At 62.1% G+C, this 53,772-nt stretch carries 62 protein-coding genes and 2 tRNA genes (1 of these 64 running past the window's edge); 44 read left to right on the top strand and 20 right to left on the bottom strand.

The features are described 5' to 3' along the window. Positions 1-73 precede the first annotated feature (73 nt). The 5 genes from hemP to ACLGL5_RS26150 are packed head-to-tail and all read left to right on the top strand — an operon-like array spanning position 74 to position 4,201. A complete protein-coding gene (gene hemP, locus ACLGL5_RS26170; RefSeq protein ID WP_038647321.1) occupies positions 74-280 on the top strand; it encodes a hemin uptake protein HemP in 207 nt (68 codons plus the stop codon). Positions 281-302: 22 nt separating this feature from the next. Then, positions 303-1,364, top strand: a complete 1,062-nt coding sequence (locus ACLGL5_RS26165; RefSeq protein ID WP_069092350.1) for a hemin-degrading factor — start codon at positions 303-305, stop codon at positions 1,362-1,364. 11 nt (positions 1,365-1,375) lie between these two features. Further along, positions 1,376-2,278, top strand: coding sequence for a heme/hemin ABC transporter substrate-binding protein (locus tag ACLGL5_RS26160; protein ID WP_069092349.1), 903 nt, complete (start codon positions 1,376-1,378; stop codon positions 2,276-2,278). 11 nt (positions 2,279-2,289) lie between these two features. Further along, positions 2,290-3,393 carry a FecCD family ABC transporter permease gene (locus ACLGL5_RS26155; RefSeq protein WP_069092348.1) on the top strand — a complete coding sequence of 368 codons (1,104 nt, stop codon included), beginning with the start codon at positions 2,290-2,292 and terminating at the stop codon, positions 3,391-3,393. Positions 3,394-3,409: 16 nt separating this feature from the next. Next, positions 3,410-4,201 (top strand): heme ABC transporter ATP-binding protein, encoded by a 792-nt coding sequence (locus tag ACLGL5_RS26150; protein ID WP_019858623.1) that lies wholly within the window; start codon positions 3,410-3,412, stop codon positions 4,199-4,201. Positions 4,202-4,355: 154 nt separating this feature from the next. Here ACLGL5_RS26150 and rirA read toward each other — a convergent pair whose 3' ends face one another. Then, a complete protein-coding gene (gene rirA / locus ACLGL5_RS26145; RefSeq protein WP_069092347.1) occupies positions 4,356-4,817 on the bottom strand; it encodes an iron-responsive transcriptional regulator RirA in 462 nt (153 codons plus the stop codon). A 310-nt stretch (positions 4,818-5,127) separates the two neighbouring features. On the opposite strand from rirA, the gene ACLGL5_RS26140 reads away from it, so the two are divergent. The 3 genes from ACLGL5_RS26140 (at position 5,128) to ACLGL5_RS26130 (ending at position 7,708) form a co-directional block, all read left to right on the top strand. Beyond that, positions 5,128-6,423, top strand: a complete 1,296-nt coding sequence (locus ACLGL5_RS26140) for a DUF445 domain-containing protein (RefSeq protein WP_019858620.1) — start codon at positions 5,128-5,130, stop codon at positions 6,421-6,423. A 100-nt stretch (positions 6,424-6,523) separates the two neighbouring features. Then, positions 6,524-6,952 carry a phasin family protein gene (locus tag ACLGL5_RS26135; RefSeq protein WP_069092346.1) on the top strand — a complete coding sequence of 143 codons (429 nt, stop codon included), beginning with the start codon at positions 6,524-6,526 and terminating at the stop codon, positions 6,950-6,952. A 258-nt stretch (positions 6,953-7,210) separates the two neighbouring features. Beyond that, the gene (locus ACLGL5_RS26130; RefSeq protein ID WP_019858617.1) at positions 7,211-7,708 is read left to right on the top strand and encodes a MaoC family dehydratase; all 498 of its coding nucleotides are present in this window, start codon (positions 7,211-7,213) and stop codon (positions 7,706-7,708) included. A 26-nt stretch (positions 7,709-7,734) separates the two neighbouring features. On the opposite strand, the gene cml is transcribed toward ACLGL5_RS26130, so the two are convergent. Then, positions 7,735-8,937 carry a CmlA/FloR family chloramphenicol efflux MFS transporter gene (gene cml / locus ACLGL5_RS26125; protein ID WP_069092345.1) on the bottom strand — a complete coding sequence of 401 codons (1,203 nt, stop codon included), beginning with the start codon at positions 8,935-8,937 and terminating at the stop codon, positions 7,735-7,737. A gap of 240 nt (positions 8,938-9,177) precedes the next feature. Continuing rightward, on the bottom strand, positions 9,178-10,623 hold the full coding sequence (locus ACLGL5_RS26120; protein ID WP_069092344.1) for an MFS transporter: 1,446 nt from the start codon (positions 10,621-10,623) through the stop codon (positions 9,178-9,180). Between the two features lie 128 nt (positions 10,624-10,751). Here ACLGL5_RS26120 and ACLGL5_RS26115 point away from each other — a divergent pair, with 128 nt between their 5' ends. Then, positions 10,752-11,642 carry a LysR family transcriptional regulator gene (locus ACLGL5_RS26115; RefSeq protein WP_069092343.1) on the top strand — a complete coding sequence of 297 codons (891 nt, stop codon included), beginning with the start codon at positions 10,752-10,754 and terminating at the stop codon, positions 11,640-11,642. A 2-nt stretch (positions 11,643-11,644) separates the two neighbouring features. Here ACLGL5_RS26115 and ACLGL5_RS26110 read toward each other — a convergent pair whose 3' ends face one another. Further along, positions 11,645-13,063, bottom strand: coding sequence for an aminotransferase-like domain-containing protein (locus tag ACLGL5_RS26110; RefSeq protein ID WP_069092342.1), 1,419 nt, complete (start codon positions 13,061-13,063; stop codon positions 11,645-11,647). A gap of 106 nt (positions 13,064-13,169) precedes the next feature. On the opposite strand from ACLGL5_RS26110, the gene ACLGL5_RS26105 reads away from it, so the two are divergent. Next, complete coding sequence (locus ACLGL5_RS26105; protein WP_027046929.1) at positions 13,170-14,033, top strand: DMT family transporter; 864 nt, start codon at positions 13,170-13,172, stop codon at positions 14,031-14,033. A gap of 21 nt (positions 14,034-14,054) precedes the next feature. On the opposite strand, the gene ACLGL5_RS26100 is transcribed toward ACLGL5_RS26105, so the two are convergent. Next, positions 14,055-15,095: a zinc-dependent alcohol dehydrogenase family protein gene (locus ACLGL5_RS26100; RefSeq protein ID WP_069092341.1), complete on the bottom strand. Its 1,041-nt coding sequence runs from the start codon at positions 15,093-15,095 to the stop codon at positions 14,055-14,057. 110 nt (positions 15,096-15,205) lie between these two features. After that, positions 15,206-15,667, bottom strand: coding sequence for a winged helix-turn-helix transcriptional regulator (locus ACLGL5_RS26095; protein ID WP_019858610.1), 462 nt, complete (start codon positions 15,665-15,667; stop codon positions 15,206-15,208). 99 nt (positions 15,668-15,766) lie between these two features. On the opposite strand from ACLGL5_RS26095, the gene ACLGL5_RS26090 reads away from it, so the two are divergent. Beyond that, positions 15,767-17,011 carry an MFS transporter gene (locus ACLGL5_RS26090; protein ID WP_019858609.1) on the top strand — a complete coding sequence of 415 codons (1,245 nt, stop codon included), beginning with the start codon at positions 15,767-15,769 and terminating at the stop codon, positions 17,009-17,011. Between the two features lie 3 nt (positions 17,012-17,014). On the opposite strand, the gene maiA is transcribed toward ACLGL5_RS26090, so the two are convergent. Together maiA and ACLGL5_RS26080 are read right to left on the bottom strand one after the other, a co-directional pair. After that, positions 17,015-17,665 carry a maleylacetoacetate isomerase gene (gene maiA, locus ACLGL5_RS26085; RefSeq protein ID WP_038652864.1) on the bottom strand — a complete coding sequence of 217 codons (651 nt, stop codon included), beginning with the start codon at positions 17,663-17,665 and terminating at the stop codon, positions 17,015-17,017. Between the two features lie 11 nt (positions 17,666-17,676). After that, entirely contained in the window at positions 17,677-18,375 is a 699-nt protein-coding gene (locus ACLGL5_RS26080) for a fumarylacetoacetate hydrolase family protein (protein ID WP_027046926.1), read from the bottom strand. Positions 18,376-18,601: 226 nt separating this feature from the next. Here ACLGL5_RS26080 and ACLGL5_RS26075 point away from each other — a divergent pair, with 226 nt between their 5' ends. Further along, positions 18,602-19,285 carry a response regulator gene (locus ACLGL5_RS26075; RefSeq protein WP_032930577.1) on the top strand — a complete coding sequence of 228 codons (684 nt, stop codon included), beginning with the start codon at positions 18,602-18,604 and terminating at the stop codon, positions 19,283-19,285. 35 nt (positions 19,286-19,320) lie between these two features. Here ACLGL5_RS26075 and ACLGL5_RS26070 read toward each other — a convergent pair whose 3' ends face one another. Both ACLGL5_RS26070 and ACLGL5_RS26065 read right to left on the bottom strand, forming a co-directional pair. Beyond that, positions 19,321-20,661: a hybrid sensor histidine kinase/response regulator gene (locus tag ACLGL5_RS26070; protein ID WP_069092340.1), complete on the bottom strand. Its 1,341-nt coding sequence runs from the start codon at positions 20,659-20,661 to the stop codon at positions 19,321-19,323. Positions 20,662-20,679: 18 nt separating this feature from the next. Next, positions 20,680-21,816 carry an FIST signal transduction protein gene (locus ACLGL5_RS26065; protein WP_069092339.1) on the bottom strand — a complete coding sequence of 379 codons (1,137 nt, stop codon included), beginning with the start codon at positions 21,814-21,816 and terminating at the stop codon, positions 20,680-20,682. A gap of 314 nt (positions 21,817-22,130) precedes the next feature. Here ACLGL5_RS26065 and ACLGL5_RS26060 point away from each other — a divergent pair, with 314 nt between their 5' ends. From ACLGL5_RS26060 to ACLGL5_RS26045, 4 genes are all read left to right on the top strand, one after another. Next, entirely contained in the window at positions 22,131-22,631 is a 501-nt protein-coding gene (locus ACLGL5_RS26060; RefSeq protein ID WP_064984114.1) for a (2Fe-2S)-binding protein, read from the top strand. A gap of 110 nt (positions 22,632-22,741) precedes the next feature. Beyond that, positions 22,742-25,090 carry a xanthine dehydrogenase family protein molybdopterin-binding subunit gene (locus tag ACLGL5_RS26055; protein WP_069092338.1) on the top strand — a complete coding sequence of 783 codons (2,349 nt, stop codon included), beginning with the start codon at positions 22,742-22,744 and terminating at the stop codon, positions 25,088-25,090. Positions 25,091-25,102: 12 nt separating this feature from the next. Next, positions 25,103-25,900, top strand: a complete 798-nt coding sequence (locus ACLGL5_RS26050) for an FAD binding domain-containing protein (protein WP_019858600.1) — start codon at positions 25,103-25,105, stop codon at positions 25,898-25,900. A 271-nt stretch (positions 25,901-26,171) separates the two neighbouring features. Then, on the top strand, positions 26,172-27,194 hold the full coding sequence (locus tag ACLGL5_RS26045; RefSeq protein WP_069092337.1) for an acyltransferase family protein: 1,023 nt from the start codon (positions 26,172-26,174) through the stop codon (positions 27,192-27,194). 1 nt (position 27,195) lies between these two features. On the opposite strand, the gene ACLGL5_RS26040 is transcribed toward ACLGL5_RS26045, so the two are convergent. From ACLGL5_RS26040 to ACLGL5_RS26030, 3 genes are all read right to left on the bottom strand, one after another. Next, positions 27,196-27,693 carry an SRPBCC family protein gene (locus ACLGL5_RS26040; protein WP_069092336.1) on the bottom strand — a complete coding sequence of 166 codons (498 nt, stop codon included), beginning with the start codon at positions 27,691-27,693 and terminating at the stop codon, positions 27,196-27,198. A 62-nt stretch (positions 27,694-27,755) separates the two neighbouring features. Beyond that, a complete protein-coding gene (locus tag ACLGL5_RS26035) occupies positions 27,756-28,244 on the bottom strand; it encodes a GNAT family N-acetyltransferase (RefSeq protein WP_038647297.1) in 489 nt (162 codons plus the stop codon). Continuing rightward, complete coding sequence (locus ACLGL5_RS26030) at positions 28,241-28,999, bottom strand: copper homeostasis protein CutC (RefSeq protein WP_494372796.1); 759 nt, start codon at positions 28,997-28,999, stop codon at positions 28,241-28,243. The genes ACLGL5_RS26035 and ACLGL5_RS26030 overlap by 4 nt, the downstream gene beginning before the upstream one ends. Positions 29,000-29,272: 273 nt before the next feature. Here ACLGL5_RS26030 and ACLGL5_RS26025 point away from each other — a divergent pair, with 273 nt between their 5' ends. Beyond that, on the top strand, positions 29,273-29,728 hold the full coding sequence (locus tag ACLGL5_RS26025) for a carboxymuconolactone decarboxylase family protein (protein ID WP_019858596.1): 456 nt from the start codon (positions 29,273-29,275) through the stop codon (positions 29,726-29,728). 99 nt (positions 29,729-29,827) lie between these two features. On the opposite strand, the gene ACLGL5_RS26020 is transcribed toward ACLGL5_RS26025, so the two are convergent. Continuing rightward, positions 29,828-30,259, bottom strand: a complete 432-nt coding sequence (locus ACLGL5_RS26020; RefSeq protein ID WP_069092335.1) for a cupin domain-containing protein — start codon at positions 30,257-30,259, stop codon at positions 29,828-29,830. A gap of 227 nt (positions 30,260-30,486) precedes the next feature. Here ACLGL5_RS26020 and ACLGL5_RS26015 point away from each other — a divergent pair, with 227 nt between their 5' ends. The 3 genes from ACLGL5_RS26015 to ACLGL5_RS26005 all read left to right on the top strand — a co-directional run bounded on the left by ACLGL5_RS26015 (position 30,487) and on the right by ACLGL5_RS26005 (position 32,433). Further along, entirely contained in the window at positions 30,487-30,846 is a 360-nt protein-coding gene (locus tag ACLGL5_RS26015; RefSeq protein ID WP_141700951.1) for a hypothetical protein, read from the top strand. Between the two features lie 295 nt (positions 30,847-31,141). Next, positions 31,142-31,342: a hypothetical protein gene (locus ACLGL5_RS26010; RefSeq protein WP_069092333.1), complete on the top strand. Its 201-nt coding sequence runs from the start codon at positions 31,142-31,144 to the stop codon at positions 31,340-31,342. A gap of 767 nt (positions 31,343-32,109) precedes the next feature. Continuing rightward, positions 32,110-32,433 (top strand): hypothetical protein, encoded by a 324-nt coding sequence (locus ACLGL5_RS26005; RefSeq protein ID WP_141700950.1) that lies wholly within the window; start codon positions 32,110-32,112, stop codon positions 32,431-32,433. A gap of 254 nt (positions 32,434-32,687) precedes the next feature. Here ACLGL5_RS26005 and ACLGL5_RS26000 read toward each other — a convergent pair whose 3' ends face one another. Beyond that, complete coding sequence (locus ACLGL5_RS26000) at positions 32,688-32,912, bottom strand: hypothetical protein (protein ID WP_069092331.1); 225 nt, start codon at positions 32,910-32,912, stop codon at positions 32,688-32,690. An 859-nt stretch (positions 32,913-33,771) separates the two neighbouring features. On the opposite strand from ACLGL5_RS26000, the gene ACLGL5_RS25995 reads away from it, so the two are divergent. From ACLGL5_RS25995 to ACLGL5_RS25920, 16 genes are all read left to right on the top strand, one after another. Further along, the gene (locus ACLGL5_RS25995; protein WP_069092330.1) at positions 33,772-35,103 is read left to right on the top strand and encodes a tyrosine-type recombinase/integrase; all 1,332 of its coding nucleotides are present in this window, start codon (positions 33,772-33,774) and stop codon (positions 35,101-35,103) included. A 1-nt stretch (position 35,104) separates the two neighbouring features. Then, the gene (locus tag ACLGL5_RS25990) at positions 35,105-35,866 is read left to right on the top strand and encodes a hypothetical protein (RefSeq protein ID WP_069092329.1); all 762 of its coding nucleotides are present in this window, start codon (positions 35,105-35,107) and stop codon (positions 35,864-35,866) included. Positions 35,867-35,945: 79 nt separating this feature from the next. Further along, the gene (locus tag ACLGL5_RS25985; protein ID WP_069092328.1) at positions 35,946-36,140 is read left to right on the top strand and encodes a helix-turn-helix transcriptional regulator; all 195 of its coding nucleotides are present in this window, start codon (positions 35,946-35,948) and stop codon (positions 36,138-36,140) included. Further along, entirely contained in the window at positions 36,137-36,328 is a 192-nt protein-coding gene (locus ACLGL5_RS25980) for a hypothetical protein (RefSeq protein WP_069092327.1), read from the top strand. Before ACLGL5_RS25985 ends, ACLGL5_RS25980 begins: the two co-directional genes overlap by 4 nt. 1 nt (position 36,329) lies before the next feature. Further along, positions 36,330-36,659, top strand: coding sequence for a hypothetical protein (locus tag ACLGL5_RS25975; RefSeq protein ID WP_083246771.1), 330 nt, complete (start codon positions 36,330-36,332; stop codon positions 36,657-36,659). Next, entirely contained in the window at positions 36,656-37,180 is a 525-nt protein-coding gene (locus tag ACLGL5_RS25970) for a hypothetical protein (protein WP_069092326.1), read from the top strand. Before ACLGL5_RS25975 ends, ACLGL5_RS25970 begins: the two co-directional genes overlap by 4 nt. 441 nt (positions 37,181-37,621) lie before the next feature. After that, positions 37,622-37,999 (top strand): hypothetical protein, encoded by a 378-nt coding sequence (locus tag ACLGL5_RS25965; RefSeq protein WP_069092325.1) that lies wholly within the window; start codon positions 37,622-37,624, stop codon positions 37,997-37,999. Further along, positions 37,996-39,453 (top strand): terminase large subunit domain-containing protein, encoded by a 1,458-nt coding sequence (locus ACLGL5_RS25960; protein WP_069092324.1) that lies wholly within the window; start codon positions 37,996-37,998, stop codon positions 39,451-39,453. Before ACLGL5_RS25965 ends, ACLGL5_RS25960 begins: the two co-directional genes overlap by 4 nt. 192 nt (positions 39,454-39,645) lie before the next feature. Next, positions 39,646-40,059 (top strand): hypothetical protein, encoded by a 414-nt coding sequence (locus tag ACLGL5_RS25955; RefSeq protein ID WP_494372795.1) that lies wholly within the window; start codon positions 39,646-39,648, stop codon positions 40,057-40,059. A 15-nt stretch (positions 40,060-40,074) separates the two neighbouring features. Next, complete coding sequence (locus ACLGL5_RS25950; protein WP_069092322.1) at positions 40,075-41,148, top strand: hypothetical protein; 1,074 nt, start codon at positions 40,075-40,077, stop codon at positions 41,146-41,148. A 3-nt stretch (positions 41,149-41,151) separates the two neighbouring features. Continuing rightward, positions 41,152-41,571, top strand: a complete 420-nt coding sequence (locus ACLGL5_RS25945) for a hypothetical protein (protein ID WP_069092321.1) — start codon at positions 41,152-41,154, stop codon at positions 41,569-41,571. Continuing rightward, positions 41,561-41,887, top strand: a complete 327-nt coding sequence (locus tag ACLGL5_RS25940) for a hypothetical protein (RefSeq protein ID WP_069092320.1) — start codon at positions 41,561-41,563, stop codon at positions 41,885-41,887. Before ACLGL5_RS25945 ends, ACLGL5_RS25940 begins: the two co-directional genes overlap by 11 nt. 41 nt (positions 41,888-41,928) lie before the next feature. After that, positions 41,929-42,174, top strand: a complete 246-nt coding sequence (locus tag ACLGL5_RS25935; protein WP_494372794.1) for a hypothetical protein — start codon at positions 41,929-41,931, stop codon at positions 42,172-42,174. 116 nt (positions 42,175-42,290) lie between these two features. After that, positions 42,291-42,443, top strand: a complete 153-nt coding sequence (locus tag ACLGL5_RS25930; protein ID WP_171903297.1) for a plasmid mobilization protein — start codon at positions 42,291-42,293, stop codon at positions 42,441-42,443. After that, positions 42,440-43,699 carry a hypothetical protein gene (locus ACLGL5_RS25925; protein WP_069092318.1) on the top strand — a complete coding sequence of 420 codons (1,260 nt, stop codon included), beginning with the start codon at positions 42,440-42,442 and terminating at the stop codon, positions 43,697-43,699. Before ACLGL5_RS25930 ends, ACLGL5_RS25925 begins: the two co-directional genes overlap by 4 nt. Continuing rightward, the gene (locus ACLGL5_RS25920; protein ID WP_245307163.1) at positions 43,700-45,949 is read left to right on the top strand and encodes a hypothetical protein; all 2,250 of its coding nucleotides are present in this window, start codon (positions 43,700-43,702) and stop codon (positions 45,947-45,949) included. Here ACLGL5_RS25920 and ACLGL5_RS25915 read toward each other — a convergent pair. Then, positions 45,946-46,170 (bottom strand): hypothetical protein, encoded by a 225-nt coding sequence (locus tag ACLGL5_RS25915; protein ID WP_069092317.1) that lies wholly within the window; start codon positions 46,168-46,170, stop codon positions 45,946-45,948. The two genes, ACLGL5_RS25920 and ACLGL5_RS25915, sit on opposite strands and share 4 nt — an antisense overlap. A 112-nt stretch (positions 46,171-46,282) precedes the next feature. Beyond that, a complete protein-coding gene (locus ACLGL5_RS25910) occupies positions 46,283-46,576 on the bottom strand; it encodes a hypothetical protein (RefSeq protein ID WP_141700949.1) in 294 nt (97 codons plus the stop codon). Between the two features lie 172 nt (positions 46,577-46,748). Between ACLGL5_RS25910 and ACLGL5_RS25905 the strand changes: the two genes are divergently transcribed. Beyond that, positions 46,749-46,889 (top strand): hypothetical protein, encoded by a 141-nt coding sequence (locus tag ACLGL5_RS25905; protein WP_171903296.1) that lies wholly within the window; start codon positions 46,749-46,751, stop codon positions 46,887-46,889. Here the strand turns inward: ACLGL5_RS25905 and ACLGL5_RS25900 are convergent. Then, complete coding sequence (locus ACLGL5_RS25900) at positions 46,886-47,479, bottom strand: hypothetical protein (protein ID WP_069092315.1); 594 nt, start codon at positions 47,477-47,479, stop codon at positions 46,886-46,888. The genes ACLGL5_RS25905 and ACLGL5_RS25900 overlap by 4 nt on opposite strands. A gap of 548 nt (positions 47,480-48,027) precedes the next feature. On the opposite strand from ACLGL5_RS25900, the gene ACLGL5_RS25895 reads away from it, so the two are divergent. Continuing rightward, positions 48,028-48,603, top strand: a complete 576-nt coding sequence (locus ACLGL5_RS25895; RefSeq protein ID WP_069092314.1) for a hypothetical protein — start codon at positions 48,028-48,030, stop codon at positions 48,601-48,603. 187 nt (positions 48,604-48,790) lie between these two features. Here ACLGL5_RS25895 and ACLGL5_RS25890 read toward each other — a convergent pair. Continuing rightward, positions 48,791-48,865, bottom strand: a tRNA-Asn gene (locus ACLGL5_RS25890). Positions 48,866-49,087: 222 nt separating this feature from the next. On the opposite strand from ACLGL5_RS25890, the gene ACLGL5_RS25885 reads away from it, so the two are divergent. The 6 genes from ACLGL5_RS25885 to ACLGL5_RS25860 all read left to right on the top strand — a co-directional run bounded on the left by ACLGL5_RS25885 (position 49,088) and on the right by ACLGL5_RS25860 (position 53,403). Then, positions 49,088-49,375, top strand: a complete 288-nt coding sequence (locus tag ACLGL5_RS25885) for a hypothetical protein (protein WP_019858587.1) — start codon at positions 49,088-49,090, stop codon at positions 49,373-49,375. Then, a complete protein-coding gene (locus tag ACLGL5_RS25880) occupies positions 49,344-49,712 on the top strand; it encodes a hypothetical protein (protein WP_141700948.1) in 369 nt (122 codons plus the stop codon). Before ACLGL5_RS25885 ends, ACLGL5_RS25880 begins: the two co-directional genes overlap by 32 nt. Positions 49,713-49,867: 155 nt before the next feature. Further along, positions 49,868-49,941, top strand: a tRNA-Cys gene (locus ACLGL5_RS25875). 91 nt (positions 49,942-50,032) lie between these two features. Beyond that, positions 50,033-50,701: a protein-L-isoaspartate O-methyltransferase family protein gene (locus tag ACLGL5_RS25870; RefSeq protein ID WP_038647265.1), complete on the top strand. Its 669-nt coding sequence runs from the start codon at positions 50,033-50,035 to the stop codon at positions 50,699-50,701. Positions 50,702-50,880: 179 nt separating this feature from the next. Beyond that, positions 50,881-52,266 carry a TolC family outer membrane protein gene (locus ACLGL5_RS25865; protein ID WP_494372793.1) on the top strand — a complete coding sequence of 462 codons (1,386 nt, stop codon included), beginning with the start codon at positions 50,881-50,883 and terminating at the stop codon, positions 52,264-52,266. Between the two features lie 303 nt (positions 52,267-52,569). Further along, a complete protein-coding gene (locus ACLGL5_RS25860; protein WP_064984130.1) occupies positions 52,570-53,403 on the top strand; it encodes a PopZ family protein in 834 nt (277 codons plus the stop codon). A gap of 59 nt (positions 53,404-53,462) precedes the next feature. Here the strand turns inward: ACLGL5_RS25860 and ACLGL5_RS25855 are convergent, their stop codons facing one another. Beyond that, positions 53,463-53,772, bottom strand: the final stretch of a protein-coding gene (locus ACLGL5_RS25855) for a bleomycin resistance protein (protein WP_069092312.1). The gene runs 323 nt beyond the window's last position; the window shows 310 of its 633 coding nt (coding positions 324-633); its start codon lies beyond the right edge, outside the window; its stop codon occupies positions 53,463-53,465.

Here is a 53,772-nt window from a genome sequence, read left to right as displayed (position 1 = left end):
TCAAGTCAAGAAATGAATCGGCAATTTCGCAACGCCTAGCCAGGTGCCCGGCACAGGAAAGGGATCGACCCAGATGAACACGCACAATCCCAACGATTTTCGCTATCGCGTCCGCCGTTCCGATGATGCCTCCAGCCGCTTCGATCGGATCCCGCTGGCGGTGCGAACGCTCTCCAGCAACACGCTGTTCCAGGGCGAGCACGAGATCGGCATCGAGCATCATGGCGCACTCTACCGGCTGAAGATCACCCGGCAGGGCAAGCTCATTCTCAACAAGTAAGGCAAGGCAGTAGGGGTAAGACATGGACCAGCGCGTAAAACCCGCCCCGCATGAAATCCGGCGGGCACGGACAGAAGATCCGAAATCGCGGGAGCGTGACCTGGCCGCCCAACTCGGCATTTCGGAAGCCGAGTTGGTCGCCGCGCATTGCGGCGACGGCGTCGTTCGCATCGAACCGCGCGTCAACGACCTCTTGACCGGGCTCGAGGCGGTCGGCGAGGTGATGGCGCTGACCCGCAACGAAAGCGCCGTTCACGAAAAGATTGGCGTCTACGACAAGGTCGTTGCTGGCAACCACAATGCCATGGTGCTTGGCGAGAATATCGACCTGCGCATCTTCCCGAAGGTCTGGGCGCATGGCTTTGCCGTGGAGAAGCGCGACGGCGACGAGATCCGCCGCAGCCTGCAGTTCTTCGACGGGGCGGGCGAGGCGGTGCACAAGGTGCATCTGCGGCCGGCCTCCAGCCTCTATGCCTACCAGAAGCTGGTCGCTTCGCTGGAATCGTCCAACCAGGAACCGACGATCGCCATCTCCGGGCATGCCTCCGATAATGAGGGCGAGGCCACGGCGACGACCGCCAACCTTGACGATCTGCGCGACCGCTGGAGCCGGCTGACCGACGTGCACCAGTTCTTCGGCATGCTGAAAACGCTCAAGCTCAGCCGCCGTCAGGCGGTGCGCATGATCGGAACGGACTATGCCTGGCTGCTCGACAATGACGCGGTCCGCGCCATGTTTCATCACGCCGCCGAAGGCGAGCTGCCGATCATGTGCTTCGTCGGCAACCGCGGCTGCATCCAGATCCATTCCGGACCGGTCAAGTCGATCAAGCCGATGGGGCCGTGGATCAATGTGCTGGATGAAACCTTCCACCTGCATTTGCGCACCGACCACATCCATGAAGTCTGGGCGGTGCGCAAGCCGACCAAGGATGGCCATGTCACATCGCTCGAGGTCTTTGGCGCCGAAGGCGAGATGATTATCCAGTTCTTCGGCAAGCGCCATGAAGGCGAAAGCGAGCGCGACGATTGGCGGTTCCTGGCCGAGAACCTGCCGCGTATTCCGAGCCCGACGGCAGCGTGAGGAACAGGGTGATGCGGTTTTTCCCGACCCTGCCGGCGATGCGCCGATCGATGCTTGCGCCGATCGTCGGCCTTTCCGTTGCCGCGCTGCAGCCGGCCGGCGCCGCCGAGGGCGTCTCGGTCTTCTCCGATCCGTCGAAGATCGCCGCCATAGGCGGTTCGATCACCGAAATCGTCTATGCGCTTGGCGAGGAGAAACATCTGGTGGCGCGCGATTCCACCAGCAATTATCCGAAAGCGGCGCTCGCCTTGCCCGATGTCGGCTATATGCGCGCGCTGTCGCCGGAAGGCGTGCTGTCGGTCAATCCGACCGGCATCCTGGCGCTGCACGGCAGTGGCCCCAAGGAAGCCGTCGACGTGCTGAAGAAGGCCAGCATCCCCTTCATCGAGGTGCCTGAACATTATAGCCACGACGGCATCCTCGAGAAGGTCCGCATCGTCGGCAAGGCGCTTGGCGTCGATGCCAAGGCCGAGGTGCTGGCCAAGGAACTCGATGCCAAGCTGATATCAGCCGAAAAGCAGACGGCGTCGATCAAGGAGCGCAAGCGCATTCTGTTCGTGCTGTCGGTACAGGGCGGCAAGATCCTGGCGGCCGGCAGCGAAACCGCGGCCGACGGCATGGTCAAGCTGGCGGGCGGAGTCAACGCCGTCGACGGTTTCTCCGGCTACAAGCAGATGTCCGACGAGGCAATCATCACCGCCAGGCCCGACGTGATCCTGATGATGAGCAATGCCGGGCCGCCGGTGTCGGACGACGAATTGTTCGGCAACCCGTCGATCGCCTCGACGCCGGCCGGAACCGCGCGCAAGCTGATCCGCATCGATGGCGGCTATCTGCTCGGCTTCGGGCCACGCACGGCCGACGCCATTCACGACCTCGCCGTCTCGCTCTATGGCGCTGAAGTCACGGACTGAGCGGGCAGATCATGGTCGATCAATCGATCGCCGGCCCGGTGAAGGTCATGGCGAATGCATCCGAAGGTGACCGCTCCGGCCGCGCCCGCATCGTCATCCTGTTGCTGTGCCTCGGGCTCGCGGCCGCCATGCTTTTGTCGCTCACGTCAGGGGCATCGGATGCTTCGGCCGTCAGCGTCCTCAGGGGCTGGCTTCTTGGGGGCATCCCGAGCGATGCGGCGCTGAGTGCGCGCGACAGTCTGATCATTTACGACATCCGTTTGCCGCGCATCATTCTCGGCATGCTGGTCGGCGCGGCGCTCGCGGTCTCGGGCGCCGTCATGCAGGGGCTGTTCCGCAATCCGCTGGCCGATCCCGGCCTGATCGGCGTTTCCGCCGGCTCCAGCCTCGGCGCGGTGGCCATCATCGTGCTCGGCACCACGGTGCTGGCGCCGGTGATGGCCTTGCTCGGCACGCTTGCGCTGCCGTTGGCGGCCTTCTTCGGGGGCCTTGCCTCGACACTGGTGCTTTATCAGGTCGCGACGCGACGTGGCCAAACCTCGGTCGCCACCATGCTGCTTGCCGGCATCGCGCTGGCAGCCTTTGCCATGGCGTTGACCGGCATCCTCATCTTCATGGCGGACGATCGCCAGCTGCGCGACCTGACGTTCTGGTCACTCGGATCGCTCGGTGGCGCGACATGGGCGAAGATCGGTTCCGTCGGGCCGGTTATCATACTGGCGCTGGCGGCGATGCCTTTCCTGGCGGGCGGCCTCAACGCGCTGGCGTTGGGCGAGGCGACCGCCGGCCATCTCGGCATACCGGTACAGCGGCTGAAATACACGGCGATCATCGGTGTCTCGGCGGCGGTCGGCGCCTCCGTCGCCGTCAGCGGCGGCATCGGCTTCGTCGGCATCGTCGTGCCGCATCTGCTGCGCCTGCTGATCGGTCCGGACAATCGCTATATCTTGCCGGCTTCGGCGCTGCTTGGCGCCTCGCTGCTGCTGTTGGCCGATGCCGTCGCGCGCACCGTCGTGTCGCCGGCCGAATTGCCGATCGGCATCGTCACCGCGATCGCGGGCGCGCCGTTCTTCCTGTGGATCCTGCTGCGCAAGCGCGGCGTGGTCGATCTCTGAGACCTATGAGGCGTTGATGATCGAGGCAAGGGATGTTTCCGTCGATATCGCCGGCAAGCGCATCGTCGGCGGTGTCGATTTCGACGCACGGCCCGGCGAAGTCGCGGCCATCGTCGGTCCTAACGGTTCGGGCAAGACGACCTTCCTGAAGGCTTTGTCGGGCGAGTTCGCCTACACCGGGCGCATCGCGCTCGACGGCCATAACCTTTCGTCGATGAGGCCGGCCGAGATGGCGGTGCATCGCGCGGTGCTGCCGCAGGCGACGACGCTGTCTTTCCCGTTCACCGTGCGCGAGGTGGTCAAGCTTGGCCTTGTCGGCGGGCGCTCCGGCGCCTTGCCGGGCGAGGATGCGCGGCTGCCGGAGCGGGCGCTGGCGCGTGTCGACCTCGACGGTTTTGCAGGACGTTTCTATCAGGAGCTTTCGGGCGGCGAGCAGCAGCGCGTCCAGCTTGCGCGCGTGCTGTGCCAGGTCTGGGCGCCGGTGCTCGACGGCAAGCCGCGCTACCTGTTCCTCGACGAGCCGGTTTCCAGCCTCGACATCAAGCACCAGCTGGTCATCATGAATATTGCCCGTGATTTCGCCAAAAGGGGCGGCGGCGTGGTCGCCATTCTGCACGACCTCAATCTGACTTCCATGTATGCCGACCGGATCTTCGTCATGCATCGCGGCCGGCTCGCGGCCGCCGGTTCGCCACAGGACGTGTTGAGTGATGATCTGATCGAAAAAGTGTTCGATTGCCGGCTCAGGGTCGGCGTGCTGCCGGCCGGCAACATGCCGTTCGTGTTGCCGCAATCGTCGGTCTATTGATATTCAGGTGAGGCCGGCCTGCGAATGGCGGTTTCCTGCGCTTCCGGTACTCACGTACCCGAAAGTACGCTCCGTTCCGGTTCTCGGAACTCGCCATTCTCGACTCGGCCTGACCTGAATCTCAACAGACCTACCCAGACGCGGGGAGACTTGCTCACGCGGCCGGGGCGCGGCGCTCCAGCATGTCGATGCCGAGCAGGTTGCGCACGTTCGGCCTTGCCGCCACCATGTCGGCGATCGTGTAGCGGGCGAGCACGGCGAAGAAGGCGTTGAGGGCCTCGCGCAGCGCCGAATTCAGCGCGCAGCTGTCGACCAGCGGGCATTCGGCGGCATCGTTCTCGAAGCATTCGGCCATGGCGAAGCTTTCCTCGGTAACGCGCACGACGTCGAAGAGGCTGATCGCCTCAGCCGCGCGGCCAAGCCTGACGCCGCCATTCCGGCCGCGCACCGTCTCGACCAGTCCGTTCTCGACCAGCGGCTGCAGGATCTTGAACAGGAACAGTTCCGACACCGAATAGGCCGTCGCGATTTCGGGAATGCGGCTCAACTGGTCATTGTTGGCGGCACAGTACATCAGGATGCGCATGGCATAATTGGTCTGGCGTGTAAGCCGCATTTCGTCCTCACTACGCGCCGGCGCGGTGCAACCACGCCGGATTCCTGAACTTCGCCGCCGCGGCTTTGATTCCGGAGTTTCGGATTCGCCGCGCTGGCCTCGATCCGAATATGGCCTATACCTTGGAACAATTCCAGACTAGCCGGGCATCATAGATGAATATTCTCGTCAACTTTATGTGCGCAGCCCGGCAAAACGCTGGGAAAACCGGCCACAACGGGCATTCCGGCTGATGAAACCCTAGATAGGCCCGAGATCGACCAGAGGTCGACCTGAGGTCGACCTGAGATCGACGAGGAGCAGTTCATCCATGTCACAATCGGCTCCGTCCCTGGCGCCTGTCCGTTTCGATGCTGACGCGGCCGTCAAGCTCTCGGCGTTGCGCCGCACCAAATTCATCGCCACGGCGGCGCTGGGGCTTTGCGTGCTGGTGTTCGCCTTGGCCAAGTCGTTCCAAAGCACCTATCCGTGGCTGGGGTTCGTCGCCGCCTTCGCCGAGGCGGCGACCATTGGCGGTCTTGCCGACTGGTATGCGGTGGTGGCGTTGTTCAGGCGCCCGCTCGGGCTGCCGATCCCGCATACCGCCATCATCCCGGAAAACCAGAATCGCATCGCCGACAATCTCGGCCGCTTCATCGAGGCCAATTTCCTGGCGCCTGAGCCGGTGCGGGAAAAGCTTGCCGAGGTCGATTTTGCGGCACTCGTCGCCGATTGGCTGACCGATGCCGAACGCGCCGCCGGCCTGTCGCGCTTCGTCGTTCGGCTGGTGCCGCAGACACTTGCCGCGGTCGAGCAGTCCGGCCTGCGCGGCTTCGTCACCAGCCGCATGCTCGAGCAGATCGAAAAGGTGCCGCTGGCGCCGCTGGCGGCGGAACTGCTGTCGGCGCTTACCGATGACCGCCGTCATCAAAAACTGTTCGACGAGTTCATCAAGGTGGTCGGCCGCTTCCTCAACGACGAACAGGCGCTGGCGACGATGCGCGAGAAGATCCGCGAGGAGCTGCCGTCGCTGTTCAACCTGTTCAGGGCCGATGCCTATCTCCTGAAGAAGATCGTCGCCTCGGCGGGTTCCTTGCTCGACGAGGTGCGCGCCGATCCCGACCACCCGATGCGCGCCGAGTTCGATCGTTTTGCGCAAGGCTTCGTCGAGCGACTGCGGACGTCCAGGCAATATGCAAAGCGTGCCGAGAAGATGAAGCATGATTTCCTCGCCCGACCCGAAGTCAGGGCGCTGGCCGGCGACATGTGGCAGAGCCTCAGCCTGTTCATCGAGCAGGATGCCAAGGCGCCGAATTCGGTGATCCGGGCGCATCTCGCCAACATGTTCGTCGAGGTCGGCCGCCATCTCGCCGGCGATGCGCAGATCCGGGCCGACATGAACCAGGGGTTCGTCGTGGCGCTGGCCTCCTTCGTCGAAAGCCAGAAGAGCGGTGTGTCAAAATTCATCGCCGATCAGGTCAAACGCTGGGACCTGGCGCAACTGACGCGGCTGATCGAGATGAACATCGGCCGGGACCTGCAATATATCCGCTTCAACGGCATGATCATCGGCGGGCTGGCGGGTATCGTGCTCTACACGATCGAGCTGCTGCTCCCGGTCAATTGATGCGCATTGATCGTCAGGCCCGTCTTCGAAATGGACACACGGCAGCCGAGTGCTATGCTCCCGGCGAGGGTATCCGCATTTGCGGCTAAGGGGAGACATCATGGCAAAACAACCGGAATCCGATTCCTTCATGGACATGTTCGGCAGGTTCGGCCGCGACCTGAAGGTGCCCAATGTGGATGTCGAGGCGATAATTGCCCATCACCGCAAGAACCTCGAAGCGTTGGAGAAATCGGCGCGAGCCGGCGCCGCCGGCGCGACCTCGCTGTTGTCGAGGCAGCGTGAACTGCTGCAGGACACGCTGCGCGAAATCGCCGACATGGCGCAGAGCTACCGCGCGCCGGGCAATCCGCAGGAACTGATGGCCAAGCAGACGGAGTTCGCCCGGAAATCGTTCGAGGCGGCGCTTAAGAATGCCGGTGAAGCGGCTGAACTGGCTCGCAAATCCGGAACCGAATCGATCGAAATCCTGCGTGCACGCATCAAGGAGGCGATGGAGGAAATCCGCGCCGGCTACGGGCAGAAATAGGCTTCCGCGGCCTGTCGTTTCGTCTTCGGCGGGACATGCCGGTTTGCAGTTTCGCAACCCTGCGCATAGTTGCATTCGCGCCACGTTATAAGCGTCGGCGCCCCTGGAAGGTGCGAAAATCCGAATTCGGCCTGCCATTGCGCGGCAAGGCATGGCACGGTTCAGCCGGAGTTCGACGGAACCGATTCACAAGGGGTGAATTGACAGGGGCCATCCGTTCGTGGTCCGGAGGCACGGCAAGCGATCGGGAAAGCAGGAATGAACGAAATACGGCCTAAAACGCCGCCGACCTATGAGCAGTTGAGAACGATGTCCGGGCAGGAGCTCGGCGTCTCGGAATGGACCACGGTCGATCAGGACCGCATCAACCAGTTCGCCGAATGCACCGGCGACCACCAATGGATCCATGTCGACCCTGAACGCGCGCGGCGACAAAGCCCGTTCCGCACCACGATCGCGCATGGCTATCTGACGCTGTCGATCATCGGCGCGCTGGCGCTCGGCATGGGCATCGTGCCGGAAAACACCCAGGCCGCCTTCAACTATGGCTTCGACAAGGTGCGTTTCCTGGCGCCCGTGAGGGTCGGCGCCCGCATCAGGCTGCGTACGGTCCTGCTTTCCATGGAAGACAGGGGGCCTGGCCAATATCTGATGAAGGCAGCCAACACGGTCGAGATCGAAGGCGAGGAAAAGCCGGCGCTGACGGCGGAAACGCTGGTCATGCTGTATGAGCGCCGCAAACGGGCAGGGGCCTGAGCGTTCGCCTAGGCCCCTGCGATTTTTCAGGTGGCCGCTCCTTGCCGGTTCTGCAGACGCCTCAACGCATATAGTGTCGTTGCCGCGAGCACCGTGGCGTAGCCAGCCAACGGCCATGCGGTGTCGCCTCCCAAGAGGATGACGAAGACCGTGCCGGCTATGCCGACGATCAGGCTTTGGGCGCAGAAGTAGAGCGCGACCGCCGTCCCCGCGACATCGCCGAACGCTGCAAGCGCGCCGTTGGCGGTGACCGACCCAGCAAGGACGATGCCCACCGCCATCACCCACATCGGCAGGACGAAGGTGGCGAAGGACGGTGCGGCCAGCACCTGTCCGATCGCCAGCATCGACGCGCCGACAAGCAGCATCGCCATGCCGCGCGCCAGGCTGCCGGCCGTGCCCCAGCGCGCGATGAACGGCCTGGCAAATCGCGTGATTGCGATCATCACCAGTGCCGCCGTGGCAAAGGCGAGGCTGAAGCCGACGTGCGTAAAGCCGGCACGATCGATGAGCACGCGCGGCGCCGTCGAGAAGAACACGAAGAACGTGCCCATCGCCGCGGCGAAACCAAGCGTATAGGTCCAGAAGGCGAAGCTGCGCAGGATCGGACCGAAGGCAGGGCGCGGTCCGGAGCCATTCTGCGGCCGCGTTTCGTGCCAGCGCAGCCATGCATTGAGCGTGGCGGTAACGGCCAGGATGCAGAGCGTGACGAAGAGCGCACGCCAGCCGAAGCCCTTGGCGATCAGTGCGCCGGCGATTGGCCCCAATGCGGGCACGAAGGCCAGCATTGCGCTGAACAGGCCATAGATGACCGCGCCTTCGGGCCGCCCTGCGTAGACATCGCGCACCGTGGCGAAGGTCGCGACCAGAACAGCGGACGCGCCCAAGGCCTGCACGATGCGCAGTGCGAGGAAGACTGTGGCGGACGACGTGCCGGCGAGCGCGATGGAGGCGGCTGCGAACAGCAGCCCCCCGCCGAGCAGGACAGGGCGCCTACCGATCCGGTCGGAGATCGGCCCGAACACGATTTGGCCGAGGCCAAGGGTGACCATGTAGAGGCTGAGCGTCAGCTGGATGACCGAAGGCGACGTGCCGAGAGCTTCCGGCATCAGCGGAACCACCGGCAGGTAGATGTCCATGGCCAGCGAGGCCAGGATATCGAAAGGCGCCATCAGCAGCAGCGCCGACGGCAAGGAATAGGCCCATATAGGGCGTCTTGGAAAAGGCATGATTGGGCATCCGCACAAATGGTGAGATTTGGCGGCGATCTGCTGTTTCATGGATGGTCTGGTTTGACGGGGCAGAAGGCCGCAACAACGAGATGTTGTCGCGGCTTACTTGTCTGCTGACTTGGTGGTTCCCATACCGCTGCCCCGAAATTGACATTGCAGGCGTTCGCCTGCGCGCCGTTCAGTAGCAGCCCGGGTTCGGCCCGGCAACCTTCGGCAGTACCGAAAGCGCCCAACGGGTCAGGCAATCCTGGGCTGTGTCCGTCCAGCAAAGCGCAGCGAGAACAGGGCGAGCAGCAGTGCTGCCAGCGCCATGGCCGTTGCCGTCTCAAAAGTGACTTGCATGCCCCGGGCAGCCGAGGCGGAGCTAAGAACGTTCTGACCATCGGCCGACGCAGCCGCGAAGATGGCGCCCATCAGGGATGCGCCGGTGACGAGGCCGAGATTGCGCGACAAATTGAGCAGGCCGGATATGACACCGCGTTCGCCGGCGCCGACACCGCTCATGACGGCCGCATTGTTGGAAGTCTGGAACAGGGCGTAGCCGAAGCAGGTGACAGTGATGGGAACGACATAGCTGGCAATGCCGAGTCCGGTCAGCGCAAGCGACAGGAGGAATGTGCCCGTGGTGAGGCTGAGCAAGCCTGCAACCATCATCCTGTGGGCTCCAAAGCGATCGGAGAGCCGCCCGGCCAGCAGCGCCGACAGGGCCGAGACAAGCGGCCCGGTCGAAAGCACCACGCCGACCATCGCGGCATCGAGTCCCAACCCACGCGACAGATAGAAGGGAGCGACCACTAGGGTCGCCATCATCACCGTGGCGACGATCAGGCTCATGACCAGGCTGGCGCTGAGCCGCTGATCCCGGAAGCTGGCGAGTTGGACCAATGGGTTCTTCACCCGTTTCTGGGCGATGGCGAACAGACCGATGCCGAGAGCGGTAGCGGCCAGCAGGCCGATGTTGAGCGCACCGAAATGGCCCCGGCCAAGCGTCATGGCCAATGCATAGGCGGCCAGCGTCAGCGCCAACAGGACAGTGCCCATCGCATCGAACTTGCCTTGAGCGGCCTGCGCGTTCTTGTTGCCGGCTGGCAAGGCACGCCAGGCGAGGGCGAAGGTCAGCAGGCCCAGCGGTACATTGACCAGGAAAATCGCGCGCCAGCCGAGGCCGGCGATCAGCAGGCCGCCGAGCGAAGGGCCGAGCGTCGTGCCGATCGCCGACATGGCGCCGAGCAGGCCCATGGCGCTGCCGGTCCGCTCTTTGCTCACCGTCTCCGCGACAAAGGCCAGCGTCAGCGCCATCATCAGCGCCGCGCCCAGCCCCTGCGCGGCCCGTGCGGCGATCAGCAGCCAAAGCGTCGGCGCCAGGCCGCAGAGCACCGATGCCGATGTGAACAGCGCGATGCCGCCGAGCAGCAACGGCCGGCGCCCGAACATGTCAGCCAGCCGCCCGGCGCTGACGATCAACGTGGTGATGGCGAGGAGATAGGCCAGAACCACCCATTGCACGGCCTGGAACGACGCTCCGAACGTCTGCATCAGCGAGGGCAGCCCGACGCTGGCAATGCTGGTTCCCAGCGACGACAGCAGCGTGGCGAGCGACAGGCTTGCCAGCGCCCAGGCGGTCGATTGATTCTGTTGCGGAGCGGACACCAGTCCAACCTGATTTTGCGCGGCGACTGCCATGCGATCTCCTTTCCGTTCGCTCCGAAAGCGGAGCCAATGGTGATCTAGTCTCGCAGGTGATATGGCGGAAGGCGCAGCATTTGCATCATATCAGTGCATGAGACGCCACATCATGCTACGATCCGCAAATGACGACGCCCGATCTCAATCTGCTCTTTGCTCTCGACGTGCTGCTGGCGGAAGGCAGCGTGGCCCGCGCGGCACGCCGTCTGCGGCTCAGCCCCTCGGCGATGAGCCGGACGCTGGCGCGACTGCGCCAGGCAACGGGCGATCCTCTGCTGGTGCGAGCCGGGCGCGGCCTGGTGGCGACGCCGCGCGCGGAGGAGTTGCGCCGCCAAGTCGGTCCTGTCGTCCAGGACGCGGAGGCGCTGCTGCGCCCAGCCGAATTGCTTGATCTTTCAAGCCTGGACAGGGTGTTCACGCTGCGCACCAACGACGGGTTCGTCGAGGAGTTCGGGCCTCGCCTTGTCGCCCGCATCGGGGCCGAAGCGCCTGGCGTGCGGCTGCGTTTCGCGCCGAAGTCTGACAAGGATGTGATGTCGCTGCGCGAGGCGGCGATCGACCTGGAAATCGGCGTCGCCGGCGAAACCGGACCCGAAGTGCGCATCCAGGCGCTGTTTCGCGACCGCTTCATCGGCGCTGTCCGATCAGGCCATCCGCTGATTGAGGGCATTGTGACGCCCGAGCGCTATGCGGCGGGCCGGCACATCAGTGTTTCGCGGCGCGGCCGCGAGAAGGGACCGATCGACGAGGCGCTGGGCGGGCTTGGCCTGCAGCGGACGGTGGTGTGCATGGTCTCGGGTTTCTCGGCCGCGCTCGCCATGGCGCGCGCTTCGGAACTGATCGCCAGCGTGCCCGAGCGGCACACGGCCGGCGCGCGCGCCGGCATGCACAGTTTTCCGCTGCCGGTCACTACGGTGGAAGTCACCATTTCGATGCTCTGGCATCCGCGCCTCGATGCCGACCCGGCGCAACGTTGGTTGCGTGACTGCGTGCGGGAGGTCTGTGCAAGTCGCTGAGATCAGCGCGCCATTGCCGCCTCGAGCACCTTGAAGATCCGCTGATCTTCGCACTGGGCGACGTTGAAGCGCAGGAAACGGCTGGCCGTCCGCGACAGGCTGAACGCGTTGCCGGGCGCCAGCACGACATTGTCGCTGAGCGCCCGGCGTGCGACTTCGGCCGCGTCAACGCCGTCGGGCAGGCCGCACCACAGGAACAGACCGGCCGGCTGGTCGATCCACGGCGTGATGCCGATCGCCCTCAGCCGGGCGACGGTCTCGGCCATGGCGCGCGCGAGCCTGGCGCGCAGCAGATCCATGTGCTTGCGGTAGCTGCCATCCTTCAGCAGCATCAGGACCAGTTCGGCGGCCAGCCGTCCGCCGCCGAAGGTCGTGGCGATTTTGAGGTCGGTCAGGCCCTCGATCCAGTCGCGGGGCGCTGCGATGAAGCCGCAGCGCACCGACGCCGACAGCGTCTTGGTAAAACTGCCGATCTGGACGACGCGGTTCAGGCCATCGAAGGCCGCCAGCCTCGGGGCAGGGGCATGTTCGAAATCGGCGAAGATGTCGTCCTCGACAATGGTCAGGTCCGACTGGTCGGCGAGCTTCAGCAAGCGGTGCGCGGTGACCGGCGACAGGATCGCCCCGGTCGGGTTGTGGATCGCGGCGTTGGTGATGTAGAGGCGCGGCCGATGCTCGGCGAGCGCATGCGCGAACAGTTCGATATCTGGCCCAGACGGTGTGTAGGGAACGCTGACCACCTTGGCGCGGTGGGCGCGCAGCAAAGCGTGGAAATTGAAATAGCAGGGGTCGTCGACCAGCACCGTGTCGCCGGGCTCGATCAGGAGCCGGCACAACAGGTCGATGGCCTGCGTGCCCGAGTCCGTCAGCATGATCTGTTCAGGCGAGACTTCGATGCCATGCCCGGCCATGCGCCGCGCCAAGAGTTGCCGCAGCGGCGGCAGGCCAAGCGGCGTGCCGTAATCGGCAAGCGCGGCATCGTCGGCGCGCGCTGCCGTGCGCAGTGCCCGCCGCAGCGCGGCCTGCGGCATCCAGGAGGCCGGCAGCCAGCCGCAGCCGGGTTTCAACACCTCGTCGCCGGCATCCAGCGACTGGCGCGATACCCAGAGCGGATCGACGGCACGGTCGAGCCGGGGACCGATCTCGGCCAGCGACAGCGGCGCCAGCGAGCCGGCGGCATAGAAACCCGAGCCCCGCCGGGAGCGGATCGTGCCCTCGGCGACGAGCCGCTCATAGGCTTCGACCACGGTGGATTTGGACACCTGCATGGATTGGGCGAAGGCGCGGATCGACGGCAACCGGGCTCCCGGTGTCAGGCTGCGCGCGGCAATCCGCTGGCGAATGGTCGCCATGACGCTTTCGACCAGAGTGGGGGTACCCAGGGTTCGCGCGCCATCAGTTTCCAAGGCGAGGCCAGTCATCTGTACTGCTCAATATGCCATTACAGTTTCGTGAAATTGTACCGCATTGTCTCTAGCCGCGCCATGGGCATCCGCCCGATAGAGGGCGAAAGCAATGGAGCGTGCAATGGACAAGACCGCGAGCGGCTGGGTGAACGGATTTATCGGCGTGCTGATCTTCTCGGGCTCGCTGCCGGCGACGCGTGTGGCGGTCATGGATTTCGATCCGACCTTCGTGACATCAGCCCGGGCCGCGATTGCCGGACTGCTTGGGCTGGCGATGCTGCTGCTGTTTCGGGAGAAACGTCCGCAGCGCGGCGATCTGGTGTCGCTGGTGATCGTGGCGCTGGGCGTGGTCGTCGGCTTTCCCTTGTTGACCGCCTTGGCGCTCAAGCACATCACCTCGGCCCATTCCATCATCTTCATCGGCCTGCTGCCGCTGGCGACCGCGATCTTCGGTGTGCTGCGCGGCGGCGATCGTCCTCGTCCGGCATTCTGGTTGTTTTCGTGCATCGGCAGCGCGCTGGTCGCGGGCTTCGCGCTGACGCAGGGCGTGACCGCCTCGCCGGTCGGCGACGGCCTGATGCTCGCCGCCGTCGTCGTTTGCGGCCTGGGCTATGCCGAGGGCGCCGCGCTGTCGCGAAGGCTCGGCGGCTGGCAAGTGATCTGCTGGGCGCTGACGTTGTCGCTGCCGATCATGCTGGTGCTGAGTTTCGCGACCCTGCCGCAATCCTTTGCCGCCGTCGGCTCCCACGCCTGGATCGGGCTCGCCTATGTCTCGCTGTTCAGCATGCTGATCGGCTTCGTCTTCTGGTACCGCGGCCTGGCGCAAGGCGGCATCGCGGCGGTCGGCCAATTGCAGTTGTTGCAGCCCTTCTTCGGCCTGGCGCTTGCGGCGAGCCTGCTGCACGAGCAGGTCAGCCCGCTGATGGTGGTTGTCACGCTCGGCGTGGTAGCCTGCGTGTTCGGGGCGAAGAAGTTCGCGCGTTAGTTCGGGAAGCGAGCCCCGCGCCTAGAACTTCGTCACCACCCCGATGCCAATGCCCTCGAAGCCACCCATCGCCATCAGCGCCGCGGGCGCCTCGTCGAGGCTGATCTTCTTGCCGACCAGAAGTTCGGGCTTGAGCTTGCCGTTGCGGATCATCTCCATCATCGCCTGGTAGCGGTAGGCCTGCATTCCGTGGCTGCCGAGGATTTCGAGCTCGAAGGCGATGATCTTGTCCATCGGCACTTGCGGGCGGGCGTGCTCGCCCAGCATCAGGCCGACCTGCACATGGCGGCCGCGCCGGCGCAGATTGGCGATCGAGTTGAACGAGGTGGTGGGGTGGCCGAGCGCGTCCATCGACATATGCGCGCCGCCATTGGTGATTTGCTTGACCGCCTTGACCACATTCGGCGTCGTCGACGCATTGATCGTCGCTACGGCGCCGATCTTTTTGGCGAACTCCAGCTTCTCGTCGGTGAGGTCGATGGCGATCACATTGGCGCCCATCGAACTGGCGATCATGATTGCCGACAGGCCGACGCCGCCGCAGCCATGCACCGCCACCCATTCGCCGGGCTTGACCCGCCCCTGGTCGACGGTGGCGCGAAACGAGGTGACGAAGCGGCAGCCGAGGCTGGCGGCGGTGGCGTATTCCATCTCCTCGGGCAGGCGCACGAGGTTGGTGTCGGCATGTTCGATGCCGACATATTCGGCGAACGAGCCCCAGCCCGTGAAGCCGGGCTGCGTCTGGTGCTCGCAGACCTGATGATTGCCCGACGTGCATTCGAAACAGCGGCCGCAGCCGACGGCGAACGGCACCGTCACGCGGTCGCCGGCCTTCCAGCGGCTGACCTGCTTGCCGGCGGCGACGACGACGCCCGCCAGTTCATGTCCAGGCACATGCGGCAAGGTGATGCCGTCATCATGGCCCATCCAGCCATGCCAGTCGCTGCGGCACAGCCCCGTCGCCTCGACCTTGATGACGACGCCATCGGCAGCCGGCTTCGGATCGGGGACGGTCTGGATCGTCGGCGCTTCGCCGAATTTCTCGAAGACGACGGCTTTCATCGGTCACTCCACCCTGTGCATTGTCCGGGGAAACGATAGCCGATTCCCCAGCCGGTCAAGCGGAAATCGATTCCGCCAGCTTGGCCAGTCCGCCGAACCGGCCAGGGCGCTCAGCTGTTTTCCCGGTTGCGGAAATCGGCGAGCCTCGTGTCGCCGGGGACCAGCCGCCGCCCGTCCTCGGCGTGCACCTCCAGGCGCCTGATCGGCCGACCGCTCTGCGTATCGACCATGAAAGTGTAGGGCTCGCCCGGTCCGGAGAAATAGGTCTCGCCCCATTGCCGCAAGGCGACCAGGACATAGAACAGGCCGCGCCCTTTTTGCGTCAGCACATATTCGTGGTGCGCGCTGCCGTCGGGCGCGGGAACCGTTTCCAGTATGTCGTGTGCGACCAGATTGCGCAGCCGCGCCGACAGGATGTTCTTGGCGACGCCGAGGCTCTTCTGGAACTCGCCGAAGCGGCGCAAGCCGTCAAAGGCATCGCGCACGATGAGCAGCGACCACCAGTCGCCGATCGCGTCCAGCGGCCGCGCGATCAGGCAATCCGCTTCGCGGTGGCTCGTTCGTTTCACCATGGCAATCGTTGGTCCAGATAGATCATTCTGGTTGCAAGATAAAACTGTTCTGCCTATCCAGCAAGTGGTTTCAAGTTGAAACCTATTGTGGAGAGCGACATGAATCTGCAGGTGGTGAACGGCGTGGCAGCAGGAGCGGAGCGGTCCGACAGGCTGCTGCAGGCAACACCAGCGTCACCACTGGGACTGTCCGGCATGACGGCGCTGGTCTTCGCCATTGCCTGTGGCCTGAGTGTTGCCAACGTCTATTTCGCTCATCCGCTGCTCGATGCCATCGCCCATGATTTCGCCATCGCGCCCGCCTCGGTCGGCATCGTGGTGACGGTCACGCAGATCGGCTATGCGCTCGGCCTGTTCTTCATCGTGCCGCTGGGCGACCTGTTCGATCGTCGCAAGCTGATCGCCGTTCAGGCAGTCCTGTCCGCCGTCGCGCTGAGTGCTGTCGGGATTGCACCGAGCGCTGCAATGCTGCTGACAGGCCTTGCTGTCGTCGGACTGCTTGCCGTTGTGGTTCAGGTGCTGGTGGCCTACGCCGCCGACCTCGCCGTGCCGTCCGAGCGGGGGCGGGCGGTCGGCACCGTCACCAGCGGCGTCATCCTTGGCATCCTGCTTGCCCGCTTCGTTGCCGGCGTCGTCGCCGACTTCGCTGGCTGGCGCTGGGTCTATCTGGTCTCGGCGGCGCTGACGCTCATCATGGCGCTGGTACTCTACCTCATCCTGCCGCGCCACGAGGCGGAGCGGCCACGCACGCCCTATCCGCGCCTGCTCGGCTCGGTGGTACTGCTGTTTGTGCAGGAGCCGCTGCTGCGTGTGCGCGCGGTGCTCGCCATGCTGATCTTCGCCAGCTTCAACGTGCTGTGGGCGCCACTGGTGCTGCCGCTGAGTGCCGCGCCATTTTCACTCTCGCATACCGAGATCGGGCTGTTCGGCCTTGCCGGGGTCGCCGGCGCTCTCGGTGCTCGCTGGACAGGCGGCCTCGTCGATCGCGGGCGCGGCCAGCTGGTCACCGGTCTCAGCCTGCTTTTGATGATGGGGGCCTGGCTGCCGATCGCCTTCATGGGCGTGTCGCTGTGGCTGCTTGTCGCCGGCATCGTCATGCTGGATCTGGCGATCCAGGCCGTCCACGTCACCAATCAGAGCCTGATTTTTTCGCGCCGGCCTCATGCACGCAGCCGCCTGGTGGGCGGCTACATGATCTTTTATTCGCTCGGCAGCGCGCTCGGCTCCATCGCCTCGACCATGACCTATGGCGCCATGGGCTGGAGCGGCGTCTGTGTGCTGGGCGCCAGCATCGGCCTGCTGGCGTTGCTGGTCTGGGCACTGACGCTGCGCGTTGGCCAGTAGGCCTTACTCCGCATCGATCTGGTTCTGCGGCGCGGCCTTCTGGAAGGCCGGCAGCGCCATGCAGGCGGCGTTGATGCGGGTGATCGTCGGGTAGGGCGTCAGGTCGACGCCGAAACGGGCGTTGCTGGTGATCTGTGCCGCCAGGCAGATATCGGCGAGCCCCGGCGCCTCGCCGTGGCAGAATGTTCCGGTCTGAGGTGAGGACGCTAGGTTCTTTTCAAGCGGCTGAAAGCCTTCGTTCACCCAGTGGCGGAACCAGTTGGTGATGTCCTGGTCGCCGGCGCCGAACAAGGTGCGCAGCGAGGTCAGCACCCGCAGATTGTTCACCGGGTGGATGTCGCAGGCGATCATCTGCGCCAGCATTCTCACGCGCGCCCGGCCAAGCGAGTCCTTCGGCAGCAGCGGCGGCGTGGGCTGGACCTCGTCGAGATATTCGATGATCGCCAGCGACTGCGTCAAAAGCGTGCCGTCGTCGAGCACCAATGCCGGCACCAGCCCCTGCGGGTTGACCGCGAGATAGGCCGGTTCCAGATGCTCGCCATGGCGCAGATGGTGCGGGACGTAGTCATAGCTCAGCCCCTTCATCTCCAGCGCGATCCGCACTCTGTAGGAGGTGGAGGAACGGTAATAATTGTGCAGGACGATGTCGCTCATGGCTTTGTTGTTCACGACCGTGGTTGGCCGATCGTCACTTCGATCGTGCCGATGCCGTCGACGCCGCCGGTCATCGTCTCACCGGGCTTGACCGCGCCGACGCCGGCTGGCGTGCCGGTGAAGATCAGGTCGCCGGCCTGCAATTCTACGCCCTCGCTGCAGATCGAGACAATGTCGGCGATTGGCCAGATCAGCTCGGCGAGATCGGCGTCCTGCCGCACCTTGCCGTCGACAGCAAGCCAGATACGCCCCTTCGTCGGGTGCCCCGATTTCTGCGCAGGCACCAGTGGGCCGCATGGGGCGGAACGATCGAACGCCTTAGACCAGTCCCAGGGCCGCGCCGCCTTCTTGGCCTCATCCTGGAGGTCGCGGCGGGTGAGGTCGATGCCGACGCCATAACCCCAGACGTGGTCCAGCGCCCGCTCACGCGCAATGCGGAAGCCTGTTTTTCCGATCGCGGCCACCAGCTCGATTTCGTGGTGCAGATTGGCCGTCAGCGGCGGGTAGGGGAACACGGTGCCGGAATCGACCACGGCGTCGGATGGCTTGGTGAAGAAGAAGGGCGGATCGCGCTCGTCATTGCCGAACTCGCGCGCATGCGCCGCATAGTTGCGGCCGACGCAGAAAATCCGCCGCACGGCAAAGCGCTCGGCCGACCCGCTGATGGCGACTGAAGGCGTTGGCGGCACGGGAAGGACAAAGGCGGTCATGGGGGTCTCTGCGTTGGCTATCGGGATGATGGCGGCACCTTCGGCCGATTTCGGGAACCGGGCAAGGCGTCGCTCTTCATAAAGCATTGGCTTTGTCGGGGCCGTATAAGTAATTCAGGGTTCCCATCACCTTTGCAGCGGCCTATCAACCGGCGATAGACTATTTGCTAATAATCCGACCAAGGTCGCGGGGCTATGGTGTGGCAGGTAAACCGGAACGAGCCACATGACAGTACCCAACGATCGCGCCCGGTTCCTGATCATCGACGACCATCCGCTGTTTCGCGAGGCGCTGCACAGCGCCGTGCAGATGGCCTATCCGGAGGTCGACACGGTCGAGGCGCGCTCGATCGCCGAGGCGCTCGATCTGCTGGCCGACGCTAAGCCTTTCGACCTTGCGCTGCTGGACCTCAGCATGCCCGACGTGCACGGCTTCGACGGGCTGCTGCAACTCAGGACCCGCTATCCGCGCCTGCCGGTGGTGATCGTGTCGGGATATGAGGAGCCGCGGATCATTTCCGAGGCGCTGTCCTATGGCGCCGCCGGCTTCATCCCGAAATCGGCGCGCAAGAGCGATCTGGCCGCCGCCATCCGCTCGGTGATGGACGGCGCGATCTATGTGCCGGAAACCTATGAAGGCCAGCCGGCCGACGCCGACAGCATCGACCGCGCCGACATGGTCCAGCGTCTGTCCAAACTGACGCCGCAGCAGTTGCGGGTGCTGCAGATGCTGCGCCAAGGCCTGCTCAACAAGCAGATCGCCTATGAACTGCAGGTGGGCGAGACCACGGTCAAGGCGCATGTCTCGGAGATATTGCGCAAGCTCAATGTCTACAGCCGCACGCAAGCGGTGATCGAGGTCTCGAAGCTGGACAATGCGGAGCTTTTCAGGGATCAGGCGGGGTTTTGAGCTTTTACCCTCCCCCTCGTGGGGAGGGTATGGAGCTAAGCCAGCAAATGCGCCAGCAGCGCGCGCAGTTGCGCCGGCTTCAGTGGTTTGCGCATCAGTTCGATGCCGTCGGCGCGCGCTGCCTTGGCGACGGCTTCGGAATTGTCGGCGGTGACGATCAGCGCTGGCACTGCGCGGCCGAGATAGTCGCGGACCTCCGATATGGTGGCGGTGCCGAGGTCGCCGCCGTCGAGATGCTGGTCGGCAATGATGATGTCGGGCATCCAGTCGGTGTCGCCGAGCAGGTCAAGCGCGTCGTCGGTCGAGGTCGCGGCCCGCACCAGGCACTGCCAGCGCTCGAGCAGGAAGGTCATGGCCTCCAGCACCTCCGCGTCGTTTTCGACCAGCAGCACCTTGGTGCCGAACAGGCCGTAGCCGCGTGACCGCTCCAGGGCGGTGGCGCTGGCGATCGCGTCGGCGGGGGCACCGATGCCGACGGGGACATCGATATGGAAGATCGTGCCGCGCCCCACCTTCGACGAGAAGGTCACGGGGTGGCCGAGCGCGCCGGCCATGCGGCGCACGATGGCAAGCCCGAGCCCAAGGCCGCCGCTGTCGAGCCCGGCATTGGCGGGCAAGGTGCCGCGATGGAATTCCTCGAACACCGCCTCGCGCTGGTCCTCGGGGATGCCGCAGCCGGTATCGGCGACATCGATGCGGATCGTATCGCCGCGATGCCTGGTGCCGACGAGCACGCCGCCCGAGCGTGTATAGCCCAGCGCGTTGGAGAGGATGTTCTGCAGGATGCGGCGCAGCAGGGTGCGGTCGGAGCGGACCACGGCGTTGACCGGTCGGAACTTCAGCGACAGGCGTTTCATTTCCGCGACCGGCTGGAAATCCGAGCGCAGCGACGAGAACAGCGCCTCCAGGCTGACGTCGCCGATGTCGGGGTGCACCACGCCGGCATCGAGCTTGGAAATGTCGAGCAGGGTGCGCAGCAGGTCCTCCATCGTCTCCAGCGAGCGCTCGACCTGCCGCACCAGTTTCCTGCCTTCGTCGCTGGTCTGCACCTCGGCGAGCGCCGAGACGGACAGGTGAGCCGCGTTCAGTGGCTGCAGCACGTCATGGCTGGCGGCGGCAAGGAACCTCGTCTTGGACAGGTTCGCGAACTCGGCGTTTTCCTTGGCGGCGCTGAGGTCGATGTTGGACTGTTCCAGCCGCCGCAAGGTCGAGTGCAACTCCTCGGTGCGCATGCGCACCCGGTTCTCGAGCGAGATGGCGGTCTGGAAAAGCGAGAAGGCGTTGCCTTGCTGGTCCATCGAGCGCTCGACGCGGCTGACCAGGGCGGCGTTGATCTTCTTCAGCTTTTCGAGGTCGTTTATATCCTTGAGCGGCATCTTGTTACTCTGCGGCCCCTATTCCGCCGCTTGCCGTTCGCCAAAGGCAATGCCGGTGAAGGTCTGGTTCAAATGCATCGACCGGTACTGTTCGCCATACGTGCCGAAGCCGACGACATTGTTGACCCGGTAGAGTTCCGAAATGTCACGAAAAACTTGCCGGTTGCGCGCATCGAGCCGGCGTAGCACGCAGTCGAAGCCGAGGATCAGGTCGATGCCGCCAAGCCTCTCCTCGACCTCGCGCAAGGCCGCGCGTGTCGATTCCACCATGTCCTTGGGCTGGGCGATCGACAATACGACGCCGTCGTCTATGGCGCAGAAGAACGACAGCGAGCCGTCGGCGTGCATCCTCTGGATCGAGCGGCAGTAATATTCACCGCCCACCTTCACCACCACCGGGTGCGAGGCGAAGCTCAGCGGCGTTAGGGTGTGCGGGACGATACCGACGGAAGCGGCATATTCTTCCGCCGCATTGGTGGCGTTAAACTCGCGTACGATGCGGTGATCGGCATCGGACGCCGTGACCACCAGTTTTTCGTCGGTCGGAACGAAATTATCGGTCTTGAAGACGTGGAACGGAATTTCCGTGGCGATCAGCACGATGATGGCGCTGTCCGAGGTGACCCTGCCGTTCGAGATCAGCCGCGTCGTCTCAAATTTCAGATCGTCGCCGGCCGAGCCGCCGAGCAGAGGTATGTCGTCAAGGCCCCAGTGGATGGCCGAACTGACCGCTTCCTCTGCATAGGACAGCCCATCGATGAAGCAGAGCGCGAAGGTGTTCCTGGTCCGCTCCCCGCCGACCCGGACGCGCAGCGTGCGCCGCAGGGCCTCGACCTCGCCGGTGATCCTGTCCATGCCCGACGAGGATAGATTGTCGACCATGGCGCTGACCGCGGTGAACGCCGCCGAGGGAAGCAGCATCGCCAGCATGTGACCTTCCTCTAGCCCCTGCGGCGTGATCTCGCCGGCAGTGGAGCAGCCGGCATGGTGGAGCCCTGGCGCATGCGCCGAGAGCGCCCGCGACAGGGCGCCGGCCTCGACAAGACTCTGGGAGAAGAACACGAGTGCAAAGCCGGCGTCGATTGCCGCGGCCTCGCTGGCCACCGCGCGAGCGAAAGCATCCAGGTCGGGCTCGTCCGTGGTCAGCGCCGACAAGCCGCAGGCGTAGCGCGTCCGTGAACTGGTCAGCGGCGTTCTCCCGCATTTCCTCCGACGCTGTTTTTATACGCGGCTGTTTTTACAGGCTTCTGGCGCGCGGGCGTCGAAGGATATTGTTGCTTCCAATCGGCGTTTTGGCAATGGGGCGAGGGGAATGCGCCTTGGGCCTTGGCCATGACCGAAAGTACAATGATCCGCCTTTTCCGTCGCGCTGTTTTTTGTGCGTTGTGCAGTGTACGAATAACGCATGGCCGAAGTGCCAGCGGCGCGTCGGCAGCGTGATGACCAAGGTTGATACCCAGGGAGGATTCATGTCGGACGTTTCGTTGATGGTGAACGGCAGGCGGGTCAGCGGGGCCGCCGAGGATCGAACGCTGCTGGTTCACTTCCTGCGCGAGAATCTCGGCCTGACCGGAACGCATGTCGGCTGCGACACCTCGCAATGCGGGGCCTGCGTCGTCCATGTCGACGGCAAGGCGGTGAAGTCCTGCACCATGCTCGCGGTACAGGCGTCCGGCTCGAGCATTGTAACGATCGAAGGTCTCGCCAATGGCGCCGACCTGCATCCCGTGCAGGCCGCCTTCAAGGAACATCACGGCCTGCAATGCGGTTTCTGCACGCCTGGCATGATCATGGCGGCAACCGACATGATCAACCGCCATCCCGAAGGCCTCGACGAGGCGACGGTGCGAGCCGAACTGGAAGGCAATATCTGCCGCTGCACCGGCTACCACAACATCGTCAAGGCGATCCTCGCCGCATCGAAGACGATGGCAAAAGGGGCCAAGGGCAAGGCGAAACAAGCTGCGTGAACGAGCGGTAGGCAGTAGGCAGTAAGGCAGTAGGGAACCGGAACCAGTTTTTCCCTACTGCCGTACTGCCCAACTCACCTGCTCCCCTACAATCTCGGGAGGAATTTCTGATGGGCATTGAAGGTGTTGGCGCTCGGGTCGCGCGCAAGGAAGACAAAAGATTCATCACCGGCGCCGGCCGCTATGTCGACGACATGGTGGTTCCCGGCATGAAGCATGCCGCCTTCGTGCGCAGCCCGTACGCGCATGCGCAGATCAAGAAGATCGACGTCAAGCGAGCGCAAGCCATGCCCGGCGTCATCGGCGTGCTGACCGGCAAGGAGCTCAAGGCCGATGGCATCGGCAACCTCATCTGCGGCTGGATGATCCATTCCAAGGACGGTTCGCCGATGAAGATGGGCGCCTGGTCGCCGTTGGCCGTCGACAAGGTGCGCTATGTCGGTGACGCCGTCGTCGTCGTCGTGGCCGAGACCAAGGGGCAGGCCCGTGATGCGGCAGAGGCGGTCGAGATCACCTACAAGGAATTGAAGGCCGTCGTCGAAGCCACCAAGGCGCTCGAAAAGGGCGCGCCGCAGATCCATGCCGAGGCCGAGAACAATCTGATATTCGACTGGGAGATCGGCGATGCCAAGGCGACCGACGCGGCGATCAAGGCAGCGGCGCATGTCACCCGCATGAAGATCGTCAACAACCGGCTGGTGCCGAATGCCATGGAGCCGCGCGCGGCTCTCGGCCACTACGACAAGGCCGAGGACCATTACACCTGCTGGACGACCTCGCAGAACCCGCATGTCGCGCGGCTGGTGATGAGCGCCTTCTACAATGTCGCGCCGGAAAACAAGCTGCGCGTCATCGCGCCGGATGTCGGCGGCGGCTTCGGCTCCAAGATCTACATCTATCCCGAAGAGATCGTCTGCCTGTGGGCTTCCAAGAAAACCGGCGTGCCGGTCAAATGGGTCGCCGACCGCACCGAGAGTTTTCTCTCCGACGCGCATGGCCGCGACCATGTCTCGACGGTGGAAATGGCTTTCGACAAGAACAACAGGATCACCGGGCTGAAGGTCGACACGATCGCCAATCTCGGCGCCTATATGTCGCTGTTCTCGTCCTGCGTGCCGACCTATCTCTACGCGACGCTGCTTTCGGGCCAGTACGACATTCCGGCCATCCACGCCAATGTGCGCACGGTCTATACCAACACGGCGCCTGTCGATGCCTATCGCGGGGCAGGGCGGCCGGAAGCCACCTATCTCCTGGAACGCACGATGGAAGCGGCCGCGCGCGAGCTTGGCGTGTCGCCTGCCGAATTGCGGCGCAAGAACTTCATCACCTCCTTCCCGCACCAGACACCGGTGATCATGAACTATGACGCCGGCGACTACGGCGCCTCGCTCGACGCGGCCATGAAAGCTTCGGACTATGCCGGCTTTGCCAAACGCAAGGCGGCGGCCGCCAAGAAGGGCCTGCTGCGCGGCATCGGCATGAGCTGTTACATCGAGGCCTGCGGCATCGCGCCGTCGGCGGCGGTCGGCTCGCTCGGCGCCGGTGTCGGCCTTTGGGAATCGGCCGAAGTGCGCGTCAACGCCGTCGGCACGATCGAGGTGCTGACCGGCTCGCACAGCCATGGCCAGGGCCACGAGACGACCTTCGCGCAACTGGTCAACCAGCGGTTCGGCGTGCCGATTGATTCGGTTTCGATCGTCCATGGCGACACCGACAAGGTGCAGATGGGCATGGGCACTTACGGTTCGCGCTCGGGCGCGGTCGGCATGTCGGCGATATCAAAGGCACTCGACAAGGTCGAGGCCAAGGCCAAGAAGATCGCCGCCCACTTGCTCGAAGCCGACGAGGGCGACATCGTCATCGAGAACGGTGCGCTGAAGGTTGCCGGTACCGACAAGAACGTGCCGTGGTTCCAGGTGGCGCTGGCCGCCTATACCGCCCACAATCTGCCGGCAGGGATGGAGCCCGGATTGAAGGAAACGGCCTTCTACGATCCGTCGAACTTCACCTTCCCGGCGGGCTGCTACATCTGCGAGGTCGAGATCGAACCGGAGACCGGAACGACAGAGATCGTCCAGTTCGTGGCCGCCGATGATTTCGGCAACATCATCAATCCGATGATCGTCGAGGGCCAGGTGCATGGCGGCATCGCGCAAGGGATTGGCCAGGCGCTGCTGGAAGGCGCCCATTACGATGCCAGCGGACAGCTGCTGACCGCGAGCTATATGGATTACACCATGCCGCGCGCGGGCGACCTGCCGTCGTTCAAGGTCTCGACCTCGAACACGCCATGCCCGGGCAATCCGCTCGGCATCAAGGGTTGCGGCGAGGCCGGCGCCATCGGCTCGCCGCCGGCGGTAATCAACGCCATCACCGATGCCATCGGCATCGCCGATATCGCCATGCCCGCCTCGCCGCCCACCGTGTGGGCCGCGATCCGCGCCGCGAAGCACTGAGGAGGAACAGCCATGTATTCGGTCAACTACCATCGCGCCGCCTCGGTCGCGGATGCCGCCAAGCTGGTGAAGAGCGGCGACGCCAAACTGCTGTCCGGCGGCATGACGCTGATACCTGCCATGAAGACGCGGCTGGCGGCTCCTTCCGATCTCGTCGATCTGTCGCGCATCAAGGAGATGCAGGGCGTCAAGGTGTCGGGAAAGACGGTCACCATCGGCGCGGCCACCACGCATTTCGACGTCTCCAACGACGAGAAGCTTAAGAAGGCCTGCCCGGCAATTGCCCATCTGGCGTCGCTGATCGGTGACCCGGCGGTGCGCTACAAGGGCACGATCGGCGGTTCGATCGCCAACAACGATCCGGCGGCCGACTATCCGGCGGCCCTTCTGGCATTGGGCGCCACCATCGTCACCAACAAGCGCGAGATATCGGCCGACAAGTTCTTCAAAGGGCTGTTCGAAACGGCCTTGAAGGATGGCGAGATCATCACGGCGGTCTCCTTCACCGCGCCGGCCAAGGCGGCTTATGAAAAGTTCCGCAACCCGGCTTCTCGCTATGCAATCGTCGGCGTGTTCGTGGCCAAGGGCAAGGACGGCGTCAGCGTTGCGGTGACCGGCGCCGGTGACGACGGCGTGTTCCGCTCGAAGGAGATCGAGGCAGCCCTTGCGAAGAACTTCGACGCCGCGTCTCTCGCCGGCGTGAAAGTGCCGGCGAAGAACCTGATGAGCGACATCCACGCTTCCGCCGACTACCGCGCCAATTTGATCGCGGTCATGGCCAAGCGCGCGGTGGCGGCAGCCAACGCCTGACAGCATCGGTTGCCGACATCAAAGGGGCCATCTTGGCCCCTTTTTCGTACGCGATGGTGTGTAGCCGTGCGGCTCGTGAAGGAATTTCGCCACGCGACTGGTCTTTTGCTCGAAGCATTTCCGGCAGTTTGCTGCCCAAGGAACCGCATCGCCGCCAATCTCGCACTTGCACAAACTTATATTGCACTGCAGTATGGGTTGGGGCGGGAATGCGAGCCGGGTTCGGATATTTACCGCCGTGCCCTTTCGCATGCCAATGCGAAGGATCGGCATGTCCGAAATTACCGCGACCCAGATGGTTCCGTCCCGATCCGCCGTCGACCGATCGGCTAGGACTAGACTGGCCTATCTCGACGGCTGGCGCGGCCTGTCGATCGCCCTGGTGCTGATCGGCCATTTTTTCCCGGTGCCCGGAATCAATCTGGGCGTGCTTGGCGTCGAATTCTTCTTCGTGCTCAGCGGCCGGCTGATGGCCGAGATCCTGTTCATCGAACGCTACCCGCTGAAGAAGTTCTTCAAGCGCCGCTTCTCGCGCATCTACCCGGCGCTTCTGGTCTTCGTCATCATCGCCATGATCGCGCTCTCCGGCACGTTCATCGCCTTCAAATGGAAGGCCGCGCTGACGGCGCTGACATTCACCTACAATTACGCCGGAATTCTCGTCACCCGCGCCGGAGCGCTCGACCATATCTGGTCGCTTTGTGTCGAGGAGCATGCCTACATCATCCTGGCGTTGATCAGCGCGCTCGTCTCCAGCCGCAATCGCGTCATTACTTTGCTGGTGACGCTCGCTTTGCTCGCAATGGCCAATGGCGCGGTGTCGTACTGGGTGTTCAGGCTGGACTACGAGGCCACTTACTGGCGCACCGATGTGCACATCGCTTCGATCCTGCTTTCGGCTTCGATCTGCCTGCTTAAGGCCGAAGGCCGCCTGCCGGCGGTGCTGAAGGGGCCTTATGTCGCCCTGGCAGCGGCGGCGGTCGCGGTTTTGCTGTTCATGGACCCGGTGCCGACGCCGATCCACTATCTCCTTGCGGTGCCGCTGCTGGCGCTGGCTGTCAATGCGCTCGATTTCAGCACGCCAATCTTTTCCAAATTGCTCTCGTCCTGGCCCATGGCGACGTTGGGCCTGTGGTCATACTCACTCTATCTGTGGCAGCAGCCCTTCTACAAATTCGTCTATGAACAAGGCATCAGCCCGTGGCCGATGCTGGCCGGGGTCTTTGCCTGCGCGCTCTGCAGCTATTACCTCATCGAGCGGCCGGCGCGTGAATGGTTGAACCGCAATTGGTGATTCAGGTGTCATCGCGCCGAGGCACTGTTGTTGCGAGCCTGAGATAGCGCCGCAGGCCGGCTTCGCCACGCGGCGTTGTCCAGCGATGGTTCCAGGCGAAGGCCGGCCGCAGCAGGGGTGCCAGGAATTTGAGGATCGGCCTCTCGACCGTGACCTGCCAGGTCAGTTGGACATGGGTGCCGCTGCCTGACGGCGACAGTTCGGCCCGCCATAGCCCGTCGAAGTCGCCAAAGGTTTTCACGACGACCAGCCTGCCAGGCTCGAGTTCGGCGGCCTCGATGATGAAGTTCAGCTCATAGGGCAGGGCGCCGCGCGCCCGTGCCCTTGCCCGCGAGCCGACTGATGCCTTGCCCTTGCGGTCGAGCGGAACCACTTCCTTGTAGACCTCGCCCCACCAGAGCGGGAGCAATTCGGCGTCGGAGAGCACGTCCCACACTTGCTGCGGCGTGCCTTCGGGAATGTCCCAGCTTTCGTCGAAGCGGAAGACGTTGCTAGGCATCGCGGTTCCTCCATTTTGGCGGAACGCTTATATTAGGAGAATCTTCTTTATTCGGCCAGCAATCAGGTGACGATCTGCTTGACGTAATAACGCACCGCTTTCTTGCCACCGTGGATCACCGCTTCGCCGACCTCGGTAAAGCCCAGCGCGGCGTGGAAGGCATCCGAGACGGGGTTGGGCGGATCGGCGTTGACCTCGCAGGTGACCAGCGTGTGGCCGGCGCGTTCGGCATGTTCGAACAGGTCCTCATAGAGCCGGCGCGCATGGCCGCGGCCCCTTGCATGCGCCGCCACGACGACGCGGTCGACATAGATGAAGCGTTCGTAGCGTTCGCGGAACCAGATGAAGTTCGGGCTGTCGTAGTTGGCTTCCTGGTCGAAGGTCATGATGAAGGCTTCGAGATCGCCGATGCGCCGTGCGTAGAACGCCTCGCCGAGCAGGAACGACAGCCGCTCGGCTTCGAGCCAGGACAGTTCGGCGGCATGCTCGTTGTTGAGCGCCAGTACGTCCGCTTCGTCGCCTTGCGCTATGCGGGCTATCGGGGCGGTCATGCCTTGGCCGCCGCGATCGTCGCCGCCACCTGCGGTGTGTCGGTCACTGTGTTGCGGTATTCGCGATCGAGATCGGAGCCGCCCATGCCAACCTTGGGATTGCGGTAGTGCATCGCGCTTGGCACGTCCTTCAGCGCTGCAAAGTGCATTTCGGCCAGTCCGGTCCTTTGGCGCACCTCGGCGATGTTGCCGAGATCGAGCCCGCCGCAACCGAGGATGATGATGCGGTCGCCGGCCTGCCGCACGAGATCCGCCAGTAAGGACAAGCCTTCGATCGCGGTGTCGCGTTGGCCGCTGGTCAGCACGCGGCCGACCTTGCAGCGGATCAGCGCTTCCAGCGCCTCGGCCGGATCGCGTGTCATGTCGAAGGCACGATGGCAGGTTACGTTCAGGGAGCCGGCGGCCTCGGTCAATTCGCTCATGCGCTCTTCGTCGATGGTGCCGTCGGCGTTCAGGCAGCCGAACACCACGCCCGGCACGCCGAGATCGCGCAGCGCCGCGACATCGGCGAGCATCGAGCGGTATTCGGTCTCGCTGTAGAGAAAATCGCCGCCGCGCGGCCGCACCATGACGTGAAACGGCACGGTCGCCTGGTCGAGAGTCGCGCGCACCGTGCCGAGGCTCGGCGTGATGCCGCCCTCGACCAGGCTGGCGCACAGTTCGACCCGGTCGGCGCCGGCGGCCTGCGCGGCGAGCAGGCCATCGATGCCTTCGACACAGATTTCGATCAGCGGTGGGCGTGTTTCCGTGGTCAAGGGGCGATCCAGTCCATGATGTTGCGCAAAGCCCTAGCACCCGGGCGGCTGGCGCGAAAGCGTGAACGGCGCACCGCCATTTGGACCAGCCGCACATTTCCCCGCTTGACAGTCTTATAACTGTGTAGTTATGAATAACCCATAGCTATACGGTTATGGATTGACCGTTGGCCGTGCGGCGGCAGCGGAAATTCCATCTGCTGAAATCCCGGATGCGCTGCTTCCGGGCTCGGCAAAACACGTCCTGACGAAACGCCTAAAAAGGAGAAGACCATGCAAGCCAGACTCAAGAATCCCGTGATGCTCATCCCAGGCGCCCTGCAGGCGCTGCTGGCGTTGGACAAGTCGACCGAGGCGGCCGACATACCCTATGTGACGCGCAAGCTCATTCATCTGCGCGCCAGCCAGATCAATGCCTGCAGCCTCTGCGTCGACATGCACGCGCGCGAACTGAAGAAGGCCGGCGAGAAGGACGAGCGCATTTTTGCGCTGGCGGCATGGCGCGAGACGCCCTACTTCACCGACGCCGAACGGGCGGCCCTGGCGCTGGCCGAGGCCGGCACGAGGCTCGCCGACCGGCCCGACGCCGTGCCGGACGATGTCTGGGACGAAGCCGCCCGCCACTATGATGAAAAGGCGCTTGCGGCGCTGGTTGTCCAGATCGCCCTGATCAACGCCTTCAACCGGCTGAATGCGACGACACGACAGATGGTCGGCAGCTGGGGCTGAGCACTGGTCCTGCGCTGGGGGCAGGATGGTTCCGATACGGAGCGGGTAGGCGGGCGGCGTGTTTCCTCTCGCCTTTCGGCACATGAGCATGACGCTTGGCTACTGCCGCAATTCCGTGTTCTTGGCGCCTTGCTCGACCTGGTCGATCACCAGGAGCTTGACCGGGCCATCGCCGATGTTCGTGGCCTGATGCCACTGGCCGATCATCTCGATGATGAAATCGCCTGTTTTGTAGGTGTTGCTGTTGCCGGTCTCGACATTGGTGACCTTCAGCGTTCCGGCCTCGACATAGGCATAGCGCGGGAAGGGGTGCCGGTGCACCGGCAAGGTCGCGCCCGGCGCGATGTCATAGGTCGACACCAGCACCTGCACGTTCTTCTGCGGCAGCGTGATCGGCTGGCCGGAAGCGGTGGTCGTGCGTGATGCGAGCGGGGTGACGACGACAGGCGTGCTGCTGCTGTCCAGTGCCAGAGCGCAATTCGCGTAAAGCGCAACCGCGGCCAGCAGAACCGAAACCAGGATTTTGCGCATGATTCCTCCCTGAACCGAGGCATCTATCGCGCGGCGGACAACCGCGCGCAAGCTGAGCGGGGCCACATTGCGATGAATTGGCTCCTTCAACCCACCAGCCGAAGTCCTCCCTCAAGCTCTGCGGAGGCAATGCCGGTTTTCGACGTTGCCGAAATTTGACGCAGAACAATGTGCCACCGGATCGCCCGCCCTACAGAATTGCGTTCAGTCGTAGGAGTTCGGGCTTGATGTTTGATGCAATGACAAGACGCACGGTGGTAGGCACGACGGTCTCCTTTCCGCGTATAGGGGCCGCTGCACCGGAAGAGATTTTTGCCGCAAACTCGAACGAAAGTCCCATCCTGGCGGGTTTTCGGCGCTGGGAGGCAATGATGAATTCGATCTCCCTGGACATTTCCGACCGCGATCTAAAACGCGTCTATCAAGACATATCGGAGATTGCGAAGGCCATGCTCGCCAAACCGGCCACAAATACGCGCGAGTTCGCGGCGCAGTTCCTGGTTGTTTGCAGCGGCGACGCGATCGAATACCGGCGGGCCGCCCAACATCTCCATGCCCATGCGCAGAGCATTGTCGGTATGGCGTGAGGGGGCACCGTGGGATGGCTCCGCAGGCTTCGACAACTTCAACGCAAAGATTGACCTCGCTGTTAGGCCCCCACGTGATCCATCGCAAGCTCCTTAGGAAGCAATGGTGAAACGTCGATTTTTATAGCGCTCGCCCCGGGCTGCCCTCTCGTCTCCGCCGGCTTTGATCTACCTTTAGCGCGCGATCGAAGACGGGTCCGCTTCATTTAATTGATGGATGAAGGCTAATATGAGCAAGTGCTAATAGACGCTCACGTCCTATGTTTTGCAGAGGCTCGCTGGTGGGTGGCCCAATATGACCAAGACGACACTCATTGCTATCGCTGTCCTTGCCATCAGCATCGGCTATGCGGATGCCAAGGACAAGGACCGGCCGGTTTGCACCGCGTCGAGCCCACTCTTCAAAGTTCTCGGTAACAAATGTTTTCTCGTCAAGGGTTCGATGATCTATGGCGACATTGCCGAGCTTTCCCAGATAGTTCGCTTGGGCTGGTAGCCAGGCCAGCGGCATGTTTCGCCATCCTCTTTGCCCTTAAGGTCGAGCATCGTTCGACCACAAACCAAACCTGCTCACTTTCGGAAGTGGTTGACGATTTGAGATGATGGCGCCGGCGAACTCGCCTTGGTGGAAACGTCTGATTGCCAGTTTGATCTGACGCGGCCTCTTTGCGCGTCGTTCGCAGGAGCTTGTCAAAGCGAGCATGGTTTTCCACCGTTAACTCTTTGGATCGAGTTTTCTTGCTGGCGCTTCGGTGACTCGTTTATTAGAGACTCCTTATGGAGAGACGGCACGCAATCCGAAGAATCAGCGATGGGCTCTGGGAGGTCTACGACATAGACAACAACAAGGTTGTACGCGTGGGTGGAGTGCCCTTGACAAACTTGTTGGATGAAGACGCGCTCGACGCGTTGGACCTGATAAGGGATGGCTTCCTGAACCCGGGCCAGTCCAGGAGGACAAAGGCCTAAGCAAGGTGCCAGTTCAGGGCGACTAGTCGGGCGGCGGAAGTTGCAATCCCAAATGCAAACGCTGATTCACAGCGAAAGCGACGGCATCGGACTCACGTTCGAAGGCTCTGGAATAGGTGTTGCCGTCCGTTGTTACGATCCTAACAACCCACTCGCCTAGGGATTGGCTGATTTCCACAGTTGGGGGCGACGGTTTGGTGTCGGCCATGCTCCTGCTTCAAAAACTGATGGTTTCGGAATGTCTCACGAAGTCGGTCGCCCCTCATATTAGCGTTAATAAATACAATGCCATAGATGGCTGGGATTCTCCAAATCGTGCGCAAGCCGGCTTCCATCGTCACCGAGATCAGAAACATGATCCTCCGGTTGCCGCGCCCCCCAAGGGAGATCGCCGTGCCTCTCGAGACTCTCGCCCATACACTTGCCGCACGCGAAAGCGTCTACGTCGACTGCAGCCATTCCATGTGCTGCCGATCGGCCAAACTCGATATGCAAGCGCTCACAGGCCGCCTTGAACCCGGCCACCGCTCAATGCATCAGGATCTTGTCGGGCTGTTCGTCTGCTCGCACTGCAAGGCCGCGGGCCGCGATCGGCGCCCGGTGTTCTTGCATTCCTGACTACGAGGGACAGCAACGGGAGCGGAGCCGCGACTGGAAACCGACTTTCGAGCGACGATGAAAGGTGGCCGACGCCTCGTTGGGCGGGGGGCGTTGGGGTAAAAGGCGCCGGCCAGGCGGAAACATGTCCGCCACAAGGACATGCTAATATGCGGTTGTCGCCGGCGCCTATGGTGCGATCGCGGAAGGCGCAGGCCGGCAACAAACAGCACCAACGGGCCTTCTGCGATTGCGGGTTTCCAATCAAGAAGACCTCATGGCTTCCTGATCCTCACCCCAGCGCCGCCGCCATTTTCGGGGGTGAACTCGACGCCGGCCGATTCGAGGACGCCCTGAGCAGCTCTGATCACGGCCTTGCGGCTGTTACCGTGTTTTAGGATCAACTCCCAGACCAGGTCCGCAGTCAAACCGTTCTCTGAAGCGAAACTTTCGACCTGATGGTCGTGAATAATATCATGCCAGGCCTTATAGCCGCCCATTTGGGTCTCCGCTCTAGGCGCCGCATGGCAAGTATATGCCGCAATGCTAATATAGGAGAAACATGCGAACGAAGGACGTAATCAGGCCCATGGCGCGTTCTAGGAGGCTGTTCAGACGCTTCTCGACTGACTGGCGCCATCGCGCGGGTTCATCCGCGCCGCCATACCGAAAGGTCCCAACGTTCTGACGTGAGCGGTCATTGGGCGATCTCCCGCTTTGCTTGGTCTATGACGCGGTCCCCTGCGGCGCCTAGAACGTTCGCGATGCGGAGCAGTCGAACGGCTAGGCGAATTTTCGGCCTGGCAGGGAAGTGTCCTTGTTTTCTCCTGCCAAGATCGAAAGCTCGACTTTGACCATCTCGATGTCGAGCTCTCGGTTTTGTCGAGGTATCCGAAAGCACCGGTGGTGACGGTCCCGCCGATCCCGACGACGCCCCCAACTGCCGCAGACGCAACGGCGTTCCAAACCTTGGACGGCATCGCGCTAGCCCCTTTCATTGAAAGTTGGATAGTCGCGCAGGAACGCGTGCGAAAGCAACATCACGACCGGAAGGGATGGGGAGATTGGCGATTGTAGCCCAGACGTAGCCCCATAAGGCAAAAGCGCAATTTCGCGCTCACGCAGGCATCATTCCTAAGTGTTTGAAAATGTTTGGCTCCCCGGGCCGGATTCGAACCAGCGACCAACCGGTTAACAGCCGCTCTACTGACAGCCAACTAGAGCCAATTACCGGTTGGTCTTGATCTAAAAATCCGTTTGTTTTCAATATGGATGCATTGCCGCTTGCACATTAGCGCACACTAGGGCAACATAGGCAGAAATCAAATCTTGTTGCCCCAACGTTGCCCGGAGATCCTTATGCCCCGCGAGAACCTGACAGACAACCGCCTGAAGGCATTGAAGCCTGCCAAACCTGGGGAGCGCTATGTGATCATGGACGCCCAGATTCCGAGCATGGGTGTCCGTGTCACCGACAAAGCCCCGCTGAACGGTTCGAAGCTGAAGGCAGGGCAGATCAGCTTTATCTACATCGCGCGCTTTGGCGGGGCCAAGCAGCCGGCTCGCAGGGCGCTCGGAGAATACGACATCATGTCGCTCGATGGAGCCCGCACCAAGGCAAGGGAATGGGCGGCACTCATTTCGCGGGGCATTGATCCGAAAGAGCAGGAAGCAGAGGCCAAAGAGAAGGCAGAGGCCGAAAAGCGTGAGCGGGTGAAGGGCGCCGCAGATCGCCGTCGCAAGCAGTTTGAGCGCGTCCTCGTCCGCTACATTGCAGCACGGCGCCGGGACGGCATCCGCAAGGTCGAGGAAGACCGCAACGACTTCAAGCGCGAATGCCTGCCAGCGTGGCGTGGGAAGGCAGTGGGAGACATTCAGAGCGCTGACGTGATGGCAGTGCTGGAAAAGATCAACAAGCGCGGTGCGACCCGGCAAGCCCTGAACATGGCTCAGAAGATCGGGACATTCTTCAATTGGTGCGTTGACGACGATTTGATTACCGCCTCGCCCTTCCGTGCAAAGAAGGTGCGCACCACGATTGGCGAGAAGACTTCCAGGGACCGCGTTCTGACGGATGCCGAGATTGCGGCACTCTGGAAGGCAACCGCCGCTGGCGACGTTTACAGCGCCGTCTATCGCCTGTTGCTGCTCACTGGCCAGCGCTTGAACGACATCGCACAGGCTTCTTGGTCAGAGATCGACCTCGACCGCAAAACCTTGACCGTGCCGGCGGCTCGCTTCAAGTCGGGCCGTGACCATGTTGTTCCGCTGACTGATGACGCTATCGAGATCATTGGCAAGCTGCCACGGTTCAAGCGGTGCAATTGGCTTTGCACGTTGGACGGCCAGGGACCGGTTACGATCGGCCACAAGGTCAAGACGCGGATTGATGCCGCCATGCTTGCAGCGCTAAAGGAAGATGATGCGGAGGCTACACTACCGGCATGGGTAAACCACGACATCAGACGAACGGTTAGAACCCGGCTGTCAGAATTGGACGTAATGGACGAGGTGGCAGAGGCGGTTATCGGGCATGTGCCTACGGCGCTTGTCAGGACGTACAACCAATCCGACCGCCTCAAGGTCAAGCGGGACGCGCTGACGCGCTGGGAGGGCACCCTCAGGGCGCTGACTGGGCGCGATGCTATCAACAACGTTACGCAGATCGGGACGCGGCGGGAGGTGGCTTAAAATGGGCCGCTCTGCTGACAGGTTGCCAATATACAATTTGGGTGGCTTCGACCCCGCCTTTGAACTAAGTGACGGACAATTTAAAAGCCTTGCCAGCCAATTGGGGGTAGCGGAATTTGCTGACACCGCTAGGGCTGATCTGCTTCTGATCTGCAAGACTTATTTGACGTTTCGACACGCAGAGCTTGGCGCTGAAAAGCATGAAGACGCGGCAAAAATCTGGACGGAATTGCGGGAAACCGCGATGCGCTTCATCGCCGTTGGCGAAGGGTCAAGCCCACCCAACACCGGCGCTGGAGTTTTGGTTGAGCAGGCATTTTTCGACGGCATGGCGCCGTTCCTGATCCAACTGACTGAGCGGGACATAGAACCCGCAGAATTAGATCTGGCGCTATCCAAAGGCGATATCCCGGTAAAGGGATTGAACTTGCGTCTGAGCCGGTCCTTCATGATGCGAGTTGCAACCGTGTTCCGGCAGGCAATTGATCATGCCGACCAAGAAATTGCGAACATGGGCCCGGGATTTAGGCCAGGGCAGGCTTTTACTTCGTGGTTGTTAGATGTTCGGGAATGGGCAAATCAAAATGGTTATGCCCACGGCGCTGATGCCACTGGCGCATCGCGGTTCGCGGTCTTCCTGTTCCATCTACACGGATTTATGCCCCGGGATTTGCGCGAGCAGCAGATGGCTTCAGCCGAAGCCATGAACGCCCGTCTTCGTCGTGCGGTCCGCATGGTGGGTGCAAATACATCGGCCGACTAAAAACTATTTGTCCCGTCAAAGTGTAGCGGACTTTTTTCTACCTTCCTGTGGCTAGAAACCGCAAGAAGGCGCTACACATATGCCGCTTATCCCCTTACACGAATTGCCCACTAAGGGCATCCACTACAGCCGCAACTACATCGACAGGCTGATCAAGGACGGCAAGTTTCCCAAGCCCGTCTTTCTCTCCCCGCGCCGTCGCGCATTCATCGAATCCGAAATTGACGCCTGGGTGAAAGCCCGGGTCGATCTCCGCGACCAGGAGGCGGCATGATGGGCGTTGATCACGATCTGACCAACAAAGCCGATGAGGCCGCAGTCTGGCTCGCCGTCAACTGGTGGAAGGCCCCGCGCCCGTTGGTGCCATCGCTCCGCAAGAGATTCGGCCTGACCTCTCAGGAGGCTATCTCAGCCATGCGCGAAAGCGCCAGGATCAGGGGGCTCAACAATGAGAAACCCTGAAATGGAAACCGCCGCCCCGACTGGCATCGGGAACGGCGGCAATTTCGAAAGCAGCAATTCCGCAAACCTATCAGAAGCCCGTCGCGGTCGCAACTCGCGAAGCGCACAGGACCGTTGGAACGCAGCGCATCCGCTCGAGGTGTGGGCTCATGCCTCCCTGCGCTCCGCTATCAAGCGCGGCCTGATCGATCGGGAGCCGTGCAAGGTATGCGGCGCCGAGAAGACGGACGGCCACCACAGCGATTATTTGAGGCCGCTGCATGTGGATTGGCTCTGCCGGCTGCACCACAAGGCGGAGCATCGCCGCATGAAGTGCGAGGCCGCCACATGAGCGCCCGCACGTTCACCAAGGTTTCACCCATGGTGTGGAGATCCCCCCGCTTCATCAAACTGCCTGATGAGGCCAAGGTCGGATATCTCTATCTGCTCACCAATGCTCATGTGACCAGCGCGGGGGTTTACGAACTCCCGCAAGGTTACGCTTGCGCCGATCTCGGATGGTCGGAGGCTGGATACGCCAGCGTCCTGAAGGAGCTTTCCGAAGCCGGGTTGATAGAACACGACCCTATCGCTGAAGTGGTCCTTGTCGAACGCTGGTTTAAGCACAACCCGCCGACGAATGACGACCACGCCCTAGGCACGCGCCGCAGGATCGAAGCCATCAGCAGCGACCATCTGCGGGAGAAAGCACTGATCTCGTTCGAAGAGGAGAACGAGGTGCGCATTCAACGTGAGGCCGCAGCTAGAGCCGCACGAGCCGCAAGGGCATCAGGGACAGCCAAATCCATATCGGAAACCATCGGCAACACGTCCAGGCTGATGACCCCCAGAATCATGCGAGGTGGCGAATGACACCCTGTCCACACCCTGTGGTGACCCTGTGGTGTGCCTCTGACAGCCTGTCCACACACCAAGACCAAGACAGAGACCTATACCGAGACCTGAGACCTGACCAGATCGGCGAGGGAAAGGCAGCGTCAACGTCGCAAAGAGGCTTAGGAGGGAAGGGCGCCAAGACCAACCGTCAGCGCACTACCATCGAAGGGAACGGGCCATTTTCCAAAGCCAATCGAGCAATTGGGAAGAGCAACGGGAAAGGCACTGAAATCCACCATTTCCGAACATTTTTTTGATCATGCCTATTTCGCCCTAAAGCCCGCTAAGCGTGGCTCAACCGGCTTCGTACCGGTTGGTCAGTTACCATCAAGCTATTGTAAACATTGTGTTTTGCTGTCATCTTTTCGGCAGTTGATTTGGTTCAGACAACGTTTGGGCAACAAATTGGAGCATCCATTGGCAAAGTCAGCCTCTATAGCCAAGCCGCAAGGCCGGTCCCGCATCGGCAACGGCAAAGACCTATTGCCAGGCGTCAATGGAAGATCTTCCACCATGCGCCGCTACCGGGAGATTTACGGCCAGCTAGTCAGCGACATGGGCGGCGATCCCTCCGAGGCCAAAAGCATCATTGCCAAGCGCAGCACTACCCTGGCCATTTGGTGCGAGGAGGCCGAAGCGTCGATGGCTAATGGCGGCGCTATCGACATTGGCGAGTTCACCACGGCAACCAACGCATTGCGGCGCCTGCTCGCTGATATCGGCCTGGAGAGACGCGCAAAGGACATTACCCAATCGATCTATGACATTGCCCGCGAGAAGCAGGCCGCAGCGTGAAACCCATTGTCTCAATCCGCGAAGCTCTCAATGACGACCGGCTGCTAGGAACGCTGCTTTCCGGCAAGTCCTGGGACTCGTGGAAGGCCATTCTCATTGCCGCGATGGGCGAGGAGCTTACCGACGAGGAGATGGCGCTCTACGAGGCTCGCACGGGCCGCAGCGAGCGCCCTGATGGCATGGTCGAGGAGCTAGTTTGCATTGCCGGCCGTCGATCGGGGAAGACAACCGCAGTAGGTACGCTTTCCGTCTACCTGTCAGCCCTTTGCGACTGGTCGGACGTGCTCAATCGTGGCGATCGTGGCGTGTTGCCGTTCCTCGCCCAAAGCCAGCGAACAGCCAAAATCGCCTTCAGGCACGCAAACGCGGCTTTCAGTGACATCAAGGCTCTTAAGCGCATGGTCGAGAATGTCACGGCAGACACCATTGCGCTTAAGAACGGTGTCGATCTGGAGATCCGGCCGGCCAATTTCCGAAGCATTCGCGGTATCACGGCAATCGCGGCGGTGGCCGACGAAATCGCGTTCTGGTTCTCCGACGAGACCAGTTCCAACCCTGATCGTGAGATCCTGGCCGCTCTAAGGCCTTCCCTGATCACCACTCGTGGCCCCCTGATCATGTGTTCCAGCGTCTATGCCAAGAAAGGCGAGCTTTGGGAGGCTTACAGGCGCAACTACGGCGCGGACGGTGATCCGCAATCCCTGGTGGCGTTCGGTTCATCCAAGGACTTCAACGAGACGCTTCCGCAAAAGGTGATCGACAAGGCTATCGAGCGCGATCCTGACGCGGCCAAGTCTGAATATCTCTCGATCTGGCGCGACGATATCGCGTCCTTTGTGCCTTACGAGCGCGTCAAAGCCTGTGTCGAGGCCGGCATGGTCGAGCGGCCATTCGATTACAAACACCGCTACGTTGCCTTTGCCGATCCCGGCGGCGGCGTCTCTGATAGCTACACCATCGCCATTGGCCACAGGGAAGGCCACAGGGCCATTGTGGACGCCATGCGCGAGTTTCGGGCGCCGTTCGATCCTGAAGACATTACGCGGGCTGTCTGCAAGCTCCTTGGCCAATACCGGCTGACAAGCGTCTTCGGCGACAAGTACGCGGCGGAATGGGTCAAGACGGCCTATGGCCGCCATGGCGTCTCCTACCTTCATTCGGAAATGAACAGATCAGAGCTCTATCTGGCGGCCTTGCCGATGCTGATGGCAGGGGAGGCAGTGCTCTTGGACAGTGACAGGCTGGTTTACCAGTTCACGGGCCTGGAGCGCCGCACGGGTAGCTCTGGAAAGGACATTGTAGACCATACGCGCAACGGTCGAGATGACCTTGCGAACGCGGTTGCCGGTTGCCTGGCAATGGCTGGAGAGGCCGGCCCAAGCCGCGAGGAGCGGAAAAATCTAGACCGCATGATTGAGGAACGCCGCAAAACACTGAGCAGGAGCATCGCCTGATGGGTGAGTGGGACAAAGACAACAAGGCGCTTCACGCGGTGCCTGGCCAGGAAGCGGAGCCGCCAATGCCTGCCCGGCCTTGGTATCAGACTTTTCGCCGCCTGACTGAAGCGGAAAAGACCGAAAGATCAGTCGCAGAATCGAAAGCCGCCAGAGCGCGGTCAATCGTATGAAAAAAGAGGCAGTTTCAGAATGAAAGCAGCACCAAAAAAGCAAGCACAGCTTGACGACGCTATCAGCCAAATTGCGGAACCCTACCGGGCTCGCTGGGCCGCATACGTGGATTGGCTAAAGGCGAATGGCAAGCAGCCCTTGCCTGTTAGCGAGGATGACGCTGTTACGTGGCTCCTGACGCGGGCCGCTGACGGCGAAACCGACTTCGAGCGCCGGCTTTCCATTCACGCTGTTGTGATGGGCTACAGGCTTTCCATCCAAGGGCTTGCTGAAAGCACCGAGCTTCCTCCCGGTGTCTTGGGAGTGCGGATCGCCCATGCCTTTGGTGCGGCGCTCCGAGAGGGATCTGATCCGAAATTTGCGCACACAGTTCAGGACAGAGCCCGCGCCGTTTTGGACGGGGAACGGGCCGTCTTGGCCCACAACGCTTAACATTAGGAGCTAAAAATGGGCAAAAGTCTAAGTCTTTCCGAGGCCGCCGCGATTCTGGCCGATCCGCCGTCTTCAGTGGGTTTTCCGACTGATGTGCGCGACGACACCAGTTCAAGCAACGTCGTTTCGTTCAAAAATACGGGCAAAAAAGGACTGTCGATCGCCGATGGCGCCAGAATGCTGGCTGATGCCGAATCCGGCCGAGGCAACAACAGCCGATCGCGCAAGTTTCGTGACCCGGGCGGCGACCTTTCGATAAGCGATGCGGCAAAGCTTCTTGTTGGGCAGACACCAAAATACGAAGGCCGACTTACCAAATCGCAGGGCGTTGATGAGCTTCTGGGCCGCAATAACAAAGGGCAGTCCACAGGGGGCAGACTGACGAAAAGCCAGGCGGCACAGCTTCTTACTGGCGCTAGCAGCGACAACCGCAGCAGCGGCAATATCGGCAGCTATGAAGGCGTCGTGTCGGACTATGTGATTGAATCGCAAAACGCCTCGATTGCGTTCGCAAATACCCTTGCAGCCTGGAACAATCTCTCCAACCAGTTCAGTGCTTTTGCGAACGCCGTTGCGTCTTCCTTCCCTGAAGTGGTGGAGGGCGGCGACACCGCTGTCATGCGCATGGGTCCGGCCCGCTATAGACAGTTTCTCACTGCCGAGGAGCAGTTTTACCGGTTTGAGGACGCCGCCAAGGCGCTCTACGATCAACACGCCCAAGCCTGGAGCCAGGCGGTGCATGTTGAAAATCTGGAGTTCCTGGCGCGCAATCCCGACTTTGACGAGGCCGACGCGGACATGATGGCCGCCGTTCTCGTGTCTGTCGTGGGGGAGAACGAGGCCATTGCGCTGGCAAGCCCCAATGCAACGGTTTCCGCTTCAGATCCCCGGATTCTCGACGTGCTTAAAATCGCCGCCGGCACTGAGGACGGGGACACCATCATTCAAACACTGGTCGGCGCCGGCTTCAACAACATGGATATTGCCGCAATCGCTAACGGAACGGCGCGCTGCCACGTTCTGGACCATCGCGTTCGCACAATCCTCTTGCGCGCAGCCCGCAACATTGAATCGGTCGAGGAAGACTGAGAAATGAGCCGTGCGAACAAGCTCCGCGCGCTAAGCCGCGACCCTGGCGCCACGGAAGGCGAGCGCCAGGCCGCAGCCGAGGCTCTGGAACGCCACGAGCGGGCAAACCCGACGCTGCCGCCCCCAGAACGGCACACTAGGGAATGGTTCGCCCTAGTGGGTCTATTCCGGCGCCGTGTTGACGATCTCCACTGCCGGGCGGGAGCGCTTATGCCTCTCGGCAATCCGCCCCTGTCATGGCCGGAATACCGGATTTTGAAGAACATGGCCCGCAACGGTGCTGACCCCTTCAACGGCGCGGATGTCAGTTTTATCGAGACGGTCGAGCGGAAACTGTCTGAACGCGGCTCGCGGGGCGATGCGGAGCAAAACGAGACAATCGCGCTGGCCTATGAACCTGGGATTACGGTCGATGATGCTTAACCCAAAATTGCAAAAGGACCTTGGGAACCTGATGAACCTCGATATCCATGAGGCCGAACGGTTCTGGCGCAAAGAAGCTCACGCCATGGCGAAGGGGTATTTCGAAGCGATGACAACCAGTCCCCAGACCCCGCAAGAGCTTGCGGAAATTGGCCCCATGTTGCTGGCGGTGTGCGCTGAAATGGCTGCGCCGCCGGTTGCGCCTAAAAGACTTTTACGAGTGCAGCACGCCAGCCGCGCCGCTTTTTATGAGCGCCTGCGCGTCTTGCTTCACTTCGCCGAAGACACTGTCAGCCCTGGTAGGGTGGCGGGATGATGCACGTTCAGATTCATGAGATTTGGCCAAGGTCCATCAGCGTGAGCATCGCCGCAGGACGCGCCAGAGTGGCGCCGGAAACAATCGTGCGCTGGTGCAAGCGGGAAGGTATCGGCAAGCAGTTGCGCTTGAAAGCGCCGTGGCGTGTCGATCCGGTCGGGCTCGCAATAGTGTTGGCCGGCGACAAGGACGCACTGGAGGCTTATCAGGCTGGCGACTGGGAAAACCCCGTAATTCAGCGATATGCCGATATGGCCAGGATGCTGGAAACAAGACGGGTTGCCTGACCCTCGAAAATGCCGGTAAATGTCTGATATTGTTTTCTTTTATGGTGCCCGTCGCGTTGTGAAAGGTGCTGCCGGAAACTAGAATCCCCCCCATGTCATCAACGGGGATCTTCCCATTGCGCACCACAAACGGAATGCCAGAACGCATCAGGGTCCGCGTCTTCAGTGACGAGAAAGCCGCGATGCTTGAAACCGCTGCAAAGCGTGGTCTGAATCTCTCCGATTTCATCCGGCAGATCGCCGCTGAAGCGATGAGGACTGCGGCATGAGCTCAATCTATTCGTGGTCGACCACAGCGGCCACCAATTCCACGTCTGATACCCTGATCAATTGGGCTGAAGGTCAGGCGCCATCAACCGTCAATGGTTCCGCTCGCGAGATGATGGCTCGCGTTGCCGAGTTCATCGACGATATTGGTGGCGCTATCGCCGCTGGTGGGACCGCCAACGCCTTGACGGTGACGGCTAATTCCCCCTTTGCGGCCTATGCAGACGGGCTAATGCTGGCCGTGCGGATCGCGACCGACAATACAGGTGCGGCCACGCTCAATGTGAACGGCCTTGGCGTCAAATCAATCCGCAAGATGGTCGCGGCCGGTGAGGTGGTTCTGGCTTCGGGCGATCTCCAAGCCGCTGGGATTAGCGAGTTCCGCTATTCGACCGCGCTCAACTCGGGTGCCGGCGCCTGGCTGCTCCTCAACCCTATAAACAGCAGCTCGCTGTCAAATCCCACGTCTGCGGGAACCATCCTTGATGTCAACACGGCAGGGCAGGCCATTGGTGTCAATGGCACCCCGGCTGTTGGATCGAACGGTCTACGGATAACCACGATCTCCCCCGCCACGACTGCGGCGTCTTTCATGACGTTCGATCGCAACGGCACATTTGCCGCCAATTTCGGCATAGATACCGACAATGACCTAAAAATCGGCGGTTTTTCGATGGGCGCGAATGCCTACAAGGTCATGCATGAAAACCTGACCACTGGCACATTCGCCGGCACCTATACGTTCTCTGGAGCCGCGACTTTTGGCAGCTCGATTACCGCTGCGAGCAATATTACGACAGCCGGAAGCTTCACGGCAAACACCAGCTTCCTATCGTCATCGATCAACGCCGTTGTTGCGAACAATGGGGGCACCGGCGCCGTCTATTTGCGCCCCAATGGCGCGGGATCGACAACGGGCCAAGTTCAAATTTCATCCTCCGGTGCGGTGGCTATCAATGGCGCCGCTACTGTCTCCGGCACTTTGACGGTCGGCGGTGTTCAGGTCCAGACGGATACCGGAGCTGCCAATGCTGCCTTGGCTGTTGGTGCCGTAGGAACCTATGCGCAGCTTGTGGCTCCGTCAGCCGGCAACATAGGGGCTGGCGCTACCCTGGCCGGGAGTTCGCTGCGATACGCGAATGCCGCCGGTGACGACACTGGTGTAAGCCCTTCCGGCACATGGAAGCTGATGGGTATTTCATTAGGCCCAAGCGGCTCGGCGGCGCAAAGAACCAGTCTTTGGCTCAGGATATCATAAATGGTTACGCTGACACCGATCAATGAACCAGCCAGTCTTTCGCTGGCCCGTGCTCGCGCCTTGGCCGAAGCAGACGCGGCGCGCAGGGCGGCATCCGATCCCGGCGCCCCGAAGCCTTGGGAAGATTTCACGCCCAACGGCGCAGCATCCAGCCGATTGCCTGTCTTCGAAGTGCAAGGACCGGATGGGTCTTTGTACGAGGTTCAAGCCCCAGATCAGGAAACGGCAGTCAAAGCCTTTCAGACGCAAGGCAAGACCGTCCAGATGCCAGATGGAACGATGGTCAATTTTCCCGGCACGATGTCGGACACGACCATTCGCGGCCTGATCGCTCAGAAGTTCCCCGCACAGGTCGGCGCTCTCGGAGCGTCTAAACCTCTCTCGGAGCGCGATGCGACAGGACACTATTCCCTTGCCGATCAACAGCAGTACAGCGCCCCCGGCTCTGCCGCGATGGGTGCAGCGGACGCTACAACGTTCGGGTTTGGCGATGAACTTGCCTCCTATTTGGGCAGCGCTCTTAGTGGCGTGCCACGTAACCAAGTCTTGCAGGAGATGCGCACCGATGCCGGCAGCGCAAGGTCTCAAAACCCCGCCTCATATGTTGGCGGCCAGATCGGTGGCGGCCTGGCTCAAGCTCTCGCTACAGGCGGGGCAGGCTTCGGTACGAGCGCAGCCCGTGCGGGCGGTTCGCTGGGCCGCGTAGCGCTTGGCGGAATGGCTGATGGCGGTATCATGGGCGGCCTGTTCGGCGCCGGCAGCGCAAACGGTGACTTGGCCGACCGCGCCACAGGCGGCCTTGTTGGCGGTGGCGTGGGGGCTCTCGCTGGTGGGGCGCTGCCTTATGTCGTCTCTGGCGTAACAGCCGCTGCAAAGCCTCTCATTGCCCCGATAATGGCGAGGCTCCAGCCGCAGCAATACGCCGACGCGGCGCTTGCAGAAGCTTTGAGCCGATCCGGCAGAACGCCCGATGAAATCGCACAGGCCCTCACTGCCGCTCAACAGGACGGCCAGGGCATGTTTACCGTTGCCGACGCCATGGGGAATGCAGGGCAGCGCGTCCTGTCCACAGCCGCACGAAACCCGCATGAGGGCCGCCAGGCGCTTGTAGAGGCGCTCCAGGCCCGGCAAATGGGTCAGGGCGACCGACTGAGCAACGCGCTTGTCGAGGGCTTCGACGCGCCTGATACTGCCACGCAGCGCATTGCCTCACTGATGAACGCCCGAACCTCTGTAGCGGACGCAAATTATGCTGCGGCTCGCCAAGGCGCTGGCCCTGTCGATGTCTCTGGCGCCATTGCTGCGGCTGACAATCTCCTGACCCCTGGCGTTAATCGGCTCGCCAGCCCTTCCGGTATCGCAAACGACAGCCTGGAGGGCGCGGTGCAACGTGCTCGCAGCCTGCTCACTGATGGTCAATCGCAAATCACTGACTTCAATTCAGTGCTTCGCGCAAAGCAGGAAATTGGCGACCAGATCGCTACTGCCGTACGCGCCGGGCAGAATAACCGGGCTCGCGTCCTAGGCCAGATCAACGACCAATTGGACGCCGCGCTTGAAAATGCATCGTCTGGCTATCGACAGGCCAACGATATGTTCCGCATACAAAGCCGCGTGATCGACGCTGTTGACACGGGCAGGGGCGCTGCATCTGGCCGCACCCGTGCAGCCGACAATATCGGCAATTTCAACGCCATGACGCCGGATGAACAGCAAGCTTTCAGGGCTGGTTATGTCGATCCGACTATTGCCCGTGTCGAAAGCTCCGCTATTGCGCCGACGACCAACAAGGCCCGGTTCCTGATGACTGAGAAGACCGGCCAGGAGTTCCCGGCCTTTGCTGCGCCTGGACGTGCTGACCAATTGGGGAACAGGGTGGCCCGTGAACAGCGCATGTTCGAAACGGCCAATTCAGCGCTTGGCGGCTCGAAGACCGCTGACAATCTTGCCGACGCGGCAGACCTCAACAAATTCGATCCGTCGATAATGACGAACCTGTTGAAAGGCCGCCCTGTTGCCGCAGTCGTCTCGGCTTTGACAAAGGTTCTGAATGAATCGCGGGGAATGCCGGCTTCTGTCCTGACCCGGCTCTCGCGGTCGCTGATGGAAACCGATCCGATCGCCGCAAGGGAATTGCTCAATGCGGGCACCAGTGTCAATCTGAGCGCTGCCGCACGGAAGGCCGCTTACAGTTCGATTCTGACCAAGCTAACCACTACGGCAGCCGTTCCCGCTCTCACGGCCAACTAGCGGCGCATCCACTTTGGGACTTTGTTGCCGGTGATTTCTGTCACGAAGGCAACAAAGGCGCCGCCGGAAACGGCTCCTAGAACGACTGAGTGCCAGTCCAGCGTCATCAGGGTTAGCGACCCGAGCCAAAGCAGGGCGAGCACGGTTCCCGCAGCCCAGAAAACGCTGTTTCCAGAGCGGTCTTTCGGTGGCTCGTCTGCATCGTGGTCAATCTTTTTCATGCGCTGCCTTTCGTGGCCACCGCCAGCAGATTCTAGATCGAAACCCGGAATCTGTGAATCCCCTGTTTGTTCCGCTTGTGAGAGGCGGAATCCGGCTTAACAGATCACCGCTTCAATTCGCCGGTGAACCGAAAATTCCTTGTACCAAGACCCGGCGATTAAATAGGATCGAGGTACACAGTTCTCGGAATTGACGCTTATGAAGCTTTCGCAGTTGGGACCGCCGCTCATCGTCCGGCGCTTCAGCATAAAGCCAAGGGACGAGAGCGACCGTTGGTACATCTGCCGAATATGCGACCAGCGGGTTGATCGGCGCGATGTGAGGCAATTCATCTGGCACAATCAGCTTGAGCATTTGCCGCTGGAAATAGACGAATGAAAGAAAAAGCCCGGCGCGGGGGTGCAACCGGGCTTTTCCTTTAGGGGCACAAACAGTGGCGCCTACGTGATTTTGCGCCGACAATCCGAGGATAAATTAGAAAGTCTGAATAAACCGTTGCAGGTCAAAGCGGTGGACGCCGCAACCCTGTCCCAAGACAGTGTGGGCAAGTGACGGTCTTGCCGGGAAAGCCTGTTCGGTGCGTGCCAAGCCAAACTGGCGCACGATCCTTACCACAAAGGATGAAGCTGAAGCCCTGGCGCTGGAGCAGGCGATGTCTCAGGATGGCGTCAAGGCGCGGATCGAGGAGTTGAGGTCGAAGCCGAAAGGAAAGCGCTAGGTGGCCCAAGCGTTTCGCAATTTCGTCCAACGTGAGTTGTCAGTGAGTTCGTTCTTCGCATCTGCCATCAGCGCCGACTTGCCCCATTTAGTGGCTGCGGCTCGGGCGGCGTCGATCTGGTCTTTCCGTGGCTTCGCTGAAAGCCCCGGGAATAGGCCTTCAGCTTCAGGGCGCAAGAAGTCGCCGGTTTTGGTCGGATAAATGGAGGCAAACCAGATCAGAAAAAGCCCTAGCACGTACGGGCTGCGGCCTGAAGCGACCATATAGTCAAGGCACGCTACTGCAAGAGTGCTGTCGCAGTCGTCATCCGCGAGTTCTGGAATTACAGCATCAGGGTCACGATCAGCATGCTTTAAGAAGTTGCGTGGACCATTTAGTCGATCTCGAAAGTCCTTTGCAGGCTTGCCGTGGGCTATCATAAACTGGTCCATCATCCGAAGGGATCCGCTTCGGCTGAGGAGTGCGTCGGAAATCTCCCAGCAGTTGGCAGCAAGGGTGTAAACGGCCAACGGTTCATCCAGATACCAGTGAATATGGATCGCAGCCAACATTTGACGCCGCGCGGCATCGATCTTGGATATCGACGACATTCTTGCTTTTCCGGATCATTGTCCTGGCGCAGCATCACCTTGACGGTGAACAAACGCAAGCCGGCTCCCTTTCGGGAGCGCTTGACGATTCCAGCGAATAGGAACATCGTGCCAGGCGGAGCGTGACAACTCCCGCTGATCGGCCTTGCCGGGCCGTAGGCAACCAGAGCGTTGGGCGAGGCGATCCTTGCCGGGATCAAGTACGTCCAACGAAAAGAACGAGCCGACAGCCGTCGGCGCGAACCGGCGCACTATGCCGGGAGAGCGGCGGCTATGCAATACCCGAAAGGGAAAGGCCGTCGCGCATGGTCTCTGGCCATGTTGTCACCCTCCCGGCGCCAGTGCTGACCGCTGGCAACCGGCCGTGACAAGCCGTCAATCCAGAGAAGAACCATGACCTACTTAGCTATATGCCTGCTGCTTGCCGCAGCTAGCCTCCGCACGCGCGTCGTGCGCCTGCACCTAGCCATTCGACTGCTCCGCACCGCTAGCGCTCTAGGCGCCGCCGGTGGCCGCGTCATCGACCAGGTTGAGCGGGAGATTGGCCAATGAACGCCCATGTCAAGATTCTAAAGCCCTACGGGATGCCGCAGGGGATGAACCCGCGCACATGGCGCCAGGAAGTAGAGAAGCGCCTGAACGACCTCCTAGACCGCGCTATGAGCCTGATCAACGCCCTCGATCTGATGGAGGCTGATGTCGACCTTGAGGAGACTGGCGACGACGAATCGTCGTTAGGCTGGCCGGAGCGTGGTCCCGTCGCCTATGGCTGCCAATGTGACGACAGGGAAATGGACAACTGCGACGACGAGGACGGCCACGACGCAGAGGAAGAGAACGAGCACGGTGGCGACATCCTTGACCAGCCGCACGACGACAATGGCGATAGCGAGCCGTGGCTTGGATGGGGCAACCCCATGGCTCAGAACGGTGTAGGCGTTGAAAGTCTGGTTGGGCTGGAAGACACCCCGGATTGTTGTGGCATCGGTCAGTTCACCGGGGAGGGTGCCGACGAAGCGCGCCGGATGCTTCGCGGACGCGGGCGCAATGAACCGTCACTGACAACCGTGGCGCCAGCTATCGCGATTGCCAATTGGTACGGCCTCAAGGAGTTCTGGAAATAGCTTCGCCACCTTTGCAACGACTTGGCCCGCTGCCTCACGGTGGCGGGCTTCTTGATTCTGCCTGAACGGGCCGTTTCGATAGCTGCTTCACGGCTCTCAAGGGTGTTTGTTGCCCCGAACGTTGCCCCGGCTCTGGTGCTGCCCCGATTGGGTGGCCCGAAGATTTAGCTAAGTGTTTGAAAATGTTTGGCTCCCCGGGCCGGATTCGAACCAGCGACCAACCGGTTAACAGCCGGTTGCTCTACCACTGAGCTACCGGGGAACGGATGCTCTTCAGCAAGTGGCGCAGCCTATAGCAAACACCTTTCGCCTTTGCAAAGAAGCATTTCGCTTTTTTCCGAGACTTTTTCGCGCGGCGGGTTTCTCGCAATCGGCGGCGTCCGCCCTCATATTAGCCGTCTTGGCGATGGGCGCGGAACCGAAACGGCGGTCGCGGCTTTCGTAAACAGGCTTTTTCGAGCGACCAGATGGACAGCCATTGGCGATGACGGCAGCAGACGAAAACCGGATACCGGCACGAAAGATCTCGATTTTCGGGCGCGAATTCACCATGCCGCAATCGCGCGGCCTCAGAATCACGATCGGCATTCTCTTGACCATCGGCGGCATTCTTGGCTTTCTGCCGATCCTTGGCTTCTGGATGGTTCCGATCGGATTGCTGGTGCTCTCCTATGAATTCGCCATGGTGCGGCGCCACCGGCGTCGCTTCGTCGTCTGGTGGGAGCGGCGGCGTCGGCCGGATGGAACGACGGGCACCAAACCGGGCGTTTGACCATGCCGTTCTTCCGCTGCGTTATGCCCTTGTTCGGGTTTCGGATTTTGGCGAATCCGCTTTTCGGTTCGCACCTCTTCCCAAATCCTCGCGGATTTCCCTGAGAACGGCGGCAGCCGAGGCCAGGCGCGCGCGGTCGCGCGGCGAAAGCCTGGCGGTGCCATCTATCGCCAGGCAGTCGATGGCATGGCGCAGCAACGCCTCGCATGCTGATCGCGACAAGCCGTCCCAGGCGTTCGTTCCGGTGTTGGGCGTTGCCGGCCGCATGGCGAAGTCCTCCTCGTTTCTCAACGGTGGCGAGGGCGTGGAGTTTCTCGTGATCTCCTGGTATACTTAATGATCGTCTAATATGCGTCGTGACCCATTGTGACCACGACGATCGATGTGGAGGGTCGGATTCTTGCAGAGGAAACCGCGCCGAATGCGTGGTGGCCGCTTGACGCCATTTTCGCCGCAACCTATTGGAACCGGGTGGAACGCCGGGAGCAACGAGGCCTCGTGGCGGAGTGGTTACGCAGAGGACTGCAAATCCTTGCACCCCGGTTCGATTCCGGGCGAGGCCTCCAATACCCGGGCTCCCGCGCGCTCAGCGCCGGAGCCTGACGTTCTCATCGAAATGAACCGCGGTTCTGGCGCGGCAAGCGGATTGGTTGGAACATGAGCGCTGATTTCTCCGAGCTTCGCGTCAAGATGGTCGACGGTCAGGTTCGCACCACCGACGTGACCAGCGCCCCGCTGCTGGAGGCCATGCTTACCGTGCCGCGCGAGGTCTTCGTTGCCGACCGCCAGCGCGATCTCGCCTATATCGACGAGGACATCCGCATTGCCGACGGCGCCGATGGTGCGCGCTATCTGATGGAAGCATCGCCGCTGGCCAAGCTGATGCAGCTGGCCGAGATCAATGCGACCGATTCGGCGCTCGACGTCGGCTGTGGCACCGGATACGCCTCAGCCATCCTGTCGCGGCTGGCGAGGTCGGTCGTGGCGCTCGAAAGCGATTCGACGCTGGCGCAAACCGCGGCATCGACGCTTTCCGGCCTTGGCTGCGGCAATGTGACCGTGGTCCAGGGCGCGCTGGCGCAGGGTCATGCGGCCAAGGCACCCTATGACGTCATCTTCATCGGCGGCAGCGTCGAGAAAGTGCCGGCGCCGTTGCTCGATCAGCTCGCCGAAGGCGGCCGACTCGTCGCGGTCGAAGGGCGGGGCAATTCCGGCGTGGCGCGACTTTTTTTCAAGGCCGGGGGGGTTGTAACCGGGAGAAGGGCATTTAATGCGGCAATTAAGCCACTACCCGGATTCGAACGTGAGCATGCTTTTGAATTCTGAATGATTTTGCCTTGCAGCAGAGGCTTTGTCATGGTCGCTTGCATTTGAACAATCGTTGCGATCCCAGACTGGGGGCACTTTGGGACCGAGCGACAGGGAATGAAACACGCCACTCCGGCTGCTCTAACGAGAAGCTGGAGCGGCGTAGTTCCCATGGGAAACGAATGAGGGATATACCCGTGCCGTCTGTATCCAAGAGCTTTTTTGCCGCCGTCCTCGTCTCCGCGACCGCGCTGTCCCCACTAAGCGCTTCGGCGGAAACCATCACAGGCGCGCTCGCCAAGGCTTATCAATACAATTCCACGCTGAATTCATCCCGCGCCGGTGTACGCGTCACCGACGAAGGCGTGGCGATTGCCAAATCAGGCTGGCGCCCAACGATTACTGGATCGGCTTCCATCGACTATACAAACACGCGCCAGGCAAATGGCGGCGGTAATTCGAAGCTGACGAGTGGCGGTTACGGCATTCAGATCAACCAGTCGCTGTTTGACGGCTTTCAGACGAAAAACAACGTGGCGGCGGCTGAAGCCCAGGTAAAGGCATCGGTCGAGAGCCTGCGCAATACCGAAGAGAACACGCTGTTCAGCGCAGCCACGGCCTATATGGACGTGATCCGGGATCGGCAGATCGCGGTGCTGACGGAGCAGAACCTGCAGTTCCTGACCGAGCAGGCGCGTGCCGCGCGCTCGCGTTTCGAGGTTGGTGAGGGCACGCGCACCGATGTCGCGCAGGCCGATGCGTCGCGTGCCTCGGCGGTGGCCTCGCTGAGTGCCGCCCGCGCGCAGGCGCTGGCCAGTGCCGCGACCTACCACCAGGTCGTCGGCGACGAGCCGGGCAAGCTCAAGCCCGCTTCGCCGTTGGGCAGGCTGCTGCCGTCGAGCCTCGATGCGGCGATTGCGATCGGGGCTAATGAACACCCGGCCATTCTCGCTACGCAGCATCTGGTCGACGCGGCGGCGTTCTCGGTGAAGTCAGCGGAGGGCGCGCTGTTGCCACAGCTGTCCGCGTCGGCCGGCATTTCGGAAAACTACCGCAACGCCATCCCCGACCTTTCCGGTTCCAACGGCAATTCGACCTCGGCCAATATCGGTGCGACGCTGACCATTCCGATCTATTCGGGCGGTCGGACCTCGGCGGTCGTGCGGCAGAACAAGGAATTGCTTGGCCAGGCCCGCATCCAGGTCGACGTCAGCCGCGACCAGGTTCGCCAGGCCGTTGCCACCGCATGGTCGCAATACACCGCCGCGCAGCAGAGCGTCTCGGCCAACAAGCAAGTGATCGACGCCGCGCAACTGGCGCTGAACGGCGTCATCGAAGAGCGCAATGTCGGCCAGAGGACCACGCTCGACGTCCTCAACGCGCAGGCCGCCGTCATCACCGCCAAGATCAACCAGGCCAATTCCGAACACGATGTGGTGGTGGCGAGCTATGCCATCCTGTCGGCGATGGGTCGCCTGTCGGTCGACCGGCTTGCCTTGCAGGTTACCAAGTACAAGCCCGAAGAGCACTACAACGCTGTCAAGGACAAGTGGATCGGCGTGCGTACGCCGGACGGCCGCTAAACGCCTGAGGCTCGACTTGTGTCGGGCCCGGCTGAGCGGAACCTGGGTTGAAACCGGTTCCGCTCTGGTTTCCTGCTCTATTCCTTTGCATTGACGCAATTCCCGAGGGAAAGCGCTATGCGCTTTCCGGGGAAAGCCGTTTTCACACTGTTCCCGGAATTGCTTCTAATCTGTTGAAATCCCACATGTCCCCAGATTGGGGATTCTCGTGCAGCGTTCCGTCGGTTACGCTGTCGCCATGATTCGAATCCGGCTTCTGCCGGAGCGGAAGACTAACAGGTCACAAGGGCGGCGGATGTGACGATGGCAACGGCAAGCAGCGCACAGCGCGAACCTTCCATGGAAGAGATACTGGCTTCCATCAGGAGGATCATCGAGGACAGCGACAACGGTCGCAAGCAGCCGGGCGAGACCGAAGAGCTGCGGCAGGATCTTGAGCCGTCGCCGGGCGAGGCTCCCGCCGCCGATGTCGATGCTTTTCGCGCCGAGTTGCATGCTGCCCCCGAAACCAGGAAGCCGGTCGCGCTCGCGGAAGTCCAGGCGCCGTCGCCCGAGCCGGTGATTGCGCGCATGGAATCGCAGACGCGCGCCGATCCCGTGCCGCTCAAGCCGTCGATGACGCTTGCCGAGGTCAGCGCCAGGATCGCCGCGGAGCCGGCGCCCGTCACAGCGACCGAAGCGCCGGCCGCCCCGCAGGCCAGCGCGACAAGCGATGCCATCGTTGCCGATTGGCGGCGCGAGATCGCGGCGGTCGGAGAGCAGGCGAAAGCGATACCGGGCATCCGCAAGCCGGTCGCCCAGCCCGAAGCGCCGGCGAGTGAACCGGTGGTGGAGGCTGCGTTCGAACGGCCGTCTTCAAACGAGGCTCCGGCAGACGACGCCCAGGCGCGCGCGGGGGCAAATGAGGCGCCCGCGGCGCGCCCGGCAATCCTCTCCGAACACACGGGCCGGCAGGTCGCGGCGGCCTTCGGCGAGTTGTCCGATGCCTTTGCCAGCCGCAGCAAGAAGACATTCGACGAGATGGCCGAGGAGATGCTGCGGCCGATGCTGCAGGACTGGTTGGACAACAATCTGCCGACGCTGGTCGAGCGCCTGGTGCGCGAGGAGATCGAGCGCGTGGCGCGCGGCGCGCAGTAATCTCCTCCAACGATCACTCCCGAAACGCCGCCCGTGAGGCGGCGTTTTTGTCGATGAGGTCAGCCCGCGCTGGTCGCGAAGCAGATGAGGTTGCTGTCGAGGTCCTTGACGATGAACGTGCGAGCGCCCCAGGGTTCGGTCCGCAATGTCTGGTGAAACGGGGCCGTGGCCGCCTGACACTCCAGAAACAGGGCCTTGATGTTGTCGACGACGATCGTCGCCGCCAGTAGGTCATCGGTCGAATTGGCGGCGAGTGGAGGCTTGTCGACATGGCGCAGGTTGAGCCGTGCGCCATCGCGGATGATTTGGGCGTAGAAGGGCGGCTCGCCATAGGTGAAGCGCGTCTCGAAGCCGAGCTTTTGCCGATAG

This window comes from Mesorhizobium sp. U510, assembly GCF_059180695.1.
This window is presented reverse-complemented; position numbering and strand designations above follow the sequence as displayed.

Excerpts from the sequence above, each read along its gene's own strand:
- hemP (WP_038647321.1), top strand. The coding sequence starts at position 74 with ATGAACACGCACAATCCCAACGATTTTCGCTATCGCGTCCGCCGTTCC.
- ACLGL5_RS26165 (WP_069092350.1), top strand. The coding sequence starts at position 303 with ATGGACCAGCGCGTAAAACCCGCCCCGCATGAAATCCGGCGGGCACGG.
- ACLGL5_RS26160 (WP_069092349.1), top strand. The coding sequence starts at position 1,376 with ATGCGGTTTTTCCCGACCCTGCCGGCGATGCGCCGATCGATGCTTGCG.
- ACLGL5_RS26155 (WP_069092348.1), top strand. The coding sequence starts at position 2,290 with ATGGTCGATCAATCGATCGCCGGCCCGGTGAAGGTCATGGCGAATGCA.
- ACLGL5_RS26150 (WP_019858623.1), top strand. The coding sequence starts at position 3,410 with ATGATCGAGGCAAGGGATGTTTCCGTCGATATCGCCGGCAAGCGCATC.
- rirA (WP_069092347.1), bottom strand. The coding sequence starts at position 4,817 with ATGCGGCTTACACGCCAGACCAATTATGCCATGCGCATCCTGATGTAC.
- ACLGL5_RS26140 (WP_019858620.1), top strand. The coding sequence starts at position 5,128 with ATGTCACAATCGGCTCCGTCCCTGGCGCCTGTCCGTTTCGATGCTGAC.
- ACLGL5_RS26135 (WP_069092346.1), top strand. The coding sequence starts at position 6,524 with ATGGCAAAACAACCGGAATCCGATTCCTTCATGGACATGTTCGGCAGG.
- ACLGL5_RS26130 (WP_019858617.1), top strand. The coding sequence starts at position 7,211 with ATGAACGAAATACGGCCTAAAACGCCGCCGACCTATGAGCAGTTGAGA.
- cml (WP_069092345.1), bottom strand. The coding sequence starts at position 8,937 with ATGCCTTTTCCAAGACGCCCTATATGGGCCTATTCCTTGCCGTCGGCG.
- ACLGL5_RS26120 (WP_069092344.1), bottom strand. The coding sequence starts at position 10,623 with ATGGCAGTCGCCGCGCAAAATCAGGTTGGACTGGTGTCCGCTCCGCAA.
- ACLGL5_RS26115 (WP_069092343.1), top strand. The coding sequence starts at position 10,752 with ATGACGACGCCCGATCTCAATCTGCTCTTTGCTCTCGACGTGCTGCTG.
- ACLGL5_RS26110 (WP_069092342.1), bottom strand. The coding sequence starts at position 13,063 with ATGACTGGCCTCGCCTTGGAAACTGATGGCGCGCGAACCCTGGGTACC.
- ACLGL5_RS26105 (WP_027046929.1), top strand. The coding sequence starts at position 13,170 with ATGGACAAGACCGCGAGCGGCTGGGTGAACGGATTTATCGGCGTGCTG.
- ACLGL5_RS26100 (WP_069092341.1), bottom strand. The coding sequence starts at position 15,095 with ATGAAAGCCGTCGTCTTCGAGAAATTCGGCGAAGCGCCGACGATCCAG.
- ACLGL5_RS26095 (WP_019858610.1), bottom strand. The coding sequence starts at position 15,667 with ATGGTGAAACGAACGAGCCACCGCGAAGCGGATTGCCTGATCGCGCGG.
- ACLGL5_RS26090 (WP_019858609.1), top strand. The coding sequence starts at position 15,767 with ATGAATCTGCAGGTGGTGAACGGCGTGGCAGCAGGAGCGGAGCGGTCC.
- maiA (WP_038652864.1), bottom strand. The coding sequence starts at position 17,665 with ATGAGCGACATCGTCCTGCACAATTATTACCGTTCCTCCACCTCCTAC.
- ACLGL5_RS26080 (WP_027046926.1), bottom strand. The coding sequence starts at position 18,375 with ATGACCGCCTTTGTCCTTCCCGTGCCGCCAACGCCTTCAGTCGCCATC.
- ACLGL5_RS26075 (WP_032930577.1), top strand. The coding sequence starts at position 18,602 with ATGACAGTACCCAACGATCGCGCCCGGTTCCTGATCATCGACGACCAT.
- ACLGL5_RS26070 (WP_069092340.1), bottom strand. The coding sequence starts at position 20,661 with ATGCCGCTCAAGGATATAAACGACCTCGAAAAGCTGAAGAAGATCAAC.
- ACLGL5_RS26060 (WP_064984114.1), top strand. The coding sequence starts at position 22,131 with ATGTCGGACGTTTCGTTGATGGTGAACGGCAGGCGGGTCAGCGGGGCC.
- ACLGL5_RS26055 (WP_069092338.1), top strand. The coding sequence starts at position 22,742 with ATGGGCATTGAAGGTGTTGGCGCTCGGGTCGCGCGCAAGGAAGACAAA.
- ACLGL5_RS26050 (WP_019858600.1), top strand. The coding sequence starts at position 25,103 with ATGTATTCGGTCAACTACCATCGCGCCGCCTCGGTCGCGGATGCCGCC.
- ACLGL5_RS26045 (WP_069092337.1), top strand. The coding sequence starts at position 26,172 with ATGTCCGAAATTACCGCGACCCAGATGGTTCCGTCCCGATCCGCCGTC.
- ACLGL5_RS26040 (WP_069092336.1), bottom strand. The coding sequence starts at position 27,693 with ATGCCTAGCAACGTCTTCCGCTTCGACGAAAGCTGGGACATTCCCGAA.
- ACLGL5_RS26035 (WP_038647297.1), bottom strand. The coding sequence starts at position 28,244 with ATGACCGCCCCGATAGCCCGCATAGCGCAAGGCGACGAAGCGGACGTA.
- ACLGL5_RS26025 (WP_019858596.1), top strand. The coding sequence starts at position 29,273 with ATGCAAGCCAGACTCAAGAATCCCGTGATGCTCATCCCAGGCGCCCTG.
- ACLGL5_RS26020 (WP_069092335.1), bottom strand. The coding sequence starts at position 30,259 with ATGCGCAAAATCCTGGTTTCGGTTCTGCTGGCCGCGGTTGCGCTTTAC.
- ACLGL5_RS26015 (WP_141700951.1), top strand. The coding sequence starts at position 30,487 with ATGTTTGATGCAATGACAAGACGCACGGTGGTAGGCACGACGGTCTCC.
- ACLGL5_RS26010 (WP_069092333.1), top strand. The coding sequence starts at position 31,142 with ATGACCAAGACGACACTCATTGCTATCGCTGTCCTTGCCATCAGCATC.
- ACLGL5_RS26005 (WP_141700950.1), top strand. The coding sequence starts at position 32,110 with ATGGCTGGGATTCTCCAAATCGTGCGCAAGCCGGCTTCCATCGTCACC.
- ACLGL5_RS26000 (WP_069092331.1), bottom strand. The coding sequence starts at position 32,912 with ATGGGCGGCTATAAGGCCTGGCATGATATTATTCACGACCATCAGGTC.
- ACLGL5_RS25995 (WP_069092330.1), top strand. The coding sequence starts at position 33,772 with ATGCCCCGCGAGAACCTGACAGACAACCGCCTGAAGGCATTGAAGCCT.
- ACLGL5_RS25990 (WP_069092329.1), top strand. The coding sequence starts at position 35,105 with ATGGGCCGCTCTGCTGACAGGTTGCCAATATACAATTTGGGTGGCTTC.
- ACLGL5_RS25985 (WP_069092328.1), top strand. The coding sequence starts at position 35,946 with ATGCCGCTTATCCCCTTACACGAATTGCCCACTAAGGGCATCCACTAC.
- ACLGL5_RS25980 (WP_069092327.1), top strand. The coding sequence starts at position 36,137 with ATGATGGGCGTTGATCACGATCTGACCAACAAAGCCGATGAGGCCGCA.
- ACLGL5_RS25975 (WP_083246771.1), top strand. The coding sequence starts at position 36,330 with ATGGAAACCGCCGCCCCGACTGGCATCGGGAACGGCGGCAATTTCGAA.
- ACLGL5_RS25970 (WP_069092326.1), top strand. The coding sequence starts at position 36,656 with ATGAGCGCCCGCACGTTCACCAAGGTTTCACCCATGGTGTGGAGATCC.
- ACLGL5_RS25955 (WP_494372795.1), top strand. The coding sequence starts at position 39,646 with ATGAAAGCAGCACCAAAAAAGCAAGCACAGCTTGACGACGCTATCAGC.
- ACLGL5_RS25950 (WP_069092322.1), top strand. The coding sequence starts at position 40,075 with ATGGGCAAAAGTCTAAGTCTTTCCGAGGCCGCCGCGATTCTGGCCGAT.
- ACLGL5_RS25945 (WP_069092321.1), top strand. The coding sequence starts at position 41,152 with ATGAGCCGTGCGAACAAGCTCCGCGCGCTAAGCCGCGACCCTGGCGCC.
- ACLGL5_RS25940 (WP_069092320.1), top strand. The coding sequence starts at position 41,561 with ATGATGCTTAACCCAAAATTGCAAAAGGACCTTGGGAACCTGATGAAC.
- ACLGL5_RS25925 (WP_069092318.1), top strand. The coding sequence starts at position 42,440 with ATGAGCTCAATCTATTCGTGGTCGACCACAGCGGCCACCAATTCCACG.
- ACLGL5_RS25920 (WP_245307163.1), top strand. The coding sequence starts at position 43,700 with ATGGTTACGCTGACACCGATCAATGAACCAGCCAGTCTTTCGCTGGCC.
- ACLGL5_RS25915 (WP_069092317.1), bottom strand. The coding sequence starts at position 46,170 with ATGAAAAAGATTGACCACGATGCAGACGAGCCACCGAAAGACCGCTCT.
- ACLGL5_RS25900 (WP_069092315.1), bottom strand. The coding sequence starts at position 47,479 with ATGTCGTCGATATCCAAGATCGATGCCGCGCGGCGTCAAATGTTGGCT.
- ACLGL5_RS25895 (WP_069092314.1), top strand. The coding sequence starts at position 48,028 with ATGAACGCCCATGTCAAGATTCTAAAGCCCTACGGGATGCCGCAGGGG.
- ACLGL5_RS25885 (WP_019858587.1), top strand. The coding sequence starts at position 49,088 with ATGACGGCAGCAGACGAAAACCGGATACCGGCACGAAAGATCTCGATT.
- ACLGL5_RS25880 (WP_141700948.1), top strand. The coding sequence starts at position 49,344 with ATGGAACGACGGGCACCAAACCGGGCGTTTGACCATGCCGTTCTTCCG.
- ACLGL5_RS25870 (WP_038647265.1), top strand. The coding sequence starts at position 50,033 with ATGAGCGCTGATTTCTCCGAGCTTCGCGTCAAGATGGTCGACGGTCAG.
- ACLGL5_RS25860 (WP_064984130.1), top strand. The coding sequence starts at position 52,570 with ATGGCAACGGCAAGCAGCGCACAGCGCGAACCTTCCATGGAAGAGATA.